The 55,494-nt window shown below is 70.4% G+C and carries 58 protein-coding genes, 1 tRNA gene and 2 pseudogenes (2 of these 61 only partly in view); 39 read left to right on the top strand and 22 right to left on the bottom strand.

Annotated elements, in window-relative coordinates:
* The 3 genes in view from AC507J_RS01890 to AC507J_RS01880 are tightly spaced (each overlapping or abutting the next) and all read left to right on the top strand, a layout consistent with a single transcriptional unit that may run on beyond the window.
* A protein-coding gene (locus AC507J_RS01890) for an endonuclease domain-containing protein (protein WP_496287274.1) crosses the window boundary here: on the top strand, positions 1–684 show its 3' portion. Its footprint begins 318 nt before the window's first position; 684 of the gene's 1,002 nt are visible here — the last part of the coding sequence; its start codon lies beyond the left edge, outside the window; it ends in the stop codon at positions 682–684.
* Entirely contained in the window at positions 671–1,324 is a 654-nt protein-coding gene (locus tag AC507J_RS01885) for a hypothetical protein (protein WP_496287273.1), read from the top strand. The genes AC507J_RS01890 and AC507J_RS01885 overlap by 14 nt, the downstream gene beginning before the upstream one ends.
* Positions 1,324–4,563, top strand: a complete 3,240-nt coding sequence (locus AC507J_RS01880; protein WP_496287272.1) for a helicase HerA domain-containing protein — start codon at positions 1,324–1,326, stop codon at positions 4,561–4,563. Before AC507J_RS01885 ends, AC507J_RS01880 begins: the two co-directional genes overlap by 1 nt.
* A gap of 153 nt (positions 4,564–4,716) precedes the next feature.
* On the opposite strand, the gene AC507J_RS01875 is transcribed toward AC507J_RS01880, so the two are convergent.
* Positions 4,717–5,202 (bottom strand): anthrone oxygenase family protein, encoded by a 486-nt coding sequence (locus AC507J_RS01875; protein WP_496287271.1) that lies wholly within the window; start codon positions 5,200–5,202, stop codon positions 4,717–4,719.
* Positions 5,203–5,378: 176 nt separating this feature from the next.
* Positions 5,379–6,317 carry a ribose-phosphate diphosphokinase gene (locus AC507J_RS01870; RefSeq protein ID WP_496287270.1) on the bottom strand — a complete coding sequence of 313 codons (939 nt, stop codon included), beginning with the start codon at positions 6,315–6,317 and terminating at the stop codon, positions 5,379–5,381.
* Positions 6,318–6,482: 165 nt separating this feature from the next.
* Here AC507J_RS01870 and AC507J_RS01865 point away from each other — a divergent pair, with 165 nt between their 5' ends.
* From AC507J_RS01865 to AC507J_RS01830, 8 genes are read left to right on the top strand one after another with little or no spacing between them, the layout of a single operon-like run.
* Entirely contained in the window at positions 6,483–8,003 is a 1,521-nt protein-coding gene (locus AC507J_RS01865) for an AMP-binding protein (RefSeq protein ID WP_496287269.1), read from the top strand.
* A complete protein-coding gene (locus AC507J_RS01860) occupies positions 8,000–8,260 on the top strand; it encodes a phosphopantetheine-binding protein (RefSeq protein WP_496287268.1) in 261 nt (86 codons plus the stop codon). Before AC507J_RS01865 ends, AC507J_RS01860 begins: the two co-directional genes overlap by 4 nt.
* Before the next feature lie 3 nt (positions 8,261–8,263).
* Positions 8,264–9,307, top strand: coding sequence for a hypothetical protein (locus tag AC507J_RS01855; RefSeq protein ID WP_496287267.1), 1,044 nt, complete (start codon positions 8,264–8,266; stop codon positions 9,305–9,307).
* Entirely contained in the window at positions 9,300–10,118 is an 819-nt protein-coding gene (gene trpA / locus AC507J_RS01850) for a tryptophan synthase subunit alpha (RefSeq protein WP_496287266.1), read from the top strand. The genes AC507J_RS01855 and trpA overlap by 8 nt, the downstream gene beginning before the upstream one ends.
* Before the next feature lie 13 nt (positions 10,119–10,131).
* Positions 10,132–10,506 carry an ectoine synthase gene (locus AC507J_RS01845; protein ID WP_496287265.1) on the top strand — a complete coding sequence of 125 codons (375 nt, stop codon included), beginning with the start codon at positions 10,132–10,134 and terminating at the stop codon, positions 10,504–10,506.
* A 10-nt stretch (positions 10,507–10,516) separates the two neighbouring features.
* A complete protein-coding gene (locus tag AC507J_RS01840; protein ID WP_496287264.1) occupies positions 10,517–11,653 on the top strand; it encodes an acyl-CoA dehydrogenase family protein in 1,137 nt (378 codons plus the stop codon).
* 2 nt (positions 11,654–11,655) lie between these two features.
* Positions 11,656–12,360, top strand: a complete 705-nt coding sequence (locus tag AC507J_RS01835; protein WP_496287370.1) for a phosphoribosylanthranilate isomerase — start codon at positions 11,656–11,658, stop codon at positions 12,358–12,360.
* A complete protein-coding gene (locus AC507J_RS01830; protein ID WP_496287263.1) occupies positions 12,360–13,070 on the top strand; it encodes a beta/alpha barrel domain-containing protein in 711 nt (236 codons plus the stop codon). Before AC507J_RS01835 ends, AC507J_RS01830 begins: the two co-directional genes overlap by 1 nt.
* On the opposite strand, the gene AC507J_RS01825 is transcribed toward AC507J_RS01830, so the two are convergent.
* Positions 12,952–15,951 (bottom strand): AfsR/SARP family transcriptional regulator, encoded by a 3,000-nt coding sequence (locus AC507J_RS01825; protein WP_496287262.1) that lies wholly within the window; start codon positions 15,949–15,951, stop codon positions 12,952–12,954. The two genes, AC507J_RS01830 and AC507J_RS01825, sit on opposite strands and share 119 nt — an antisense overlap.
* Before the next feature lie 204 nt (positions 15,952–16,155).
* Positions 16,156–18,111, bottom strand: a complete 1,956-nt coding sequence (locus AC507J_RS01820; RefSeq protein ID WP_496287261.1) for an ATP-binding protein — start codon at positions 18,109–18,111, stop codon at positions 16,156–16,158.
* A gap of 106 nt (positions 18,112–18,217) precedes the next feature.
* Between AC507J_RS01820 and AC507J_RS01815 the strand changes: the two genes are divergently transcribed.
* From AC507J_RS01815 to AC507J_RS01800, 4 genes are read left to right on the top strand one after another with little or no spacing between them, the layout of a single operon-like run.
* Positions 18,218–18,619: an acyl carrier protein gene (locus AC507J_RS01815; protein WP_496287260.1), complete on the top strand. Its 402-nt coding sequence runs from the start codon at positions 18,218–18,220 to the stop codon at positions 18,617–18,619.
* Between the two features lie 14 nt (positions 18,620–18,633).
* Positions 18,634–19,635: a 3-oxoacyl-ACP synthase III family protein gene (locus AC507J_RS01810; RefSeq protein WP_496287259.1), complete on the top strand. Its 1,002-nt coding sequence runs from the start codon at positions 18,634–18,636 to the stop codon at positions 19,633–19,635.
* Positions 19,632–20,402: a 3-oxoacyl-ACP reductase family protein gene (locus AC507J_RS01805; RefSeq protein ID WP_496287258.1), complete on the top strand. Its 771-nt coding sequence runs from the start codon at positions 19,632–19,634 to the stop codon at positions 20,400–20,402. The genes AC507J_RS01810 and AC507J_RS01805 overlap by 4 nt, the downstream gene beginning before the upstream one ends.
* 31 nt (positions 20,403–20,433) lie before the next feature.
* A complete protein-coding gene (locus AC507J_RS01800; protein WP_496287257.1) occupies positions 20,434–21,642 on the top strand; it encodes an acyltransferase domain-containing protein in 1,209 nt (402 codons plus the stop codon).
* Between the two features lie 294 nt (positions 21,643–21,936).
* Here AC507J_RS01800 and AC507J_RS01795 read toward each other — a convergent pair whose 3' ends face one another.
* The gene (locus AC507J_RS01795) at positions 21,937–22,806 is read right to left on the bottom strand and encodes a Rossmann-fold NAD(P)-binding domain-containing protein (protein WP_496287256.1); all 870 of its coding nucleotides are present in this window, start codon (positions 22,804–22,806) and stop codon (positions 21,937–21,939) included.
* A 45-nt stretch (positions 22,807–22,851) separates the two neighbouring features.
* Between AC507J_RS01795 and AC507J_RS01790 the strand changes: the two genes are divergently transcribed.
* The gene (locus tag AC507J_RS01790) at positions 22,852–23,793 is read left to right on the top strand and encodes an AraC family transcriptional regulator (RefSeq protein WP_496287255.1); all 942 of its coding nucleotides are present in this window, start codon (positions 22,852–22,854) and stop codon (positions 23,791–23,793) included.
* A gap of 161 nt (positions 23,794–23,954) precedes the next feature.
* Here AC507J_RS01790 and AC507J_RS01785 read toward each other — a convergent pair whose 3' ends face one another.
* The 5 genes and pseudogenes from AC507J_RS01785 to AC507J_RS01765 all read right to left on the bottom strand — a co-directional run.
* Complete coding sequence (locus AC507J_RS01785) at positions 23,955–24,428, bottom strand: acyl-CoA thioesterase (RefSeq protein WP_496287254.1); 474 nt, start codon at positions 24,426–24,428, stop codon at positions 23,955–23,957.
* Between the two features lie 2 nt (positions 24,429–24,430).
* The gene (locus AC507J_RS01780; protein ID WP_496287253.1) at positions 24,431–24,805 is read right to left on the bottom strand and encodes a YybH family protein; all 375 of its coding nucleotides are present in this window, start codon (positions 24,803–24,805) and stop codon (positions 24,431–24,433) included.
* A gap of 29 nt (positions 24,806–24,834) precedes the next feature.
* A complete protein-coding gene (locus AC507J_RS01775) occupies positions 24,835–26,202 on the bottom strand; it encodes an FAD-binding protein (protein WP_496287369.1) in 1,368 nt (455 codons plus the stop codon).
* Positions 26,203–26,247: 45 nt separating this feature from the next.
* Positions 26,248–26,328 (bottom strand): annotated as a pseudogene (locus tag AC507J_RS01770) (twin-arginine translocation signal domain-containing protein); the annotation flags it as partial.
* Positions 26,329–26,510: 182 nt separating this feature from the next.
* Positions 26,511–26,636, bottom strand: a pseudogene (locus AC507J_RS01765) (VapC toxin family PIN domain ribonuclease); the annotation flags it as partial.
* A gap of 90 nt (positions 26,637–26,726) precedes the next feature.
* On the opposite strand from AC507J_RS01765, the gene AC507J_RS01760 reads away from it, so the two are divergent.
* On the top strand, positions 26,727–27,071 hold the full coding sequence (locus AC507J_RS01760) for a hypothetical protein (RefSeq protein WP_496287252.1): 345 nt from the start codon (positions 26,727–26,729) through the stop codon (positions 27,069–27,071).
* Positions 27,072–27,355: 284 nt separating this feature from the next.
* Here the strand turns inward: AC507J_RS01760 and AC507J_RS01755 are convergent, their stop codons facing one another.
* The 4 genes from AC507J_RS01755 to AC507J_RS01740 all read right to left on the bottom strand — a co-directional run bounded on the left by AC507J_RS01755 (position 27,356) and on the right by AC507J_RS01740 (position 28,556).
* The gene (locus AC507J_RS01755) at positions 27,356–27,535 is read right to left on the bottom strand and encodes a type II toxin-antitoxin system RelE/ParE family toxin (RefSeq protein WP_496287251.1); all 180 of its coding nucleotides are present in this window, start codon (positions 27,533–27,535) and stop codon (positions 27,356–27,358) included.
* 185 nt (positions 27,536–27,720) lie between these two features.
* A complete protein-coding gene (locus AC507J_RS01750; protein WP_496287250.1) occupies positions 27,721–28,137 on the bottom strand; it encodes a type II toxin-antitoxin system VapC family toxin in 417 nt (138 codons plus the stop codon).
* Positions 28,119–28,373: a FitA-like ribbon-helix-helix domain-containing protein gene (locus AC507J_RS01745; RefSeq protein WP_496287249.1), complete on the bottom strand. Its 255-nt coding sequence runs from the start codon at positions 28,371–28,373 to the stop codon at positions 28,119–28,121. The genes AC507J_RS01750 and AC507J_RS01745 overlap by 19 nt, the downstream gene beginning before the upstream one ends.
* 111 nt (positions 28,374–28,484) lie before the next feature.
* Positions 28,485–28,556, bottom strand: a tRNA-Lys gene (locus tag AC507J_RS01740).
* A gap of 156 nt (positions 28,557–28,712) precedes the next feature.
* On the opposite strand from AC507J_RS01740, the gene AC507J_RS01735 reads away from it, so the two are divergent.
* Complete coding sequence (locus AC507J_RS01735; RefSeq protein ID WP_496287248.1) at positions 28,713–29,432, top strand: GntR family transcriptional regulator; 720 nt, start codon at positions 28,713–28,715, stop codon at positions 29,430–29,432.
* Between the two features lie 18 nt (positions 29,433–29,450).
* Here AC507J_RS01735 and AC507J_RS01730 read toward each other — a convergent pair whose 3' ends face one another.
* The 3 genes from AC507J_RS01730 to AC507J_RS01720 are packed head-to-tail and all read right to left on the bottom strand — an operon-like array spanning position 29,451 to position 34,023.
* Positions 29,451–30,887, bottom strand: a complete 1,437-nt coding sequence (locus tag AC507J_RS01730; RefSeq protein ID WP_496287247.1) for an NAD-dependent succinate-semialdehyde dehydrogenase — start codon at positions 30,885–30,887, stop codon at positions 29,451–29,453.
* Positions 30,884–32,329, bottom strand: coding sequence for a xylulokinase (locus tag AC507J_RS01725; protein WP_496287246.1), 1,446 nt, complete (start codon positions 32,327–32,329; stop codon positions 30,884–30,886). Before AC507J_RS01725 ends, AC507J_RS01730 begins: the two co-directional genes overlap by 4 nt.
* The gene (locus tag AC507J_RS01720) at positions 32,326–34,023 is read right to left on the bottom strand and encodes a thiamine pyrophosphate-binding protein (protein WP_496287245.1); all 1,698 of its coding nucleotides are present in this window, start codon (positions 34,021–34,023) and stop codon (positions 32,326–32,328) included. The genes AC507J_RS01725 and AC507J_RS01720 overlap by 4 nt, the downstream gene beginning before the upstream one ends.
* A gap of 294 nt (positions 34,024–34,317) precedes the next feature.
* On the opposite strand from AC507J_RS01720, the gene AC507J_RS01715 reads away from it, so the two are divergent.
* From AC507J_RS01715 to AC507J_RS01630, 18 genes are all read left to right on the top strand, one after another.
* Positions 34,318–35,028 (top strand): GntR family transcriptional regulator, encoded by a 711-nt coding sequence (locus AC507J_RS01715; RefSeq protein ID WP_496287244.1) that lies wholly within the window; start codon positions 34,318–34,320, stop codon positions 35,026–35,028.
* A gap of 66 nt (positions 35,029–35,094) precedes the next feature.
* Positions 35,095–36,459 carry an ABC transporter substrate-binding protein gene (locus AC507J_RS01710; protein ID WP_496287243.1) on the top strand — a complete coding sequence of 455 codons (1,365 nt, stop codon included), beginning with the start codon at positions 35,095–35,097 and terminating at the stop codon, positions 36,457–36,459.
* A 96-nt stretch (positions 36,460–36,555) separates the two neighbouring features.
* Positions 36,556–37,542, top strand: a complete 987-nt coding sequence (locus AC507J_RS01705) for a carbohydrate ABC transporter permease (protein ID WP_496287242.1) — start codon at positions 36,556–36,558, stop codon at positions 37,540–37,542.
* Complete coding sequence (locus AC507J_RS01700; protein ID WP_496287241.1) at positions 37,539–38,369, top strand: carbohydrate ABC transporter permease; 831 nt, start codon at positions 37,539–37,541, stop codon at positions 38,367–38,369. Before AC507J_RS01705 ends, AC507J_RS01700 begins: the two co-directional genes overlap by 4 nt.
* 13 nt (positions 38,370–38,382) lie before the next feature.
* Complete coding sequence (locus tag AC507J_RS01695; protein ID WP_496287240.1) at positions 38,383–38,805, top strand: VOC family protein; 423 nt, start codon at positions 38,383–38,385, stop codon at positions 38,803–38,805.
* A complete protein-coding gene (locus tag AC507J_RS01690; RefSeq protein WP_496287239.1) occupies positions 38,802–39,836 on the top strand; it encodes a Gfo/Idh/MocA family protein in 1,035 nt (344 codons plus the stop codon). Before AC507J_RS01695 ends, AC507J_RS01690 begins: the two co-directional genes overlap by 4 nt.
* Positions 39,833–40,600 (top strand): SDR family NAD(P)-dependent oxidoreductase, encoded by a 768-nt coding sequence (locus AC507J_RS01685; RefSeq protein ID WP_496287238.1) that lies wholly within the window; start codon positions 39,833–39,835, stop codon positions 40,598–40,600. The genes AC507J_RS01690 and AC507J_RS01685 overlap by 4 nt, the downstream gene beginning before the upstream one ends.
* Before the next feature lie 30 nt (positions 40,601–40,630).
* Entirely contained in the window at positions 40,631–41,548 is a 918-nt protein-coding gene (locus tag AC507J_RS01680) for a CoA transferase subunit A (protein ID WP_496287237.1), read from the top strand.
* Entirely contained in the window at positions 41,545–42,300 is a 756-nt protein-coding gene (locus AC507J_RS01675; protein ID WP_496287236.1) for a CoA-transferase subunit beta, read from the top strand. Before AC507J_RS01680 ends, AC507J_RS01675 begins: the two co-directional genes overlap by 4 nt.
* Positions 42,301–42,323: 23 nt before the next feature.
* Positions 42,324–43,250 carry a CoA transferase subunit A gene (locus AC507J_RS01670; RefSeq protein WP_496287235.1) on the top strand — a complete coding sequence of 309 codons (927 nt, stop codon included), beginning with the start codon at positions 42,324–42,326 and terminating at the stop codon, positions 43,248–43,250.
* Positions 43,247–44,044 (top strand): CoA-transferase subunit beta, encoded by a 798-nt coding sequence (locus tag AC507J_RS01665; RefSeq protein ID WP_496287234.1) that lies wholly within the window; start codon positions 43,247–43,249, stop codon positions 44,042–44,044. The genes AC507J_RS01670 and AC507J_RS01665 overlap by 4 nt, the downstream gene beginning before the upstream one ends.
* The gene (locus AC507J_RS01660) at positions 44,045–44,794 is read left to right on the top strand and encodes an SDR family NAD(P)-dependent oxidoreductase (protein ID WP_496287233.1); all 750 of its coding nucleotides are present in this window, start codon (positions 44,045–44,047) and stop codon (positions 44,792–44,794) included. It begins immediately after the preceding gene.
* A complete protein-coding gene (locus AC507J_RS01655) occupies positions 44,791–45,264 on the top strand; it encodes a MaoC family dehydratase (protein WP_496287232.1) in 474 nt (157 codons plus the stop codon). Before AC507J_RS01660 ends, AC507J_RS01655 begins: the two co-directional genes overlap by 4 nt.
* A complete protein-coding gene (locus tag AC507J_RS01650; protein ID WP_496287231.1) occupies positions 45,261–46,841 on the top strand; it encodes a class I adenylate-forming enzyme family protein in 1,581 nt (526 codons plus the stop codon). Before AC507J_RS01655 ends, AC507J_RS01650 begins: the two co-directional genes overlap by 4 nt.
* A complete protein-coding gene (locus AC507J_RS01645) occupies positions 46,838–47,557 on the top strand; it encodes an SDR family NAD(P)-dependent oxidoreductase (RefSeq protein ID WP_496287230.1) in 720 nt (239 codons plus the stop codon). Before AC507J_RS01650 ends, AC507J_RS01645 begins: the two co-directional genes overlap by 4 nt.
* A 15-nt stretch (positions 47,558–47,572) precedes the next feature.
* Positions 47,573–48,559, top strand: coding sequence for a Gfo/Idh/MocA family protein (locus AC507J_RS01640; protein WP_496287229.1), 987 nt, complete (start codon positions 47,573–47,575; stop codon positions 48,557–48,559).
* A 51-nt stretch (positions 48,560–48,610) separates the two neighbouring features.
* Positions 48,611–48,778, top strand: coding sequence for a hypothetical protein (locus AC507J_RS01635; RefSeq protein WP_496287228.1), 168 nt, complete (start codon positions 48,611–48,613; stop codon positions 48,776–48,778).
* 95 nt (positions 48,779–48,873) lie between these two features.
* Entirely contained in the window at positions 48,874–49,956 is a 1,083-nt protein-coding gene (locus tag AC507J_RS01630) for an NAD-dependent epimerase/dehydratase family protein (protein WP_496287227.1), read from the top strand.
* A gap of 4 nt (positions 49,957–49,960) precedes the next feature.
* Here AC507J_RS01630 and AC507J_RS01625 read toward each other — a convergent pair whose 3' ends face one another.
* The 5 genes from AC507J_RS01625 to AC507J_RS01605 all read right to left on the bottom strand — a co-directional run bounded on the left by AC507J_RS01625 (position 49,961) and on the right by AC507J_RS01605 (position 53,956).
* Positions 49,961–51,205, bottom strand: coding sequence for a hypothetical protein (locus tag AC507J_RS01625; protein ID WP_496287226.1), 1,245 nt, complete (start codon positions 51,203–51,205; stop codon positions 49,961–49,963).
* Between the two features lie 48 nt (positions 51,206–51,253).
* A complete protein-coding gene (locus AC507J_RS01620; protein WP_496287225.1) occupies positions 51,254–51,946 on the bottom strand; it encodes an ABC transporter permease in 693 nt (230 codons plus the stop codon).
* The gene (locus AC507J_RS01615) at positions 51,943–52,800 is read right to left on the bottom strand and encodes an ATP-binding cassette domain-containing protein (RefSeq protein ID WP_496287224.1); all 858 of its coding nucleotides are present in this window, start codon (positions 52,798–52,800) and stop codon (positions 51,943–51,945) included. The genes AC507J_RS01620 and AC507J_RS01615 overlap by 4 nt, the downstream gene beginning before the upstream one ends.
* A complete protein-coding gene (locus tag AC507J_RS01610; protein ID WP_496287223.1) occupies positions 52,797–53,135 on the bottom strand; it encodes a PadR family transcriptional regulator in 339 nt (112 codons plus the stop codon). Before AC507J_RS01610 ends, AC507J_RS01615 begins: the two co-directional genes overlap by 4 nt.
* A 101-nt stretch (positions 53,136–53,236) precedes the next feature.
* Entirely contained in the window at positions 53,237–53,956 is a 720-nt protein-coding gene (locus AC507J_RS01605) for a PP2C family protein-serine/threonine phosphatase (RefSeq protein WP_496287222.1), read from the bottom strand.
* Positions 53,957–54,018: 62 nt separating this feature from the next.
* Between AC507J_RS01605 and AC507J_RS01600 the strand changes: the two genes are divergently transcribed.
* From AC507J_RS01600 to AC507J_RS01590, 3 genes are all read left to right on the top strand, one after another.
* Positions 54,019–55,023: an AAA family ATPase gene (locus tag AC507J_RS01600; protein WP_496287221.1), complete on the top strand. Its 1,005-nt coding sequence runs from the start codon at positions 54,019–54,021 to the stop codon at positions 55,021–55,023.
* A 27-nt stretch (positions 55,024–55,050) separates the two neighbouring features.
* Positions 55,051–55,242, top strand: a complete 192-nt coding sequence (locus AC507J_RS01595; protein WP_496287368.1) for a DNA-binding protein — start codon at positions 55,051–55,053, stop codon at positions 55,240–55,242.
* Positions 55,243–55,313: 71 nt separating this feature from the next.
* Positions 55,314–55,494: the 5' portion of a helix-turn-helix transcriptional regulator gene (locus AC507J_RS01590; RefSeq protein WP_341718489.1), read on the top strand. Its footprint extends 20 nt past the window's final position; 181 of the gene's 201 nt are visible here — the first part of the coding sequence; it begins with the start codon at positions 55,314–55,316; its stop codon lies off the right edge, out of view.

The raw sequence follows: 55,494 nt of genomic DNA, 5'->3' as shown, positions 1-55,494 counted from the left end.
CTGCCCGACCTGGCCACCTTCGCGGTGACCGCACGACGGGCCGCCACCGCCACCCTTCCATTGCGCATCCGGGCGGCCGCACTGGCCCGCCTCGTCGCAGCGGCGTTCGGCCGACGGAAGGTGGTGCTGCTCGTCGAACCGACCCACGCCGATGGCACCGTGGTCGCAGCGGGGGCCGCGTGGCTCGTACACCATGGCGGCCCGGCGGTCTGGTTGACCGGACCCTGTGCGGCGCAGCTGGATGGGCTTCCGAGGGTCGAGATCGAGATGCCGCGCGCACCATCCGCGCCCTACGGGAAGCAGGTGGTGATCGGCAAGCCGCATCCAGCCAGCACCGCCGAACAGCGGCTGGAGACGGCGCTCGCCGCCGTGAGCTGGTCGGCCGGGCGGAGGTGGAACCAGAGCTACCAATCCCATCCCCTGGCCGCGCCGGTGCGGCTCGATCTACTGTGGCCGGACGAACGGTGCGTGGTGGAAATCGACGGTCCCGAACACTGCCGCCCGGACCACTTCGAGGCCGACCGGCAGCGCGACGTCCAACTGCAACTGGACGGATACATCGTCCTGCGTTTCACCAACGCCCGGGTAACCCACGACGTCGGCGCCGTGGTTCAGCAGATCGGTATGTGTCTGCACAACCGCCGCCGGGACATAGCGAAAGGACGCCAGCATGGCCGGCGATGACCTGACTGCATCGGAGAGTGCGATCCTCGTCGTGCTCATGGCCGAGGCGCGGGAGGTGCTGAACACCGAGCTGCGCGACCGGTACGGCCTTGACGTACGCAAGCCCCAGCGCGACAAGCTCACCCGCCTGCACTATGTGGCGGCCCGCAAGAGCGGCGCCACGTACGCCCTCCAACTGGACGACAAGGGCTGGGTACGGGTGCAGCACGACTTTGATTTCACGCTCCGCGGCGCGGCGGCGCTCGGCGCGGCGTTGACCGCCCTACAGAACAGCCTGCGCGAGCGGGTCCTGGCCCGGAGCGGCTGCGCCACCCTCACTGAACTCTTCGCGTTGAGCGACGTACGCGCGCCGGCCGCCACCGCCGCCCCGGCGGCGTCCGGATCGCTGCCGGCGCGCGTGGTCAGCGCGTACCACGCGCTCGCGGCCGAACCCGGGGCCTGGGTGAGCCTGCGCCGGCTGCGCCCGTTCTTCGCCGACCTGCCCCGCGAGGAGTTGGACGACGCCCTGCGGCAGCTCAGCCGCTCCAACGGCGTGCACCTCACCCCGGAGTCGAACCAGAAGACGCTCACCGAGGCGGACATCAAGGCCGCCCTGCGCCTCGGTGGACAGGAGAACCATCTGCTGGCGATCGGCGTGTGATGAACGAGGCGGAACGCGCCGCCCTCGCGGCACTGCGGTTCAACTGGGCACCGGTACCCGACGACGTGTGGCGACCGCTGCCGTTCCACATCGACGGCCTGCACGCCCCGGTGCTCCGGGAGGTGCTCGCCGGCGTGGACGAGGCCGGGGCGAGCACCGACGGCAGCCCGCTCGGCCTGGTGATCCAGGGGCAGCGTGGGTCCGGCAAGACCCACCTGCTGGGCTGGGTCCGGCAGCAGGTGCAGCAGCAGGGCGGCTACTTCTTCCTGGTGAGCCTGCTCGACACCGGCAGCTTCTGGGACAGCGTGCTGGCCGCGATGCTGGACGGCCTGGCTCGGCCGGTGCCCGGTGGTCCGCAGACCCAGCTCAGACTTCTGTTGCAGCGCCTGTCGGCCCTGGTGGGAGCGCCCCGGACGGCACGCCGGGCGGTCATGGGTGACACCGAGCTGACCCGGGCGGCACTCGACGCCTTCCTGACCGGGCTCGGTGATTTCGATCGGCACGCGGCCCGGATGTGCCAGGAGACCGCGCGAGCGCTGGCGCTGAGCGCCTCCGAGGACATCGCGCATCGTGACCTCGCGGAGAACTACTTCCTCTCCGGGGCGGAGGTGGTTCCCGGTGAACGGGCGACGTGGGGCATGCGGCGCGCACCACGTTCGGCCCAGCAGATCGTGCAGGACCTCTCCTGGCTGCTGGCGCTCACCGGTCCGTCGGTCGTCGCGATCGACCAGATCGACACGCTGATCGCCCAGTTGGCGATCCAGAGCGATCCCGCCCTGGTCGGCGCCGCCGCGATGAGCCCCGAGCAGGCGCTGATGCTGGCCCGGATGGCGGACGGACTGATGTCGCTGCGGCAGGGCACGCGCCGGACGCTGACCGTCCTGGCCTGCATTCCGAACTCGTGGACCATCATCAAGTCCACCGCCGCCGACACGGTGGCCGACCGGTTCCGCGAGACGCCGACGCTGCGTCGGATCGACGACGCCGACCTGGGCCGGGCGATGATCGAGAAGCGGTTCACCCTCCGCTACCAGGAGGTCGGGTTCATCCCGCCGTACCCGTCGTGGCCGGTCTCCCCGCGCGCCTTCGCCGAGGCGGGGGATTTCACGCCGCGTCAGTTGCTGATCGAGATCGACCGGCACATCCGCGCCTGCATCGCCGACAACGAGGTCCGGGAGTTGGTGAGTCTCGGCGAGCCGCCGGCCGCAGAGCCTCGGGCGCCCCGACCCACCCCGATCCCTGCGGTCGGCGCGGAACTGGACCGCTACGACGCCCGCTTCGCCGAACTGCGCGGCGCCGCCGACACCATCACCCCACGCAGGCGGGTGTCGGAGGACCAGATGATGCCGGAACTGCTCGCCGCCGGGCTCACCGCCTGGATTCTGGAGCGCGGCGACGCCGGGGAGGCGTTCAGCGTCGATCCGCCCCCGAGCACCGACCCGCCGCTGCACGCCCGGCTCCGGCTGACGCTCGACGAACGCACTGAGGACCAGGTGCACTGGTGTTTCCGGGCGATCAGCGACGACCACCACGGCAACGCGGCGCTGGCTCGGCTCCGCAAGGCCTGTGTGGCCTCCGCGCTCCCCACCGGCCTGACCAGACGCAAGCTGTTTCTGCTGCGCAACCGCGAATGGTCCAGCAGCGCGGCCACCCAGCGGGCCGTCGGTGCGTTCACCGACGCCGGCGGGCAGACCATCGGCCTCGACGACGAGGATCTGCGTATTCTCTCCGCCCTGCGGGTCATGCTCGCCGAAGCCACGATGGATCTCCAGGGCTGGCTGGCCGAGCGGCGACCGACCCGGGAGCTCAAGTTCCTCCAGCACGCCCTGGCCGACGTCGACAGCTGGCAGACCGTCGGTGCCCCACCCCCGGCCGCTGGCTCATCCCCGGCGGCCGTTGGCCGATCCGCGGCGGCCGTTGGCCGATCCGCAGCGGCCGTGGGAACGGCGCCGTCGTCGGCTGAGCCGGCGTTCGTCATCGGGTACGGGTACGACGACGACGAGCCGGCAGCGTTGGCGCTTGAGATGCTCCGGAAGCACGCCACGATCTTCGCTGGCTCAGGCTCCGGCAAGACCGTGCTCATCCGCCGGATCGTGGAGGAATGCGCCCTGCGAGGTGTCTCCGCCATCGTCCTCGACCCCAACAACGACCTGGCCCGCCTCGGCGAGAGTTGGCCCACCCCGCCCGCGCAGTGGCGACCGGGTGACCCCGCAAAGGCACAGGACTATCTGGCCCACACCGACGTCATGGTCTGGACGCCTCGGCGTACGGCGGGCCGTCCGCTGAGTTTCCAGCCACTGCCCGATTTCACCGGCGTGCGTGACGACCCGGACGAGTTCGCCGAGGCGGTGGAGGCGGCCGTCGCCTCCCTCGCGCCACGGGCCATGGTCACCGGCCGGGCCAGCCGGGCGCATCTGGGGCTGGCGGTGCTGCGTAAGGCCGTCGAGCACTACGGTCGCCGCGGCGGCTCGCGGTTGCAGGACCTGATCGACACGCTGGCCGACCTGCCGGACGGCATCATCGACCTCGATGACGCCGACAAGATCGGTCTCGGGCTCGCGCAGACGTTGACCGCCGCCATGGTGAACGACCCGCTCTTCGGTGGCGAGGGCACGCCGATGGATCCCGGAGTGCTGCTCACCCCCGAGCCGGGCAAGCGGGCCCGGGTCTCGGTCATCAGCCTCATCGGCCTGCCCTCCGACGACGTACGCCAGAGCTTCGTCAACCAGCTTCAGTTGGCGCTCTTCGCCTGGATCAAGAAGAACCCCGCCGGTGACCGCCCGCTACTTGGCCTGCTCGTGATGGATGAGGCGCAGACGTTCGCCCCGTCCGGAGCGATGACGGCCTGTACGCAGAGCACGCTGGCGCTGGCCGCCCAGGCCCGCAAGTACGGCCTCGGGTTGATCTTCGCCACGCAGGCGCCGAAGGGACTACACAACCGGATCCCCGGCAACGCGGCGACGCAGCTCTACGGCCTGATGAACAGCCCGATCCAAATCGAGGCGGCACGCGATATGGCCCGAGCCAAGGGCGGCGACGTACCGGACATTTCCCGGCTGACCACCGGCGAGTTCTACCTCGCCGCCGAAGGCGCCGCGCCGCAGAAGATCAGGACACCGCTGTCGCTGACCCACCATCCGCGTAGCCCGCTGACCGCCGAGGAGGTGCTGGCCCGGGCTGCGGGAGGGCGGCTGTACGATGGCGCCTCGACCAGCCACGAGCCGCTGGATGCTGCCTGAGCTGGAGTGACGTACACACACCAGCTCGGCACCGGGATGCTCGCCGGGACGATCACGGCCGTCCTTCTGGTCGCCCTCTTTCACCACCTGCTCAAACGCCCGTTGATCGCCCGGCAGGCAGCGACTGGTCCGTTCGAGGATGCTGCCTGGCAGTCAGCGTTTGAGCAAAGCCATGGCCAGGGTCAGCAGGGATGCGGCGCCGGTGAGTGTGCGGACCAGGTTCCAACGGTTCCAGGTCGCTTCGAAGGCGGCGCGGACTGCAGCCGGGTCGGCCATGTCCGCGACCGGGCCGGCCCGGTCCAGACGGTAGTTCAGCGGAGCACTCGCGAACGCCGTGACGGCGAACAGGATGGCGTACAGCACCGTCGCCGCGAGCAGCCAGGGGAACATGGCGCGGTATTCCGGGCCGCGGTGCAGGACGACCGCGACGATGGCGAGTACGAGGGCGCCGACATAGGCGGTGAGGAACCAGCCGTTGAGGATGACGACGTTTACCTTCTGCATGACGTCGATGAGCACACGGTCTTCGGTCTGGCGCAGGGCCAGCATCACCGACGTCGAGTACGTGAAGAACACGCCGGCGGACAGGCCAACGAAGAGCGTGGCGACGGCAAGGACCACGATGCGTAACTGTTCCATGACGACGATTCAATATGACCACTGCCAGACGAACAATGGTTCAAAGTCGCTAATCCATGTTCCATCGTCCAGCGAGGTGCGGAAAGCTGATGCCGTACTCGGCAAAGGCGGCTGCGGCCGCCCGCGCCATGAACGTCCGCGTCCACCCATCCACAGGAGTAAACGCCTGCGCTGGGTCAGTGGAACAGAGAGCTGACCGACTCTCCGTTGTGGATTCGCCGCATCGCTTCGGCGAGTGCCGGAGCGAGGGACAGCACCCGCAGCTTGGGGTGCCAGATCTCCTTCGTGATCGGCACACTGTTGGTGCAGACGATCTCCAGCACATCGGGCAGTGCCGCGAGCCGCTCCAGGGCGCCGTCGGTGAAGAGGCCGTGGGTGCACGCGACCCGAATGGTCGCCAAATTGCGCTCGCGAAGACGGTCGACCAGCTCGATGACAGTGCTGCCGCGGGCTATCTCGTCGTCCAGGACGATGACGTCACGATCTTCGACGTCGCCGATGATGTCGCTGATGACCACACGGTCGTCGCTGAAACGCTGCTTGGCCCCGGCCGCGACCGGGATACCCAGCATCCGGGCGAACGCGGACGCCACCTTCGCGTTGCCGAGGTCCGGTGAAACCACGACGCTGTTGGCGAGGTCGAACGCGCGGAAGTGCCCGGCGAGTTCGCCCAGGGCGTGCAGGTGGTCGACCGGGACGCTGAAGAACCCGTGAACCTGTGGTGAATGCAGAGCCATCGTCAGCACCCGCGACGCACCGGAGGAGGCGAGCAGGTCGGCGACCAGACGGGCACCGATGGAGATGCGCGGCTCGGTCTTCTTGTCGGAGCGGGCGTAGGCGTAGTGCGACATGACGACGGTGGTCCGCGCCGCTGAGGCGCCGCGGGCCGCGTCGAGCATGAGCAGCAGCTCCACCAGATGCTCCTGCACCGGCGGGACGAGCGGCTGGATCAGGAACACGTCCCGCTCGCGGCAGTTGGCCAGCAACTGCACCTCGAGGCAATCGTTGGAGAACCGGTCGATCCGCACCGGATGCAACGGCACGGCGAGCTGGGCGCAGATCTCCTCCGCCAGCTCCGGATGTGCGCTGCCACTGAACACGGCGATGTCCCGCATAAGACTGGCTCCTCGGGGTCGGTACAGCATCGTCGCCCGTTGGTACCACTCGGAACGCAACGGCCGCGCATGCTTGCTCCCACCGTCTTCACGGCCGCCCCAAGGCGCTCCGGACCGCGCCGGGCCTTGCGGTGATGTTGCGCGCCCGTCCGCACGATACCGAAGATGAAACCGACTGAGCTTTGGATGTCGTTCGCCCGGCAGGTCGACGCCCGGCCGGACGCCACGGCCCTCGTGGCGAAGGGCCGGCGCGTCTCCTACGGCGAACTCGGCGGCCTCGTCGCCACTGCCGCTGCCCGCCTCGACGGACTCGACACGACCGGCCGGGAGCCGATCGCCGTGTCCGCAACGAAAACGCCGGGCACCATCGCCATGGTGCTGGCGTGCCTGAAGGCGCGCCTGCCCGTCGTGCTGCCATCGGCGACCCTGCCGGAAGCCACGCTGCAACGCCTCGTGGACAAGGTTGGGTGCCGTCATCTGCTCTACGCCGACGACACCGCCCCCGCCCGGGCCGGCACCGCGCCTGCACCGGGTGTGCCCGGCAACCGGGACGACGTCGCGTTCATCCTTACGACGTCGGGGTCCACGGGCATCCCGAAGCTGGTGCCGCTCAGCGCGGGCGCGGTCGAGCGCTTCGTCGACTGGGCCGCCGGTCAGTTCGACCTCGGCCCCGGCGCATCGGTGCTCAACTATGCCCCGCTGAACTTCGACCTGTGCCTGCTCGACGTGTGGGCGACGCTGCACCACGGTGGTCAGGTCGTTCTCGTCGACCCGGACGCCGCCACCAACGGGCGGTACCTGATCGACGCGATCGACGACAACGCCGTCACCGTCGTGCAGGCCGTGCCGATGGCGCACCAGCTGATGGTCGACGCCGCTGGCGACGCGGACCGGCAGCTCAGGTCGGTACGCCATCTGATCTTCACCGGCGACCACATGCCCGCGCGCTGCCTCACCCGGTTGCCCGGCGTCTTCCCCACCAGCCGCTTCTACAACGTCTACGGCTGTACGGAAACCAACGACAGCTTCATGCACGAGGTCGACCGCGGCGCGCTGCCGGTCGACGGTGTCCCGCTCGGCGCCCCGCTGCCCGGTGTCGACGCGATCGTGCTCGACGACGAGGGCAACGAGATCACGGGGCCGGGACAGGGCGAGCTGGTCGTCGCGACGCCGTTTCAGTCGGCGGGGTATCTCGGCGCGGACCCGGCGGCACCGAACCCGTTCGTGCCGGCCCCCGCGGGCCGCCCGCCAGGCGTTTCCGACAGCTACTACCGCACCGGCGATGTGGTGCGCCGCAACGGCGACGGCGAGCTGCACCTGGAAGGCCGCAACGACCTCCAGGTGAAGGTTCGCGGCACGCGGCTGAACATCGCGGTGGTCGAACAGGTGCTGCTGGACCACGGCCAGGTCGCCGAAGCCGTCGTCCTGGCCGTCCCCGACCCCGTTGCCGGGCACCTGCTGCATGCGGTCCTGCGCAGCGTGCCCGGCGCCACCGTCAACACCCTCGCGCTGCGTCAGCACTGCGCCCGGCACCTGCCGACGGCGGCGATCCCGTCGACGCTGCGGCTTTCCGAAGACCCCTTGCCCCGCACGAGCACGGGCAAGGTCGACCGCCAGTCCCTCACCCAGACCCTCAGGTCCCCCCAGTCGGAGGCGACCGTCACGAGAATGGAACCGGCCCGATGAACCATACCGATCACATCAAGAGCTTCCTGATCACGGAGTTCCTGCCCGACGTGCAGGCATCGGAACTCAGCACCGACTACGACCTGCTCACAAACGGCGTCGTGGACAGCCTCGGGCTGCTCAAGCTCATCGCCTGGGTCGAGTCGGAGTTCCAGGTCACCGTCGACGACGCGGCGTTGGACCCGGACAACTTCCGCACCGTCGACGCCATCAACGCCTTCGTGGCGCGGGCGTCGCACCCGGTCAAGGCGAGTTGACAAATGCACGCCGCGATTGCCGGCCTGCGGGCCGGTCGGGCGGTCGACACCGCGACCTGGTCGTCGTTCTGGGATGAGCTTAGCGCCGACACGCTGGGATCCGGCGAGCCGGCGTCGCTCCTGGCCGCGCTCAGCCTCGACGGGGTCGTTCCGGACACGCTCGCCAACCTGGTCCGGTCGCTGCACGCGCGCCGCACCGGGCCGGTCCGCGCCTTCCCCGGGGCGGTCAACGTCGTCGGCACGGGCGGCGGTGTGTCCACGTTCAACGTCTCCACGGCCGCCGCCTTCGTCGCGACGGCACTGGGGGCCCGCGTCGTGAAGACCGGGTCGCGGGCCTACTCCAGCAAATTCGGCTCGATCGACCTTTTGGACCGGCTCGGGATCCTGCTCACCAAGTCCTACGACGAGACGGCAGCGTCGCTGGATCGCCACGGCATCGCATTCGCCGGCTACTTCGTGTATCCGGTGGAGCTGACCGTGCTGGCCCGGCGGATCCTGCCGCTGCCGATGAAGCCCTACGGCCGGGCGCTCAACCTGCTGGGCCCGTTCCTGCCGGCGCTGCCGGAAACGCGTCAGCTGACCGGCCTGCCGAACCCAGGGCTGCTGCCGCTGGCGCACCGGCTCGCGGCAGCGGTCGAGGACCGCGATATCTGGTTGGTCACCAACGATGTCGGTGCCGACGAGCTCATCAGCTTCGCTGACAACACGGTCCTGCCCGGGCCGAACGCACCTGAGATCCTGCTGAACCGCCGGAACCTGCAACTCGCCGACGGTTCGCTGCCGGACCTCGCGGCGGTCGCGGACAACGACCGCCTCGTCGAGCACTTTCTGGACGTGGTGTCGGGGCAGGCCGGCGAGGTGGCCACCCAGACCGTCGCACTCAACGCCGCCGCTCTGGCCATCGCGGCCGAACGGGAGACGAACTGGCGCGACGCGATGGACTCGGCACTGGCGGCGATGCGCGACGGCGCGGTCCGCAACCTGATCGAGGCCGTGCGGACCGGCAGGCAGTCGCCGCTTCTGAGCCGGGCGGCGTCCGGTGCGTGACACGTACTTCCCGCGCCCGCCGGGCCTGGCCGTCTTCCTCAACGCCGGCGACCCGCCGTTCGACGTGCTCGACGACGTCGCCGACATGCTCGACGAACACAAGGTCGACGTCTTGGAACTGGCGGTGCCGTTCCCCGACTCCATCAGCGACGGGCCGGTCATCCGGCGGTCGGCGGACCGGGCACTAGCGGCCGGTACCGATCTGCGCGACGTCCTCGCGTTCGTCGAACGCTCCCGCAGCCGGCACCTGCATCTCAAGGTCGTCGTGCTGGCCGACTGGGCCTACACCGTCCGTCCCCGCTCCATGGCGCAGGTCGTCACGGCCGTCGCTGGTGCGGGAGCGGCGGGGATGCTCCTGCACGGCGCACCGCCCCGGGTCCGCCCGGACTTTTACGACCGGGCCGGTGCCGCGGGACTGCCCGTGGTCACCACGTGCTACGTGTCCTCGACTCCGGCGGTCGTGGCGGAGGCGGCGGCCCACGCCTCCGGCTACGTGTACCTGGTGGCGCATTACGGCGCCAGCGGTTCCGGCCCGGCGCCCGACGCGCAGGCATTGCGTTCCCCCATCGACGCCCTGCGGGCCCTGACCGACGCGCCGATCGCTGTCGGTTTCGGGGTCCGTACGACGGCCGACGTGCAGCGGGTACACGCGGCGGGCGCCGACGCGGCGGTGGTCGGCAGCACCGTCGTCGCGCGTGCCGAGGTGTCATACCTCGCCGGCGGTGACGTCGTCGCCGACCTCGCCGACCTCGTCACCGACCTGCGTCCCCACCACCACGTCCGATCCCTGCCACCGGCTCGCCATTCCTGAGAGGAGAAATCCGATGATCGTCCGCTCGCTCGACAACGTCCTCACCGTTGACTGGGGTAACGGCTTCAGCCGCCGCTTCCTGCTGCAGTCCGACGGCCTCGGCTACACGATCACCGACACGATCGTGCTGGCCGGCACCAAGTCACTGCTGGAGTATCGCAACCACCTGGAGGCCTGCTACTGCATCGAGGGCTCTGGCGAGGTCGTCAGCATGGACGGCACGTCGCACCGCATCACCCCGGGCACGATCTACGCCCTGGACAAGCACGACGCCCACTACCTGATCGCCGACCCGGAGACCGACCTGCGCCTCGTGTGCGTGTTCTCGCCCGCCCTGCGCGGCGACGAGAAGCACAGCCTCGACGCAGTCGGCGCCTCCGCGTACTGAGGTCGCGCGCATGCGTACCTGGAGCGAGGATCAGCTTGCACTGCGCGACGGCATGGAGCGGGTCTGTCGTGACCTGGCCGTCGGCGAGCACGACGGCGCCGGAAGCGGGTTCCCGTGGGACGCGTGGAAGTCGCTGTGCGCCTCAGGGATCATGAGCCTGCCGTTCGACCCCGCGTGGGGCGGGGTGGGCGTCGACCTGCCCACCACGATGTACGTGCTGGAGGCACTCGGCAAAGGGTGCCGTGACGGCGGGCTGAGTTTCTCCGTCGCCACCACCCTGTGCAGCACGGGCGTGCCGCTCCAGCACTTCGGGACCGAGGCGCAGAAGGACCGGTACCTGACCCGGCTGTGCGCGGGCGAGCTCATCGGCGCCCACGCGATCAGCGAGCCCGACACCGGGTCCGACGCGCTCAGCATGTGCACGACAGCGGTACGGGACGGTGACCACTTCGTCCTCAACGGCAGCAAGAGCTTCGTCAGCAACGGCCCGATCGCCGACGTGGTCGTGGTGTACGCCCGAACCAGGCCTGAGGGCGGGCCGCTCGGCATCACCGCGTTCCTGGTCGACACACAGACCCCCGGCTTCACGGCCGGCCAGCCGATCAAGAAGATGGGCCTGACGTCGTCGCCGATGAGCGAACTGTTCCTCGACGACTGCCGGGTGCCGGCCGACCGGGTCATCGGCGGTGTCGGGCGCGGGTACCTGCTGCTCGAACATGTGATGAAGCACGAGATCCTCTGCTCGTTCATCATCAACGTCGGACAGATGCAGCACCGGTTCGAGCGCTGTCTGGAGTATGCCCGGATCCGCACTCAGTTCGGCAAGCCGATCGGTTCGTACCAGGCGATCTCGCACAAGTTGGTCGACATGCGCATCCGCCTGGAGACGGCGCGCCGGTGGTTGTACGACACCGCCGAAGGCCTCGTCGCCGGCCAGAACGTCACGATGGACGTGGCGATCAGCAAGCTGCTGACCAGCGAGGCGAATGTCGCCTCCGGGCTGGCGGCCATCCAGATCTTCGGCGGTAACGGCTACATGTCGGAGTACGGACTGGACCGCGAGCTCGCCGATGCCGTCGGTAGCACCATCTACTCGGGAACGACCGAGATCCAGTACAACCGGATCTCTTCGCTGCTGGGGCTGTGAGCATGCTGCTTAAGGTTTGCGGCGCCACCCGCCGCGAAGACGTGGCCCTGCTCGGCACCTTGGGCGTAGACCTCATCGGTCTGTGGCATGGGGTGCCGGGCGGCCACGCCGACCTGCCCCTCGGCCGCTTCTCCGCCCTGGCGCAGGCGTGCCGCAGCGCCTGCGCGTCGGCGACACGGTCGGCACCGGACCCGATTATGGTTACGTTCCTGCGGGACCCGGCCGCCATCTTGAAAGCCTCCCGCGCCGCGGATGTGCGGTGGCTACAGTTGCACGGCTACCAGCCGCCGGCCGTCGTCGCGGCGATCAAGCGAGAACGACCGGAGGCTACGGTCGTCAAGGTGCTGCACGTCACCGGCGACGCCTGCGTCGAGCGACCGCTGCTGGCATCCTACGAGCGGGCCGGCACCGACATGCTCCTGTTCGATGCGACGAGCCCTGGCGGGCAGGTCGGCAGTACCGGCGTCTCGCTGAACCCCGACGTCGTGATCGACTTGGCCGAGGCGACGACGATGCCGTTCCTGCTTGCCGGCGGGATCTCGGCCCAAAACCGTACCCGATACGACAAGGTTGCCGCGCATCCCCGGTTCGCCGGTGTCGACGTCGACACGGCCGCGAGGGAGCTGGCCGGGGCATTCTGTCCGGTCAGGGTCAGCGGCATCCGGCAGCAGTGGGGTGCTGTCCCGGACATGGAGGAGGTGGCCTGATGGCCTCGACCTTCGTCGATGCCCTGACGGGGGCCGCTCGCCCCGTCGTCATGGAGCTCAAGCCGCGCTCGGCCGGCGGCGAGGACCTGTTCCGTGGCCGCACCCCGGCCGAGATCGTGGCCCGGTACGAAGCTGCGGGCGCCCCGTGCCTGTCGGTCGTCACCGGCCGCTGGTTCGGCGGCGACGCTGGACTGCTGACCGAGGTCGCCCGGTCCACGGATCTACCGATCCTGCAGAAGGACTTCATCACAAACGCCGGGCAGTTGCAGGTGGCGAAGGACCTGGGTGCCTCTGCGGTGCTGCTGACCGCGACGCTGCTGCCGCAGGTCGCGCTGGAGCGACTGACCGAGCGGGCACTGGCGCTCGATCTGACCCCCTTCATCGAGGTGGCCGGCGGCGACGAGGTCGAGGCCCTTCCCCGGTGCGAGGGGTGCGTGGTGGCGGTCAACAACAAGGACATTCGCGCCCGTGAAAGCGGCGACGCCGACCTGGACCGCAGCCGCAAGCTGCTGCCGGCCGTGCTCGGGACCGGGACGTCGTGCCCGGTCAGCGCCAGCGGGATCGACGACCCGTGGGTGGCCGCCGATCTGCTCAACGCTGGTTACGCCGGGCTGTTGGTGGGAACGCACCTGTTGCGGGCCGACCGGCTCGAGTCATGGTGTGAGGATCTCGACGCCCTCTGCCGCCCCGTCGCACCCGGGGCCCATTGATCGAACCGAGCGACAGTTCGTTCCACTCGACGGCGAGGGGCAGACCCAGTTCGCCGGCGGCCGCGATCACCCGGACGGCGAGGTCGCTCGCTTCCAGATACCGCTGACGTGCGATCAGGGCCCGGACGACCCGCAACGGTCGTTCCTGGTCGTACGGGTCGAGGTCCATGGCCGCTTCCAGGCGTGCCATGGCCTCGTCCATGGCGTCCGCCTCGATCGCTGCGGTCAGCACGACGTCGATCAGGCCGAGGGCCCGGCATCGCACGACCTCACGGCGTTGCGTGATGACGTCGTCGTAGAGGTCGTCGGGCAGCAGTGGGCCGTTGAACGCGGCGAGCGCGATGCGGGCACGGGCGACACGCTCGTCGTCCTGTGTGGCCGCGACCGCCCGGGCCAGGTCCTCGAACGCGTGCAGGTCGACCTTGCACGAGGACAGGCTCAGCAGTTGCCCCGTCCGGCTCACCAGCGATCCGTACGCGGCGCGGACCCTGGTCAGGACATTCTTGAGGCGGCGTTGCCCGACCCCGGGCATCTCGCCCGGCCACAGTGCCTCCACCATCGTCTCGACCCGGACGGAACCGTTTGCGAGAACGAGATGTTTCACCAACTGGCTGACCCGGCCGATGCCGTGCAGCACGGTGTTGCCCTCGCGGACCTCGAATCCGCCGAGCACCCGGATTTCGTAGCAGCCGCCCTCGCCGGCCCCGTCGCCGACGGGTGAACCGGCCACGGCCACCGACGGCAACCGAATCGCCGAGCGCAGCACCCCGGCCACCCGCCGTTCCCGGCGGTCGAGCAGGTCGGGATGGCCGAGACTTGCCGCCCGGTCCAGTGCGATCAGCAGGCAATGGTTGGCCGCGTCGATGTCGCCGACGGCGTGGCGGACGTACCCGGTCAGCAGCTCGGCCTTCCATTGCAGGCAAGGGGCAATCTCGCCATCCTTGAGCATGCGCTGCAGCAGGTCGGCGGCGGCGGGGTCACCGCGGCGGGCATCGATGAACGCCTCCGTGAGAGCAACGGTGAGCGGATCTTCGATGCGGTGTTCCCGGGCGGTGGCGAGCAGCCGGGCAGCGGGGCCGTCCGCCCCGACCACCGCACAGGCGTCGGCGGCCTCGCACAGAAAACGCAGACCGCCGCCGTCGTGGTTCATGAGCTGGCCGAGGTGGGCCTCGGCCCTGGCCAAGTGCTCCAGGACCCCGGTCGTGTCATGGTCGTTGGCCGCCACGATCAGTCGGGTCCACGCGGCGTGACCGGTGACCCAGTCGATGCCCAGCAGTTCGGCGAGCAGAATGCCGTCGTCGAGGATGGCGAGCGGCCGATCGGCCTCGCCGCTCAGCGCCAACAGCCGCGCCTCCATGACGAGGCACAGCATCCGGTCGAACTGGGTGTCGCTGGTGGTGCCGAGCCTACGCAGCAGCATGGCACCCTCACCGGTCTTGCCGAGAACGGACAGCACCTGCGTGGCGAGCGCGCGCTGGACGGCCGCGACGCGGGCTGGCTCGCCCAGTTCGCCCCACATGATGGCGGCCTGGCGCATGGCGTTCTCAGCGCGGCGCAGGCTCGGCCCGTCCGGTCGGTCGGACAAGGCCACGCCGAGGGCCTCAAGCAGGCTCGCCTGCGCACGCGTGCCCTCCGCGGCACCGTCCAGGAGCCGTTCGACGTGTGCGAGCACGTCCGGCTCACGCACCAGCGCCCGCTGGATCAGCCATTCGCTCTCGACCTCCGTAACGAGGTCGTCGTCGGCGTCCTGCTCCCGCACGATGCGCAGCGCCCGCCCGATGACTTCCCGTTCCTCGGCGAGCTGGCCCAGGTTGCGGTGGGTGCGGGCCAGGTGTAGCAGCACCTGCGGGGCGGCTTCGGCGGCCGGCCCGAGGCGGGCCATCAGGTGGATGAACTCGACCGGGTCGAGCTGGTTGATCCGGGAGGTGGGCAGCTTGGCGACGAGCGTCGCGGCCTGCTCGGGGTCGCCGCTGTCGGCTAGCAGGCTGGCCGCCGCCAGTTCGGCGCCCTGCGACATCAGCAGCGGGGCGGCTCGCTGCGCGATGGCCGGGTCGAGCGGCGCCAGCGAGGCGAGGGACTTCTGTGACTCGCTGCACAGCCGTGACCACCCGTTGGCGCCCACGGCGAACGGGATGCCGGCCCGGATGAGGCGGCGCAGCAGCCCTGGCTGCCCGAGCCCTTCCACCAGCCGGTCGTTGACCATCGGGAACGCGGCGACCTGGGTCAGCAGGTAGCGGTCGGACGGATCGAGGTCGGCGGCGTAGTGGTCCATCAGCTGCCGGATCAGCCCTGGATGGCGCAGCAGGACCGTGGCGGCCGCGATGCGGTCCGGTGTGCGGGCGAGGCGGCGCAGCATCACCAGCAGCAGCGCCACCCAACCGCCGGACAGGTCGTGCAGGGTGGCGGCGAGCCGCTCGCCGTCCTCGTCGCCGATCTCGAGACGGGCAAGGGCCTCGGCCTCGTCCTGCGTGAGGCGCAGGTCCTGGGTGTTGAACCGGGCGGCGGTGCCCTGGAACTCCATGGCCGCCAGCGGCGCCGGCAGCAGGCGGCCGCTGACGAGGATCCGTGGCGGCTGCGGGCCGTCTTGCGCCAGTTCGGCGAGCCAGGCGGCGGCGTCGTCGGTGAGCGCCTCGACGTTGTCGATGATCAGCAGGTCCGGCGGCGCGGCCCGCAGCGCACTGATCCGCCTGGCGGTGCCGTTCGCGGGTGGGCGGGTCTGGTCGGCCGCGTCGAATATCGACGATGTCAGCTCGTCAACGGTGACCGGGTGGTCGCGAGGAAGGCTCACCTCGATGCTGTTGTCGGTGCTGGCGCCGACCTGCCGGAGCAGGACGCTCTTGCCGAACCCGCCGCCCGCCTCGATGAGGACCGAGTTCCTCACGTTGAGGATTTCTCCTACGAGCCGCTTACGTGGAACGAAAGGCACTCGAACCATACGAGGCGAACCTCTCATGCCTGCTGAACCGGCGATCCCCACCAGCGCTGCCACGCCGGTTCGATCGGACCGTAGGCTAACATGAATAGATATTCATTCGACTGCCTGAGCAGCGAAGAATGCTCACCATGACGGGAATATGACAGTTGTTTAAACGCGCTCCGAGCCGGTGCGCGAGAGCCGGTGCGCCGGGTCGTGACGGGCATCGGGAACGACCTGCTGCCGGAAGGTCAGGTGTCGGCGCCGCGCATCACTCACCTGCTGATCGACCGACTGACGGACGATGTCCTGGCGGAACTCGTAGAGCGCGGTCCGGTCGGGGTGCTGGGAGCCGGCGGCGGTCACCTCGGCCAGGATGCCGATCTCCAGCAACGCCTCCAGCGCATCGAGAGCGGCCAGGACATCGAGGTTTGCCGCGTCCGCGACGGTGTCGAAGCCGAACGACGGGCCCATGACGGCCGCGACCTGCAGCAGCCGGGCGGCGTCCTGGCCGATCGAGGCGAGCTTCGCCGCGACCAGCCTCGCGACGGCCGGTGGTACCGCATCGGGACCGGCCTGGTGCCGCAGCACCTCGAGCAGCATGTACGGATTCCCGCCGCTTCGGGCGTGCGCCCACCGGACCGGGTCGCCGTCGGCGGTGCCGGCGGCGGTGCCGAGGTCGACGGCGAGCATCCGGGCGGCGGCGAAGTCGAGACCGCCGAGCGTCACCTCGGTCCCCTCGCCGGCGTGCTCCAACGGCAGCATCACCTCGTCCATGCCGCCTTTCACCCGCCGCCGGATCGCTGTCGGGAGGTCGTTGCGAGCGGCCACGACGACGCACAGCCGGGTGTCGGCGCCGGCGCGCAGCAGATAACGCAGCAGCGCCACCGTCTGCGGAGCGGCCCAATGTACGTCGTCGATCAGCAGGGCGCAGGGTCGCTCGTCCGCCGTCACCGCGAGCAGCTGGGCGAACGCGGCGAAGACGACCGACTGCTCCGGAAGCTCACCCGACGGGCACGGTCCACCGAGCGACGGCAGCAGTATGCGCAGCGGGCCCCGGGCGGCCGGCGAGACGGCGTCCAGCGGGTCGTCCGGTGAGGCGGCGACGTAACCGTCCAGCGCCTCCACAATCGGTTGGTACGGCACCATCGCGCCCGCGTCGCACCGGCCGACCAGCACGAGCCCGCCGTCGGCGGCGACCGCGGCACCGGCCTCCCGCAGCAGCCGCGTCTTGCCGATCCCGGCCTCACCGGTGACCAGGACGAATTGCCGGCGTCCTCGCGCGGCGCGGGACCAGGCACCGGCCACCGTCGTCATCTGCTGCTCGCGCCCGACGAACGGCGCCGGGCGGTGGCGGTACTCGGTGCCGGAACCACCCGTGCCACCGCCCGGAACGGCCGGCGCGGACGCCGGGCCGAGCAGCGCCAGATATGCGGCCTCGGTCTCCGGCGACGGATCGACCCCGAATTCCTCGGCGAGGTGTCGGCGCAGCCGCTGGTACGCCCGTAGGGCCTCGCCCCGGTTGCCCATCGCCTCGCGGACAGCCATGAGGCAGCGGTGGGCGCTCTCCCGTTCGGGGGCGCGGGTTGTCGCCTCCTCGGCGAGCAGCGCGGCCCGAGCGTGGTCGCCGGAACGCATCGCCGCCTGGCCGGCCACCTCCAGTGCGGTGACGAGATACTCGGTCAGCTGCTCGCGCCGTTCTGCGACCCAGTGCCCCTCATGCTCGGACAGAAAAGGGAGCCGCAATCGGCCCGCCGCAGCCGCCGCCAGCCGGTCCGCCGTGGCGAAGTCGCCGGAGTCGAGCGCCCCGCAGGCGTCGGTCACCGCCCGCATCGCCTCCTCCACGTCGATGAGCACGTTGCCGTCCAACGCGAGGACGTACCGGCCGTCGCGCTTGACGAGCGGGTTCGCCGAGTGGCTCGGTAGCGGGCCCACGAAGGCGCGGAGCCGGCTGATCAGTGTGCGCAGGGCCGATGCCCAGGTCGGTGGCAGCGCACCCGGCCAGATGACATCGGCCAGCTCGTGCCGACTCACGCCCTCCGGGCCGGCCAGGGCCAGGCGGGCGAACGCCACCCGGGCCTGCGCGCCATGCAACTGGTAGCCGGTGCCCGCGCACCGAACCGTCATCGGACCCATTAACTCGATTTTCGCTTCCATGTGATCCCCCGCAGCCTGAAGATTTCTGCTTGTTCCTCAGGATCAGCTGAGCGGGTACCACGGAGGTACCGAGCAAATGTGGTATCGGGCCGCCGGTGCCGAGCGGGCGTCCGGCGGCGCCTGCGGATTGCGAAGCGATTGCACCGGCACTCGTACGGTCCATCCGACGCGCCGAATCCCCGACGAACAGGAGCTCACCATGAACCTTCCCACTCTCGAGGTGTCCGTCGACCGCTTGAAGGTAGTGAGTCGGATTTCGGACTTCGATCCCGACACCCCCTTGACCGCTTCCGGTGTCGACTCGCTCGACCTCATGGAGTGGGTCAGCGACATGCAGGAGCGATACCCGGACCTGGGTGTGGACGCGTCGATCGCCGAACAGGTCGACGACATCATCACGTTCCGTAGCATTCACCAGCAGTTGCTCTCCGCAGCCAACGGCTCGTCTCCGGTCGCCGGCACGACCGGAGACGCGTGAGCGCGGAGCCACGGATGTCCGGCATCGGCATCATCGGCTGGGGCAAGTACGTGCCCGAGGGCAGACTGACCAACTCGGAACTTGCGGCCCGCTTCGGCGTCGACGAGGACTGGATCGTGCACCGCACCGGCATCCGGGAACGGCGCGTCGTCGGCCCCGGCGAGACGACCGCCTCCCTGGCCGTCGAAGCCGGCCGTCGTGCGCTGGAGCACGCCGGTCTGCGGCCCGATCAGATCTCCCATCTCATTCTCGCCTCCGGCACGCCGGAGCAACTGTCGCCGGCCACGTCCGCCTTCGTCCAGCGCGAGCTGGGTACGGCAGGCGGTGCCCATGACGTCAACGCCGAATGCGCCAGCTTTGCCTACGGTTTCGTGGTCGCGGCCGGGCTCATGGCGATCGACCCGCGTCCGATCCTGCTCATCGGGACCGACACGCACTCGCTGGTAGTCAACCCCGAGGACCGGGACCTGAGCGTGCTCATCGGCGACGGTGCCGGTGCTGTCGTTCTGGCCCCGCACAGCCGCAGCTGGCTGCGCGGCTGGGATATGGGCTGCGACGGCTCAAAGGTCGACAGCCTCAAGATCCCCGCCGGCGGCAGTCGGATGCCCGCAACCGAGGAGACGTTGCGCGAGAAACTGCACTACGCACAGATCAAGGGCAACGAGATCTACCTGAACGCCATCCGGTTCACCGTCGGGTCGGTACGCAAGACCCTGCAAGCGGCACAGCTCGGTCCCGAGGACATCGACCACCTGCTGCCGCACCAGGCGAACCTGCGCATCATCGACTCGATCGTGGAGCGCAGCGGTGTGCCCCGGGACCGGCTGATCACCAACATTGAGTACTACGGCAACACCGGGGCAGGCTCGATGCCGATCGCCCTGGCCGAGGCACTTGACGCGGGACGATTTCAGAAGGGCGACCGGGTGATGTTCGCGGCGTTCGGCGCCGGCATGGTCTGGGTCACCGCGCTGATCGAGTGGGGCGCGGGCGAGCCGACGGAGTGGCGGTCATGACGCAATCCACAACGGACGGACGGCAGATCTCGGCGCCGCGCCCGGAGAAGCCGGTCGCGCTGGTGACCGGTGCGTCCGGCGGCTTCGGCGCCGCCTTGGCGATCGAGCTCGACCGGCTGGGGTGCCGCGTCGCGCTGCACTACAACAGCGCCGCCGACGGCGCCCGTGAGGTCAGCGAGCAGCTCACGAACGACTCGACGGTCGTGCAGGCGAACATCGGGGACTGGGAGTCGGTGAGCGCGATGCACCGGCGGATCACCGAGCAACTCGGCGAGGTCGACATCCTCGTCAGCAACGCGGCCATCCGCAAGGACGCGCTGATGATGAGCCAGGCGCCGGACGTGTGGGCCGAGGTCATCCAGACGAACCTGCTGGGCACCTTCCACGTGTGCCGGGCGGTGTTGCCGTCGATGGTGAAGCGGCGGTGGGGCCGGATCATCAACGTGGTCTCGCCGTCGGCGCTCGTCGCCACGTCCGGGCAGACCGCCTACGCCGCCTCGAAGTCCGGCGTCATCGCGTTGACCCGTACCCTCGCCACCGAGTGTGGCCGGCGCGGGGTGACGGTCAACGCCATCTCGCCCGGTTTCATGGAGACGCGGATGACGGCGAACGCCACCGACAAGTTCCGGCAGAACCTCGCCGCGAACCTGCCGGTCCCGCGGCTCACCACCCCCGAGGAGGTCGCGCCGACGATCGGCGTCTTTCTCGACAATGGGTACCTGACCGGCCAGGTGCTCAGCGTCGACGGCGGGATCTCCCTCATCTGACGGCACGCCCGTCCAGCCGGAGAAGAGCGACATGACGGTCACCGACCTGAGGAACGGCACGGCACGGCTGCTGCTCTGGGCGGGAGCCGACCTGGCAGCCGAACGCGCCGCCCGGGCTGCGGTGACCGACGCGGCACGCACCGGGGCCCCGATCCCCAGTCCGGTTCCGGGGCCCGTGCGCGGGGCGGTCGTCACGACGCCGACCCGCGCCCTCGACGACCTCGTGGCCTCCCCGGTGCGGCAGGTACCGGCTGGCGGACCCCGGCCGGCCGTCCTGTTGCTGCCCGGCCAGGGTTCCCAGCACGACGGCATGGCGGTGAGGTTGTACCACGACGAGCCCGTGTTCCGTTCCGCAGTCGACGACGTGTTCGAGGCGTGGGGACCCGGCGGTGCGGACATCCGCGACGACTGGCTCGGCACCGGCACCGGTCCAGGCATCCCGATCGACGACCCCCGCCGGGCCCAGCCGCTGCTCTTCGCCGTCGACCACGGGCTGGGTCGGCTGCTGCTGAGCTGGGGCGTCAGACCGGCCGAGGTACTCGGGCACAGCGCCGGAGAGATCGTGGCGACGACCCTCGCCGGGGTGTTCACCGTCGCCGAGGCCGTCGCCATGGTGCGCGGCCGGGTGAGGGCCGCCGTTGCGGTCCCCGCGGGCGGGATGCTCGCCGTGGCCGCGTCCGCCGACGAACTGCAGCCGTACCTGAGCGGGCAGGTCGCCGTCGGGGCCGTCAACGCCGACCGCCGCACGATGCTCGCCGGGCCGGACGCGGAGCTTGCCGTCGCCGCGGCGCGGCTGACCGCCGACGGGTACATGGTCCGGCGGGTGCCGTCGACCGTCCCGTTCCACAGCCCTGCCATGGAACCGGCGGTCGCCGTGGCGCAGCTGTCGTTCCACGCGCCGCCGAAGCCGCCGGCATTTCCCGTCCGGTCCGGCTACACCGCTCGGCCGATCACCGCCGAGGAGGCCGGCGACTCCCGGTTCTGGGCCCGACAGATGGCCGACACGGTCCACTTCGGCCCGGCGCTGAGCGCGTTGCTCGGCCGGGGCGACCGGCTGCTCGTGGAGTGCGGGCCGGGTCGGGTCCTGTCGTCCTTCGCCCTGCGCCAGCCGGCGGTGCGGGGCGGGGGCAGCAGAGTGGTGCCGATGCTGCCCGGCGATCGACCTGACCGGGTCGCGATACTCGAGGCCGCGGCGGCGCTGTGGTGCGAGGGTCACGACCTGAACGCGACGGCGATTTAACAAACAGTCATCGACGGGTAGACGATCGAACATGGTCGTTATGTCTGTTTCACTCCATGCTGCGGTCCAGGTAGGCGCATTTCCTGGCGGTCGTCTAATCGCACGACGCCGATATATCCGCGACGGGTAACCGCCGACGAATCCTATTCTCGTTACGCCGGGCATTCGTTGCCCCAATGCTCGAAAGCCGACTTTGGTGTCCCTGCTCGCGACCGTGCGATACAGGCGCCACAACGAGAACGACGGTGGTCCGGCACCCTGCGGGCCGGACCACCGTCGGAGGAGAGCGTCAGCTCAAGCGGCTTTCCACACACCGGTTGGGGCGACCTCCGCCACCCAGTCCGCGAAGTCGCGGGGCTTGCGGCCGAGGGCGCGCTCGACACCGTCGGTGAGGGAGCTGTTGCGGCCGTCGAAGAACTCGGAGATGAGGGTGGCCAGCGGGTCGGCGAACTCGCGGGGGGCGCCGTCGGCGACGACGGCGTCGGCGAACTCGTCCCGGGTGATGGGCTGGTAGCGCAGCTCGCGGCCGGTCGCGCGGGCGATCTCGGCCACGCCCTCGGCGAACGTCCACAGGCGCGGGCCGGTCAGCTCGTAGCGCTGCCCGACGTGGCGGTCCTCGGTGAGGGCGGCCACGACGACGTCGGCGATGTCGTTGGCGTCGATGAACGGGTCGGAGTTGTCACCGCACGGCAGGGCCAGTACGCCCTGACGCAGCGGCTCGAGGAACACCCCTTCGTCGAAGTTCTGGTTGAAAGAGGCCGGGGCGACGATGGTCCACTCCACCGGGAGACTCGTGACGGCGTTCTCGCAGAGCACGGCCTCATCCTGGTTGCGGGCCGACAGCAGAACCAGGCGCTGCACGCCGGCGTCGGCGGCGATGCGGGCGACGGTGCCGACCGATTCGCTGGCGCCAGGCCACTCGACCTCGGGGTAGAACATGATGTAGGCGGACTTGACCCCGGTGAAGATGCCGCTGTTCCAGGTGTCGGGCTTCTCCCAGTCGAACGGGGGTGCGCCGCTGCGGGAGGCGACCTTGACGTTGACGCCGCGCTTATCGAGCTTTTGGGTGATCCGCCTACCGACGCGACCGGTGCCACCGATGACCAATGTCGTGTTTTCGTTCGTCATGGATATAGTGTTACCCGCGCCATCTGGACGGTCCATGGCCAAGGTTCTGAAATGCATAATCCATCGTCTAGCATTGGCGGCATGGACGCACTAGCAGGACTGCTCGAAGGGCCGCGAGCCAGCGGTGCTTTTCTCCTCCGCGTCGTCCTGGACCCGCCATGGTCGATCCGGGTCCAGGACAGATCGCCCCTGTGTCTAGCCGCGGTGCTCGGCGGTGAGGCGTACGTGCAGACGGACCACGGCAAGGTGGTGCGGCTCGGGCCGGGCGACGTCGCCATCGTCCGCGGGCCCGACCCCTATGTGCTCAGCGACGGCAGCGCGACCCCACCCCAGGTGATCGTGCACCCCGGCCAGCAGTGCCTCACCCCCGAAGGCGTCGAGTTGCGCGAACGGATGGCGCTGGGGGTCCGCACGTGGGGCAGCAACCCCGACGGCTCCGTGCAGATGCTGCTGGGGGTGTACGAAGAGGTCGGCGCAGTCGGCCAGCGCCTGCTCGACGTGCTGCCGCCGCTGCTGGTCGTGTCCAACGACTCGTGGGACTCCATGTTGATCCCGATCCTCGCCGGCGAGGTCACCCGGACCGGGCCGGCGCAGGGCGTCGTGCTGGACCGCCTGCTGGACCTGCTGCTCATCTCGGTGCTGCGGGTGTGGTTCGACCGTCCCGACTCCGAGGCCCCGGCGTGGTATCGGGCCCAGGCCCATCCGATCGCCGGGGAGGCGCTGCGGCTGTTCCACGAGGACCCGGCCGGCGACTGGACCCTCGCCAGGGTCGCCGCCGAAGTCGGAGTGTCGCGGGCGACGCTCGCAGAGTGCTTCCGCAACACCGTCGGCACGCCACCGATGACGTATCTCATGGAATGGCGCCTGGCCCTGGCCGCGGATCTGCTGCGCCAGTCCGACGCCACGCTCAACGCCGTCGCCCGGCAGGTCGGCTACGGCAGCGGGTTCGCCCTGAGTTCGGCGTTCAAGCGGGTCTACGGCGTCAGCCCTCAGGAGCATCGAGCCGCTGCCATGGCGCAGTAGACGGCAATGTCGGTGACATGGAAGCCGTTGGTCCGGCGGCGGCCGGTCCTGGTGTCAGAGGCCGAGCGCCGTACCGGGCCGGGTGGTGGCGTGGTCGCGGAGACGGCCGGCATGTCTCGGCAGGCCACCGACGCGAAAGGAGGGCCGCCGGTGGCCTGGCCTCACGCTGTTCCCCCGGCACCCTCAGGCTTTGCCGACGACTGCTCCGGAGGGTCGGGGAACAGGACATCGGGTTGTTTGGCCAGTTCGCGCAGCATGGCCCGGGGGTCCGGTACCAGCCGCCGGGTGGCGAGGTCGAGCAGCCCGATCGTGTTCTCGAACCGGGCGACCGCAATCCCTTCGGGGGTCTGGAACCGTTGCACCAACTCGATGAACTGGCCCTTGCCGCCGCTCATGACGCAGCTGACATCGACGTGATCGCCGACGCGCAGCTCACGCTGGAACCGGACGGTCGCCTTGAGTAGCACCGGACCGAGCCCGGCGTCGGCCAGCACGTCCGGGGTGAGGCCGGCCGCCTGCAGGAACTCCCAACGGGCGTGCTCGGCGTACTGTGTGTAGACGGCCTGGTTGACGTGACCCTGGCGGTCGATCTCGTAGGCCCGCGCCTGAAGGCGGACGCTGAACGCTGTGCTCATGTTCAGAGCCCGACCGGGTCGTCGATGACGATCCGCCAAGTGCCGTCGGCCTGTTGCCGGGACACCACCGTGCCCTTGCCACGCAGATCGATCGCCTGGCCGTCTTCGTGCTCGCCGACCAGATGCCAGTCGGCGTGCGTCAGGGCGATGTCGCCGGTCCGCATGATGCTGGTCATCGTGATGTCTGCGGCGGTGATGGCGGCGAACATCGGCTTGAGTTCGGCGGTGACGGCTTCGAGCCCCACCGCCTGCCGGCCGTCCGGCGGCTGGACCAGGATGCCGTCCGGCTCGTACAGGTCGAGCATGGCTTGCATGTCGTTGGAGTTGAAGGACTCGGCGATGAGGCCGGGGATGTCTTCCGGACGTTGTGCCGGCATGGCTGGGTCTCCTTAAGGCAGGATCAGGATCAGCTGAAGATGCCCTGGCCAGGCGTGAGGATGCCGGCCGGGTCGTACCGGCGCTTCATTTCGACGAGCGCGCTCCAGCGCGAGCCGTAGTGAGTCCGCCAGTCGGTGCGAGTCATCGAGGGCACGGCGCCGACGAGGTAGCGCTTCGCGCCGAGGCTGACACCCCGGTCGTAGAAACGGCGGTTCTGCACCAGCATGCCCTGGGTGTCCGGGTGGTCCGGTGCGGGGATGCGAATGAGGCTGACCTCGAAGAACTCGAGGGTGGAGCAGCGGGGCAGAACGAAGTTCTCGCGGGTGAGCGGCCGGGCGCTCATCGGCGAGATCCGGATCGGGCCGGGGCCCATCTGGTCGGGGGTGAGCTCGCCGAGGACGGTGTCGAGGTACGCGGGGGTGTTCTCGGTGCTGACGAACATCATCAGCCACGGCTTCTTGCTGCCCCAGAACCCGGCGGCCTTGAGCGCGGCCCAGTTCGGGTCGAAGCGCAGCAGCCAGTCACGGAACGGCATGTCGGCGGTCGGGCCGGCGACGGCCTGCGGCGACAGCACGGCCCGCAGCGCGGCAACGTTGGGCTGAGCGGGTGAGGAGAAGAACATGCCGAGCGCGAGCCGGTACGTCCAGCCGCCACCGGCTTTCGGTTCGGCGTAGCCGTTCTGGTCGTCGACGACCCTGGCACGCATGACGGCGAGCGAGTCACGCAGGAACGTCGCGCGGTCGGTGTAGGTGAACTCCAGCGAACGGGCGGTCGTCTTGGCGGGGATCAGCCTGACGCCGGCCCGCACGATGATGCCGTACTGGCCGCCGCCGATGAGCACGGCCTCGAACAGGTCGGGGTTGTTGCTGCGGGAGCACGTGACCAGTTCGCCGGTACCCGTGACGACCTGGATCCATTTGACATTGTCGGCCTGCGAGCCGTAACGCTGGCTGGTCCCGCCGAGTCCGCCGACGCTGAGGGTCCCACCGATCGACAGATGGGCGAAGTCGTTGTAGACAGGCAGGGTCTGGCCGGATCCGAGGGCCCGCAGCGCCAGGGTCGACCAGGTGACACCGGCGTCGACGTCGGCGATGCCGTCGCTGATGCTGTGGATCCTGCCGAGCGGCTTCGGGTCGATGGCGATGCCGCCGTCGACAAGCGCCTGCCCATAGTGCGAGTGGGAGTGTCGGCCCTCGTTGCCGGTGCCGCTCTGACCGTTGACGGCCACCGCGAGCCGGTTGCTGCGGGCGTACCGGACAATCTTCTTGATGTCGTCGATCGAGCCTGGCGTCAGCACCGCCTGCGGGCGCCGCGTGAACAGATGGCCGAAGTCCTCGGTGAAGGGAGACGGGTCGGCGGGCAGCACGAGGGTGCCGTCCAAGGTGGGGACCTGCACGATGCCTGCCGTCGAACCGGGGGCGGTGGCCCACGCGCGCGCACTGGGGTTCCAACCCAGGACCGCCGCGCCCGCTCCGACAGTGAGACCGGACAGGAACTTCCGGCGTGTGAGATCGATCTGCATACTCCTTTTGGTACGCCCGGGAACGCAAAGGGAACGCAAACCCGCCTGTGCCGTCCAGGTCGTTGATGCGCTTGACCAGCTTGCGGTCGGTGTGGCTGAGGTACTGGCGCCATGCCGTCGCGGTGAAGACCAGCCTCACGCGACGTCTCGCACGGTGGCGGGGTCGACCAGTTCCGCTCGACCGCGTCGAGTAGTCGGATCTCGCAGCGGAGGCCGCTGGCCTTGGCGAGTCGACCATCACCGGTCACCAGCGGACAGGCCATCAACTCCGCTGCCGCGACATACGCTGCGTCGTACGCCGTGACGTTTCTATCGGTGAATGGGCACCACCGATCTGCTGTCGGCGTTCCGTCGGTCCTCCTCGCTATGGTCCTGCCGTGGATCACGATGGACGTACCTTGCCGGCTCCGCTGTCCGAAGCCCATCAGGTCGGCTTCGACTACCGGGGCGGGGACGGCGTCGACTTCGAGCCGTACTCTCACTTTCTCGACTCGGGAGAGTGTGCCGAATGGTGGCGGGCGTGGACGGGAAACGCGCAGCTTGACGGTTCCGAGTTCCGGGTCTTCGGGCAGGACGGCACGGGCGGCCTCGCCGCCTTCTGGCTGGTGCGCCCTGGTGAGCCGATCGAGCAGCAGCCGGTGGTGTTTCTCGGCTCGGAGGGCGAAACGGGCGTCGTGGCGCAGAACCTGTGGGACTACCTGTGGCTTCTCGCGGACGGTTTCGGTCCATCACTCTGCCGGTAGCTTGCCTGCGGGGCGGGCAGCGCTCGACAGCGCACTGGACCGCTACTGCTCTGTACTTCGGCTTGCCGACCGATGTGAGTCGCCGGAACGGCTGGCCTCACCGTGCGCAATGTCGTCGGAGACTCGCAGAGGTCAGGCGATCTGCCTGAGGTCGCTGCTGTAGTCAACGATGATCCGCATGCGGGCGCCAGTGCTCGTGCATACCGGCTCAGGGTCGCCACCTCGTTGGCGTCCAGATCGCCGTTCTCAATCTGGGATGTCGTCCCAGTCATGGAAGTCGCTCATCAGCCCTCCCTCCGTTTCCTCTCGAAGGCAAGCCAACCCTCGTACGCAACCTCAGCGGTCGGGATCGCCGTCTCGTACCACCGAGTCCGGTCTCCTGCCTTGTTGCCGGCAACGAACAGCACTGCCTGCGACCATGGATCAAAGACGAACAGAACCCGGATGGCGACGTCGCGCCCCATCAGGCCACGCCTCGGCCAGGCGAAGCGCGAAGGCACAGGCCAGGCCAGGCCAGGCCAGCAAGAGCATGTCAGCGGTGGGCCGGAGGTACCACCATGCGAACCACAGGGCGACGATCGTCGGTGAGCCGCTTCCACTCAGGCTGGCCGGCTCATAGGCACGAGGCCGATGAGCCTTGCAGCCGTCGTCAGGACGCCGCGAGCAATCGGACTTCGCAGCGAGCGCCGCTGGCCTTGGCGAGCCGACCATCACCGGTCACGAGCGGACAGGCCATCAACTCCGCCGCCGCGACATACGCCGCGTCGTAGGCCGTGACATTGCCCCGCAACTGCCAGATTCGGTCGAGCAACAACGGGACGCCGACCTCGTCGATGACCAACGAAGGCAGGGTGTCGATCGCCTCTTGGGCCCGGGCAAGACCGAGCTTCCCACCGAGGACTTTGCCTCTGACCACCGACATGACCTCGACCAGAAGATGGCCGGGGGCGGCCCAGTGCGGATCTCCGGTCAGTTCTGCCCGCGCCGCGTCGCCTACCGGCCCGTCATCGACCAAGGCATCCGCCAGGGCCGACGCATCCACAACTATCACGCGGCACTTCCCCATGGCCCGTGCTGCTCGCGTTGGTCGGTCAACTCGGCGGCACTCTCCCCCGGCAAGGAGCGCGCACCGTCCGAGCGGCCGGCGAAGCGATCAAGGGCTGCCGTGTTACGCAGACGCCGAGCCTGCGTCTCCACCAACTCCAGCAGGTACGCCTGGAGTGACTGCCCGCGCGCCTTGGCCTGGGCCGCCAGAGCGTCTCGCACTTCTTCCGGCACGTCCCGAATCTGGAGAGCAACCATGCATTCATTATGCATGCAGCATCGCCCGCTGCCGAGGAAGGCTCGAACCTTGAGCAACCGGTTCGCATGGCGATTGCTGGCATGACCAAGAGCCCAGGCCAGAGAGGCGTGTGGGCCGCCAGGGACTCGAACCCTGAACCTAAGGATTAAAAGTCCTCAGCTCTGCCATTGAGCTAACGGCCCGTGGGCCATCAGGCTACCCGAACGTCGCGGCTCGGCGCGCATCGCTCCGGCCGGCACGGGCCGGGCGCCGGGAGTGGGGCTGACGCTGATTTAAAGCGGACAGTATGCTGTCTGTGCTCTAGACAACTAGGTCTGCCGACGAACAGGGTGGGGGCCATGGCCCGAGTGCCGATCTATCGTGTCATCGCGGACGACCTGCTGGCCCAGATCACCAGCGGCGCGCTGCCGGTCTCCAGCCAGTTGCCGAGCGAGGCCGAGATGGCGGCGCGCTACGGGGTGAGCCGGATGACCGTCCGGCAGGCGATGGACCAGTTGGAGAATGCCAAGGTCATTGTCCGACACCAGGGCAGCGGCAGCTATGTCCGGGACGCGCCGGGGCATCTGCGTGGCATGAACGGCCTGCGGTCGTTCGCGGCCGAGATCGGCACCGACGGCGCCGTGGTGGAGAGCCGCATCGTGGCCCAGGAGAGCACCTCGTCCGCGCCCACCGAGGTGACCGACGAGCTGGCCAGCGCCCGGTCCACCCGGTTCGTGCGGCTGGCTCGGGTCCGGCTGGTCGACGGTGTGCCGGCCACGTACCAGGAGGCCTGGATCCCGTTCACGGTGGCACCGGGGCTGGCCCGCGAGGAGTTGGTGGAGGGCTCGCTCTACCGGACCCTGACCGAGCGGTACGGCGTGGAACTCGGCTGGGCCAACCAGATCATCTCGGCGAGCCTGGCCACCAAGAAGCTGGCCGGCCTCCTCGACGAGAAGGCCGGCAGCCCACTGTTGACGATCCGCCGCACGACGTACTCGAAGCGGAACGTGCCGATCGAGTTCGTGAAGAGCTGGACCCGCAAGGGTTTCCCGCTGGCCCAGCGGATCGAGGCGAGCTGAGCCGGGCGGGACGGGCAGCTACATCCAGTCGACACTGAGGTACTGCGTCTCCTGGTACGCGCGCAGCCCGTCCCGGCCGCCCTCGCGCCCGATGCCGCTCTGCTTCACCCCGCCGAACGGGTACGCGGCGTCGGAGACCACGCCCCGGTTGACCCCGACCATGCCGGCCTCGGTCGCCTCGGCCAGCTTCAGCGCCCACCGCAGGTCAGCCGAGAAGACGTACGCGGCCAGCCCCAGCTCGGTCCCGTTGAGCAGGGCCAGCAGCTCGTCCTCGGTCTGCCAGGCGACGATCGGCGCGACCGGCCCGAAGATCTCCTCGGTGACCACCTTGGCGTCGGGCGGCACGTCCCGCAGGACGGTGGGCGGGTAGTAGCAACCACCCTCCGGTGCCGGTGCCAGGTGGCTGATCCGGGCGCCCCGGTCCAGCGCGTCCCGCACCAGCGCGTCCACTCCTTCGACGGCACGGGCGCTGATCAGCGGCCCGATCTCGGCCCCGGATCCGGCCGGGCCGACCGTGAGCGCGGCGGTGGCCGCCCCGAACCGCTCGGTGAACTCTCCGATCACCTCGGCGTGCACGTAGAAGCGGTTGGCCGCGGTGCACGCCTGCCCGCCGTTGCGGAACTTCGCGATCATCGCGCCCGCCACCGCGGCGTCCAGGTCGGCGTCGGCGGCCACCACGAAGGGCGCGTTGCCGCCGAGTTCCATGGAGGTGTTCACCACCCGCTCCGCGGCCTGGGCGAGCAGCCGCCGGCCGACCGGGGTGGAGCCGGTGAAGGAGAGCTTGCGGACCCGCTCGTCACGCAGCCAGGTGCCCACGACCGTACCGGCGTCGGTGGTCGGCACGACCGTGACGGCGTCCGGTGGCAGCCCGGCCTCGGTGAGGATCCGGGCCAGCGCGAGCGCGGTCAGCGGCGTTTCCGAGGCCGGCTTGATGACCACCGTGCAGCCCGCCGCCAGTGCCGGACCGGCCTTGCGGGTGATCATGGCTGCCGGGAAGTTCCAGGGCGTGACGAGCGCCGACACTCCCACCGGGCGGGTGGTCACGATCGCCCGCGCGCCGCCCGCCGGGGTGGGGGTGAAGTCGCCGTCGCTGCGTACCGCCTCCTCGGCGGACCAGCGGAAGAAGTCGGCGGCGTAGCCGACCTCGGCGAGCGCGTCCGCCTGGGACTTGCCGTTTTCCAGGCAGATCAGCGCCGCCAGGTCGGCGCTCCGCTCGGTCATCAGCTGGTACGCCCGGAGCAGCACGTCGGAGCGCTGCCGGGCGGGCGTTGCCGCCCAGGCCGGGAAGGCCCGGGCGGCGGCGTCGACCGCGGCGGTGGCGTCGGCGGTGCCGCCGTCGGGCACTGTGGCGACGACCTGACCGGTGGCCGGGTCGGTGACCGCCAGCGCACCGCCGGAATGTGCGGGCAACAGTCGGGCCAGCAGGTCGGCCGGGCTGGCGATGGTGCTGGTCATGCGTCTCCTTCGGTGGCCGTCCGCCAGTGGCGGTAGAGGTCGGCGTACCGGGCGGCCCGGGTCGGGTCGGGTGCGTAGGTGTGCAGCGGGCCGCGCAGCAGTCGGGCCTGCTCGTCCAGGGGCAGGCCGCCGGTGCCGGTGAGCGCGAGCAGCGCGGCGCCCTTGAGGCTGACGTCCGGCTCGGTGCAGACCGCGACCTCGCGGCCGAGCACGTCGGCGCGGAGCCGGGCCAGCCGCTCCGAGCGGGCGGTGCCGCCCGCCAGCACGATCGCAAGTCGCGGCTCGTCGCCGGTGAGCCGGTCGACTCCCTCCCGGACGCCGTAGGCGACGGCCTCCAGCACGGCCAGGTAGACGTGCGCCGGGCCGTGGTCGGCGTGCAGCCCGGTCAGCGAGCCCCGGGTGGCCGGTTGCCAGCGCGGGAACCGGCTGCCGGAGAGGTTCGGGTCGGCGAGCACCCCGCCGGCACCGGGTCCGATCCGGTCCATCTCCGGGCCGAGCCGCTCGATCGCCACGGCCGGTCCGGGGTGCCCGAGCAGCCGGGCCCACCAGGCAGCGGCCCCGCCGGTCATCCCGGTCGCGCCGCCGATCGTCCAGCGCCCACCGGCGGTGTACGGGTTGAGGGTCGCCCCGGGCGGCGGATCGGTCGGCTGGTCGAGGACCCGGACCAGCACGTCGGTGGTGCCGGCGATGTCGGCGATGGCGTCGGTACGGGTACCGGCGACGAGGGTGGCGCCGACCGTCCCGTCCGGCCCACCACCTACCACCGGCACCGCCCGGGACAGGCCGAGCAGCCGGCTGACGGTGGCTGTCGTATCGCCGATCACGTCGGTGGCGGCCCGCTGTGGCGGGAACAGCTCCGGGCGTACGCCGACCGCCTCGATGGCCGCGACCGACCAGTTCCGCTCCCGGACCGCGCTGGCCCCGAAGTACGCGGCACTTGTGTGGTCGGTGGCGACCACCCCGGTCAGCCGGGCGATCAGGAAGTCCTTCGGGTGCAGGGCGTGCGCCACCCGGGCGTACGCCTGCGGGTCGGTCGTCCGCAGGTGCAGCAGGGCGGCCAGCGCGCCGCCGGTGACCGTGGGCCGGCCGCTGTCGCGCAGCAGGTCGGCCGTCCGTTCGCCGAGCCGTTCCCGCAGTTCGGCGAGCCCGGCGCTGTCCGCCCAGCCGTGTGCCGGGCCGACCGGTGCGAGCGACCGGTCGGCCAGCACGGTTCCGATGTGCCCGGCGATGCCGATGCCCCGGATGTCGTCGGCGTGCCCGCCGGTGACCGCGCCGACGGTCCGCACGAACTGCTGCCAGAGCAGTTCGGCGTCGAAGGTCAGCCCGGAACCGGCGTCCTGCCGTTCGGTGCGGTGCTCGGCGCGGACCTCGCCGGACTCGTCGACGACGGCCGCTCGGATCGCCGAGGAGCCGACGTCGACGGCGAGTACCGCGCTTGTCACTTCCCGGCCTGGTATGGGGCGAAGGACGGGAAGGTCCAGGCGTTGACGTCCCGGTCGATCGGCACGTCGAGCACGGCCGGGGTGTTGCCCTCGAACACCTTCCGCACCCGCTGGCAGAGCGCGTCCAGGTTGGTGATCACCTCACCGTCGACGCCCATGCCCCGGGCCACCGTGCCGAAGTCGACGGTGTTGAAGTCGACGCCGATGGTGCGGCCGTTGAAGTGCAGCACCTGCTCCTGGCGGATGTTGCCGTAGCTCGAGTCGTTGAGCACCACCACACACACCTTGCCACCGACCCGGGCCAGCGTCTCCAGCTCACCCAGACTCATGCCCAGCGAACCGTCGCCGATCAGCGCCAGCACCGGACGCTCCGGATCGAGCAGGGTGGCGGCGATGGCCGAGGGCAGCGCGAAGCCCATGTTGCCGAAGCCGACCGGCTTGATGTACGTGTTCGGCTGGGTGATCTCCCAGAGGAAGGACCACACGCCCGGGTTGCCGGCGTCGGGGATGAGCAGGGTGTTCTCCGGCGACACCGCCCGCAGTGCCCGGACGATGTCGGCGGGCGAGAGGACGCCCCTCGGCGAGGCGTCCTTGACCTCGGCGTCCGCCCACCACTCGGCCTCGGCGGCTTGCAGGTCGGTGACCCACTCGTCCCGGGACGCCCTGGCCCCGGCGGCCCGGTCGCCGACGGCGACGAGCAGGTCCCGGGCGAACGCGCCGAGGTCGCCGACGATGCCGTCGGTGATCTCGCCGTAGTAGCGGCCGATCATCGCCGGGTCCACGTCGACCTGGATCACCTCGGGCAGTTGGCGGCGCCAGCGGGTGGTGGAGACGGCGTTGAGGCTGTTGCCGAGCGCCAGCACCACGTCGGCGTCGGTCAACACCCGGGTGGAGAGGTTGGTGCCCATCCGGCTGACCGCACCGAAGACCAGCGGGTGGTTCGTCCGCACCGCGCCGATGCCGTTGAAGGTGGTGACGACCGGGATGTTCAGGGCATCGGCGAGGGCCAGCACGTCCTCGCTGGCGCGGGAGCGGTTGCCACCGTTGCCGAGCCAGATGACCGGCCGCTCGGCGGCGAGCAGGCGCTCGGCGGCGCGGGCCACGGCCACCGGGTTGGGGCTGGGCCGTTCGCCGGTCCACTTGCGGGCCGGGTGCGTACGCGGGACGGCCGGCGGGTTGTCGATCAGCCCTTCGATGGTGTCGCGGGCGAAGTCCAGGTGGACCGGGCCCGGGTTGCCGGTGACGGCGTTGACGTACGCCTCCTCCATCGCCTGCTTGATGCCGTTGGCGTGCGCGACGAGCCGGCTGTACTTGGTCAGCGGCTTGAACAGCTCGACGTGGTCGGCGTTCTGGGCGTCGTCCTTGTGGATGTTCTCGCCGTTGTTGTTGCAGGTGAGGATGAACGCCGGGCTGGAGTCGCGGAAGGCGCCGCCGACGCCGGTGATCAGGTTGGTCGCGCCCGGGCCGGTGGTGGCGATGCAGGCTGCCGGCTGGCCGGTGAGCCGCCCGTAGGCGTCGGCCATGACGGCGGCGGCACCCTCGTGGCGGGTGTGCACGAACTCGATCCCGTCCGTGTCGATGATGGCGTCGGTGATCGCCAAGGTCTGCCCGCCCACGACGCCGAAGACGTACTCGACGCCGAGGGAGCGCAGCATCTCGACCACTACCTGGCCGCCGGTCTTCTTGCTGGTCACGTCGACTCTCTTCCGGTTGAGGGGGATGCGGGACGAGGCCGGGCCGGTGCGCGGGCCGCAGCTGCTCGTGGTGCTCAGCGGGGACCGGTCAGCGTTGGCGCGGGGGAGTCGCGGCTGCCGGCGAGTGGAGTCAGCTTAACCCCTGTCGCCTAGTTGTCTAGAACAATCGTGAAAGCCTTCACAGGGTGCCCGTGCGCTGGTGAGACAGGCTCGAAACAACCCCTTGACACGCCGTTCACCAGGTCTTAGGTTCCTTGCAAGTTATCTAGATAACTAGAGCATAGGTTGCGATGCATGGCTGACGTTGCGCTTCCGAGCTACCAACGAATCCGTCACGCATTGCGCCAGGAGTTGGAGCGCGGGGCTCTGGCTCCGGGCGACCGGATGCCCACCGAGCGGGAACTCGTCGAACGCTTCGGGGTGGCGCACATGACCGTGCGGCACGCCATCGACGGGCTCGTTCGGGACGGGCTGGTGGTGCGCCGGCGTGGGTCGGGAACATTCGTCGTCCGTACGCGGCCGATGGCCCGCTCCGCGAAGCGGTTGCAGAGCTTCAGCGAGGAGCTGGGCGGTGCGGTCGTCCGCGGGCAGGTCATCAGGCAGTGCGAGGTCCAGCCGGACCGGGACGTGGCCGAGGCACTGGCCATGTCGTGGCAAGGCCGGGTCGTCGAGCTGCTCCGGGTCCGGACGGTGGACGGCACCCCCGCGTCCCTACAGCAGGTCTTCATCCCTCTCAAGTTCGCCCCGGGGCTGGCTCGGGACGACATGACCGACCGATCGCTCTACCAGTACCTCGCCGACGCCGGCGTGACGCTCGACCGAGCGGAACAGCGCCTCTTCGCCGTCGCGGCCGAGAAGTGGCATGCCGAGCTGCTCGGGGTGCCCTTCGCTACACCACTGCTCGCCACCGAGCGGCTGTCCCGCGACGTCGCCAACCATCCGGTCGAGTTCGCGCGGACCTGGTCCCAGCCCGAGCTGTCGGTCTGGGTCGAGATGCACAGATAACGGCATATCCCCCAATTCGAACCGTAACTTCCCCCGCGGCTTCTGGGGCAGTCGAAAGGCTCCACCATGACTCAGCGCGTCCTGTTCCGCGGTGCCGCCCTCGCGGCATCGCTGGTCGTGGCACTACCGCTAGCGGCCTGTTCCACCTCCGGTGCCGGCGAGTCCGGCGGCGACGGCACCACCATCAAGGTTCTGGTCAGCTCCGGCCACCAGCAGTTCAACCCGGTCTGGGACAAGCTGTCGGAGTTCACCGCGGAGACCGGCATCACGGTCCAGCTGGACCAGGTCGCCACCACCGACATCGAGGGCGCCTTCCAGCGGGATGTCACCGTCGGTGCCTGCACCTACGACAACGTCGAGCTGCTCGACGGTGCCCTGGCCGGCGCGGCACCGAAGATGGCCGACCTGGCGCCGTACCTGACCGAGAGCGGTTCCAGCGCCGAGGAACTGTTCGGTGCGCAGGTCGGCTGGACCAAGGGCGCCATGGAGTTCGACGGCAAGGTCGCCTACTACCCGTTCTACTCGGGGGCCAAGGGCTTCGCCTACCGCGAGGATCTGTTCAACGACGACAAGAACAAGGCCGACTTCCGGGCCAAGTACGGCTATGACATCCCCACCCCGCCGACCACCCCGGACCAGATCGTCGACCTGGCGGAGTTCTTCACCAACCGGGGCACCCAGTACGGCATCGTCTTCTCCGGTCAGGGCGACTCGGGCGAGACCACGCTTGCCGACGTGATCTTCCGGCACGGCGTCAACGGCTACCAGGCGGACGACGACAACGCCCTCTGGGGCCCGTCGAACTCCGCCAACCAGGCGAAGGTGGCCGAGTCGGCGCGCTGGCTGACCGATCTCATCAAGAAGGGGTACGCGCCCCGGGAAATCACCTCGATGGCCACCGGCGAGGCGACCTCGTTCTACACGGCCGGCAACGCGGCCATGATCTACGACCACATCTACCTGCCGTGGGCGCAGTTCTCCGCCCAGGAGGTGGTTTCCAAGATCGGTAAGACCGGTTCCTTCGAGCCACCGAGCTTCGTCGAGGGCGCGGGCGGCATCACCTTCTACTGGGGTCGCGGCATCCCCGAGTGCAGCAAGAACAAGGACGCCTCCTGGACCTTCATGGAGTGGGTGATGTCCGAGGAGAACCAGAAGCTCGCGCTCACCAAGGGCCAGGGCGTGTACGTGCCGACCGACCAGAACCTGCTGGCCTGGTCGGTGGAGCAGGGCGTGGTCCCGCAGGGCGTGGCCGACGCGGTGTCGAACAACCAGCCGTACCGGGTCACCACGGCCACCGGCCGGATGCGCCAGAAGATCAACATCCCGCTCGTCGACCGGCTCTACCAGGGCAACCTGACGCCCGAGGAGTACGCGAAGCAGAGCGGTGAGGCCATCCAGAAGGAAGCCGTGGATTCGGGTCTGGTCCAGTAACGGACCCTCCGGCGCCGGTGGGCCTGTCCCTGGCCCGCCGGCGCCACCCGCCCCTGCCCGTACCGACCGCATCTCATCGAGGAGGAGGTGGACGCCATGGCCGGTAACAGCACCACCACCGTCGACGCAGCGGCGCCCTCGTCCGGCACATCTTCTGCCGTCGTCGACCCGCCCAAGCGCCGGGGCAGCACGCAGGCCCGCCAGCGGGACCGCCGGTACTACTGGTTCCTGGTCCCGTCGGGCATCGCGATCCTGCTGCTCATCGTCCTACCGCTGGCGTACACGTTCTACCTCAGCCTCCGGCACTACGACCTGGCCCGGGGCCTGGACGAGTTCATCGGACTGGCCAACTACGCCAACATCTTCTCCGGCGGCGACCCGGAGTTCATCAAGTCGCTGCTTCGTACGCTGCTCTACGTCCTCGTGGTCATCGCCGTCGACTTCGTCCTCGGCATGACGCAGGCGCTGCTGCTGTTCGAGATGAAGCCGCGTACGGCGAAGGTCTTCCGGATGATCTTCATGCTGCCGATCCTGATCATCCCGACCGGTGCGGCGGTGTTCTGGCGGACCACGATGTGGGCGCCGCCGAACGAGCAGTTCCTCCGCTCGGTGAACCTGGACGGCCTGATCGACCCGCCGCTCGGCAACCCGAACCTGGCCCTCTGGGCGATCATCATCACCGTCATCTGGGCCTGGTCGCCCTGGGTCTTCCTGCTGCTCTCCGGCGGCCTGGACTACCTGGACCGCTCGGCGTTGGAAGCCTCCGAGGTGGACGGCGCCAGCTACTGGCAGCGGCTGTGGCACATCATCCTGCCGCTGATGCGCCCGATCATCTTCGTGACGCTCAGCTTCAAGGCGGTCGACTCGTTCCTGTCGTTCCCGTTCGTCTGGGTGATGACCCAGGGCGGTCCGCAGAACAGCACCCACCTGATGAGCACCTACATCTACGAGCAGGCGTTCAAGTTCCTCAACTACGGCTTCGGCTCCGCGCTGGCGATCGTGATGCTGATGGTCTCCTCGGCGCTCTCCATCGGCGCGGTCCTCTACTGGCAGCGCACGCAGGACAAGGGGGCAACGTCGTGAACCGGGCACGGGCGATCCAGCCGGCCACAATCGTCAAGGGCATCCTGCTGGCGATCATCCTGGCCTGGGTGCTGCTGCCGCTGTACTTCCTCTTCGCGGTGGCGTTCACCCCGACCGGCAGCACGCTTGACGGCTTCTCCATTCCGGACACGCTGACCACCACGAACTTCATGTCGGTGCTGAACGGCGCGAACATGATCTGGCCGTCGCTTGTGAACAGCGTGGTGATCACCGTGGCGTCGACCGTACTGGCGCTGATCTTCGCGGTGCCGGCCGCGTACGGGCTGTCCCACCTGCAACACAAGCGGATGGGCCGGGGCCTCTACATGATGTCCTTCGTCCTGCGCGGCGTGCCGCCGGTGGCGCTGGTCCTGCCCTACTACGTCATCTTCAGCAAGGCCGAACTGCTCAACACCATGACCGGCGTGATCATCGCGCTGGTGCCGCTGGCCCTGCCGTACTGCATCTGGACCATGCGGGTCTTCTTCGACGCCGTACCGGTGCAGGTGGAGGAGGCGGCCGGGGTGGACGGTGCCGGGGTGCTGCGCACCTTCTTCTCGGTGGTGCTGCCGATCGCCCGCCCGGGCATCGCGGCCACCGGCATCCTCGCCGCCCTGCTGATCTTCGTCGACTACATCGTGGTGGCGACCCTCGCCGGCCCGGCGACGATGACCTTCCCGGTCTACGTCACCACCTTCCAGCAGGACTACCTCTCGCTGGTCGGCCCGATGGCCGCCGCCTCCATCGTCGGCGCCCTACCGATGTTGCTGATGTTCGGCTTCTCCCAGCGCTACATGCTCCGCCTGGCCAACGCCGGCGTGCACTGAGGAAGGATTCGCCATGCCACCCGAAGGCGCCACCGTGCGCGGCATCGACCACGTCGGCCTGGTGGTCCGCTCACTGGACACCGCCGTGCAGTTCTACGTCGAGGAACTCGGCATGACCGTCGAGGGCGACCGGGTCGAACTCGAAGGCCGGGACACCGCCGTGCAGTTCCTGCGGGCCGGCACCGGCAAGGTCGAGCTGCTCGCGCCCACCACCGACACCGGGCCGCTGTCGCGCTTCCTCGACAAGCGCGGCGAGGGCCTGCACCACGTCTGCTACGAGCTGGCCGACATCCACGGCGCCGTACGACGGCTCACCGACCGGGGCGTCCGGATGGTGGACGCCGAACCGTGGCGGAGCCTGCACGGCTGGGTCGCCTACCTGCATCCCGCCGCGGCCCACGGCTGCGCGATCGAGTTGAGGGAGCACTACCGATGACCGACGTCCTCCGCTGGGGCATCCTCGGCGCAGCCAAGATCGTCGAAGCCGAGATGGGGCCGGCGATGCTGCGCTCGCCCCGCAACACGGTGCGGGCGGTGGCCAGCCGGCGCCTCGACGCGGCCGAGAAGCTGGCCGCTGCCCTGGACGCCCCGGTCGCCTACGACTCCTACTCCCAGGTGTTGGACGACCCCGAGGTCGACGCCGTCTACGTGGCGGTGCCGAACGCGCTGCACGCCGACTGGGCGATCGCCGCGCTGGCGGCCGGCAAGCACGTGCTCTGCGAGAAGCCGATGGCGATGAGCGCCGACGACGTACGCCGGATGAACGCCGCCGCGAGCCGGGCGGACCGGGTGCTGATGGAGGCGTTCATGTGGCGCTTCCACCCACGGGTGGAGCAGGTGCTCACCATGCTCGCCGACGGCGCGCTCGGTGAGATCCGGCTGGTCCGGGCCACGTACACCTTCGACCTGGCCGCCGCCGGTGACGTCCGCAGCGGCTCGGTGGACGAGGACCTGCGGCTCAACCCTGAGCTGGGCGGCGGGGTGATCAGCGACCTCGGGGCGTACTGCGTGAGTGGGCTGCGCACCTACGCGGGCGGCCGGGCGGTGTCGGTACGCAGCCGGTGCAGCTCGACGCCGGGGCGGGCGGTCGAGACCACCGTCTCCGGCCAGGTGAGCTTCGACAACGGGGTGACCGGACAGTTCTACGCGGCGTTGGACGTCCCGGGCGGCGGTCAGGTCGAGATCCTCGGCACCGGCGGACGGATCCGGATGTCCAACGCGTTCCGCATCCGCGCCGCGCAGGCGCCGTTCGACATCGAGCGGCAGCTTCCCGACGGCACCTGGACCAGCGAGTCCACCTCCTTCGTGGACCAGTACGAGGCGGAGATCGACCACTTCGCCGCGGTGGTGCTTGACGGCGTACCGCAGCGGATCACGCCGACGGACGCCCTGGACAACGCCTTGACGCTGGACGCCATCCGGCGCGCCTGCGCCGAGGGCGGAGAGGTCACGGTGAGCCAGCGATGACACTCGCGGGAAAAGTGGTGATCGTGGCCGGCGCCGCCGGGGCACAGGGCCGGGTGGCCGCCCGGCTGTTCGCCGCCTCCGGCGCGGCCGTGGTCCTGGCCGACCTCTCCGCCGACGCCCTTACCGAGGTGGCCGATGAGGTCACCGGGGACGGCGGCAGCGCCCTCGCGGTACCGACCGACATCGCCGACGAGGACTCCTGGCAGCAGCTGGTCGCCCGCACCGTCGCCGAGTACGGCCGGCTGACCGGGTTGGCCAACTACGCGGCGGTGCTGAGCCGGGCCGGTGCCGAAACCACCGAGCTGGCGGTCTGGGAGCGCACCCTACGGATCAACCTGACCGGTGCCTGGCTGGGCGTGAAGGCGGCCGTGCCGGCGATGCGTACGGCCGGTGGCGGTTCGATAGTCAACGTCGGCTCGGTCGACGGGCTGGTCGGCCGGGGCGGTGGCACCGCGTACCAGGCGTCCAAGGGCGGCATGCGGCTGCTCAGCAAGTCGGCCGCCACCGAGTTCGCCGCCCAGGGCATCCGGGTCAACAGCGTGCACCCCGGACCGATGCGCAACCGGATGACGCAGGTGGTCGGCCCGAAGGCGGACGCGAGCGGCATCGCCGCGCTGGAGGCCCGGCTGGTCGCGCAGGTGCCCGTCGGGCGGCTCGGTCAGCCCGAGGACATCGCGTACGCGGTCCGCTTCCTCCTCTCCGACCAGGCGAGCTTCATCACCGGTGTCGACCTGCCGGTCGACGGCGGCCTGACGGCGCAGTGAAACCGGACCAGCGACAGTGAAAGGCGAGCGATGAGAGCGACAAGCAAGCTGACCACCCTCACCGAGGCGGTCCGGCTCGTCCAGCCCGGTTCGAGTCTGAGCTTCAGCGGCTTCGGCCATGCCGGGCACCCGCTGGCCTTCGTCCGGGAACTGATCCGCCAGGGCACCGACGACCTCACCCTGCACGCCATCGCGGAGTGCTGGCCGGCGGAGTTCCTGGTGGCAAACGGCCGGGTGTCCCGGATCAACCTGTCCAACCTGATGTTCGAGGGCCTCGGCCGGTGCCGGGCGATCAGCCGCGCCGTCGAGGAGGGCGAGGTGGCGGTCGACGACCACAGCCACCTGGCGCTCTCGCTGCGGCTGCTGGCCGGCGCGTGGGACGTGCCGTTCCTGCCGGTGCGGTCGATGGCCGGCACCGACCTGGCCGCCGTGCAGACCGGCGTGGCCCCCAAGTACGCGCAGGTCCGCTCACCGTTCTCCGACAACGAGGTCGGTGCGGTGGCGGCCCTGCGCCCAGACGTCGCCGTGATCCACGTCAACCGGGCCGACGAGCAGGGCAACGGCATCGTCTCCGGCGCCATGTCGGTGATCGACGCCCAGGTGCGGGCGGCCCGCAAGGTGGTGGTCACCGCCGAGCGGATCGTCTCGGCCGACGAGATCACCGCCGCCAACCAGGTGGTCACCGTGCCCGGCATCTTCGTCGACGCGGTGGTGCACACGCCGTACGGCGCGCACCCGGGCGGCATGTACGACGAGTACGACGAGGACCCGGCCGCGATGTCCACCTACTACGAGGCGTCCCGCTCCCGCGAGGCGCTTGTGGACTACTTCGCCGAGCACCTGTTCGGCCACGTCGACCACGCGTCGTACCTCAACTCGCTCGGCAGCCGACGCCTGTTCAGCCTGCGCGTCGACCCGGCCCTGAAGATCGCCAGGGGGGCGAAGTGACCTTCTCCAAGGACGAGATCATGACGGTGGCGACCGGCCGCTACATCGCCGACGGCGACACCGTCTTCATCGGCACCGGGCTGCCGATGGTGGCCGCGTACCTGGCCAAGGCGACGCACGCGCCGAACGCGGCACTGATGTTCGAGTCCGGCGTGCTGGACCCGCGACCGCGCAGCATCGCCAAGGCGGTCGGCGACCCGCGACTCATCTCCACCGCCCGCCGGGTCAGCGGCATGCTGGACAGCCTGCTGATGCTGCACGGCGGCCGGGTCGACCTGGGGGTGCTCGGCTGCGCCCAGGTGGACCGGTTCGGCAACATCAACACCACCGCGATCGGGTCGTACCAGAAGCCCTCCACCCGGCTGCCCGGCAGCGGCGGCGCCAACGACATCGCCAGCTGCGCCCGGCAGCACCTGATCGTCACCCGGCACAACCGCCGCACCTTCGTGGAGACCGTCGACTACCTCACCACCCCCGGGTACCTGACCGGCCCCGGCGCCCGCGAGCGGGCCGGACTGCCCGGCGGCGGCCCGGTCGGCGTCGTCACCGACCTCTGTGTCTTCGGCTTCGACGCGCAGACCTGCGAGATGGTCGTCGAGTCGGTGCATCCCGGCGTCTCGCTGGACGACGTCCGCGCGGCCACCGCCTTCGAGCCGACCGTCGCGCCCGACCTGCACGAAACCGTCGCGCCCACCGCGGACGAGCTCGACATCCTGCGTACCCGCATCGACCCCGACGGCGTCTACCTGTGACCCGTACCCGAGAAGGAGGATCCGTGCCCGGATCACGCATCCCTGAGCGCCTCATCAGTGTGCAAGAGGCAGTCTCCGGCATCCCCGACGGAGCGACCGTCGCGATCGGCGGCCACACCCTGCGCCGCCACCCGATGGCCCTGGTCCGGGAACTCATCCGTCAGCAGAAGCGCAACCTGCACCTGCTCGGCTGGAACAACGGCATCGACTTCGACATGCTGATCGGTGCCGGGGTGGCCCGGGTGATCGAGACGTCCTACGTCGGCATGGGCCCGCTCGGCCTGGCCCGCAACCTGCGCAGGGGCGTCGAGTCCGGCGCGGTCGAGACGATCGACCACTCCGAGACCACGGCGATCGACATGTTCCGGGCCACCGCGCTCGGCGTCGACTTCCTGCCCAACCGCACCCCGCTCGGCACCGACCTGATGACCTACAACGACGGGCTGGTCGAGATCACCTCGCCGTTCACCGGTCAGACGTACGCCGCCGTGCGCGGCGTGGAGCCGGACTTCGCGATCCTGCACGCGCACGCCGCCGACGTGCACGGCAACGTCCAACTGGACGAGGCGAACTGGGGCGACAACACGGTCGACCCCTTCATCGGCCGGGCCGCCAAGCAGGTAATCGTCTCGGTCGAGGAGATCGTCAGCACCGACCACATCCGGTCCAACCCGCGCCGTACGTTCCTGCCGCGCGAGTACGTGACCGCGGTCGTGCACGCGCCGTTCGGCGCGCACCCCTGCTGCTGCGACGCCCGGTACGGCTACGACCAGGACGAGCTGCGCCGCTACTACGAGGCGTCCCGCTCCGCCGAGACCTTCGAGGCGTACCTGGTGGACCGGGTCACCTCGGTCGGCGACCACTGGGAGTACCTCGACAAGGTCGGCGTCGCCGGCCTGCTCACCACCGCCACCCGCACCTCGAACGTCAAGGGAGCTGAGCGCGCATGAACTGCACAGTCGAGGAGCTGCTCAGCGCCCGGGTCTCGGCGGAACTGGAGGAGGGCGGGCTCGGCTTCATCGGCCTCGGCACCGGCGGCCGGTCCTTCGCGTTCGCGGTCGGCATCCCCTCGGTCGCGGTCGCCCTGGCGCACCGGCGCGGGATCGACTTCATCGCCCAGTACGGCGTGGCCCTGGAGCCGGACATCGAGAACGCGCCGCGCTGCTTCGAGGACCGGAACCTGCTCAACTGGCCGGCGTCGGCGAACCTGCCGGTGGAGACCTGCCTGGACGGGTTCAAGCGGGGCAAGATGAGCGTCGGCTTCATCTCCGGCGCGCAGATCGACAGGTACGGCAACCTGAACAGCGTCGCGATCGGCGACTACCGGAAGCCGAAGGTACGGCTGGTCGGCGGCATCGCGCAGCCGGACCACGCGGCCAACGCCAAGCGTACGATCATCATCCTGCCGCACGCCCGGCGTACCTTCGTGGAGAAGGTCGACTACCGGTCGGCCTTCGGCTACGGCGACGGCCCGGGGCACCGGGAGCGGCTGGGCCTGATCGGCGGCGGCCCGGCCAAGGTCTTCACCGACCTGGCGGTCCTCGACTTCCACCCGGAGTCGAAGCTGATGCGGGTGGTCTCCCTGCACCCCGGCGTGACCCGGGAGCAGCTCGTCGAGGAGACCGGTTTCGAGCTGATCTGGCCGGACGAGGTGCCCACCACAGCCGAGCCGACCGAGGCGGAACTGACCGCGATCCGCGAGATCGACCCCGACGGTGCCTTCCTCAACGGCAGGATCTTCTAGATGACCGCGCCGTCCTCGCTCGCCGGCCGGGTGTACGTGGTCACCGGGGGTACCCGGGGCATCGGCGCGGCCATCGCGCAGGGGCTGCTCGACGCCGGCGCCCGGGTCTGCGTGCTGGCCCGTGACCCCGACCCGGGTGACGGCGAGCAGACCCTGGGCGTGCCTGTGGATCTGGCCGACGCGACCACCGTCGCCGCCGCCTTCGACCGGGTGGTCGCCGCGTGGGGCCGGATCGACGGGTTGGTCAACAACGCCGGGATCAGCAAGGTCGGTCCGACGCTCGACTACGACCTGGCCGACTTCGCCCGCATCCTGGACGTCAACGTGACCGGGGTGTTCGCCTGCTCGCAGGCGGCGGCCCGGGTGATGGCGAAGCAGGGCGGCGGCAGCATCGTGTCGATCGCCTCGATGACCTCCTTCACCGGCCAGCCGGAGCGGGCCGCGTACATCGCCGCCAAGTCGGCGGTGCTCGGGCTGACCCGGGCGCTGGCCAACGACTGGGGTCCGCTCGGCATCCGGGTGAACGCGGTCGCGCCCGGCTACATCCGTACCGACCTCACCGGCGACCTGATCGAGCGCGGTGTGCTCGATGTGGACGCCATCGAGAACCGGGCACCGCTGCGCCGCTTCGGGGAACCCGCCGACGTGGTGGGCGCGGTGCTCTTCCTCCTCTCCGACCAGGCCGGCTACGCGACCGGCCAGGCGATCGTGGTGGACGGCGGCTGGACCGTGAACGGGTACTTCAAGTGACCACGCGGGTGCCGGTGGCCGAGTTGCCGACCCTGGTGGGGCGGCAACTCGGACCCACCGCGCCGGTCCTGGTCGACCAGGACCGGATCGACGAGTTCGCCCGCTGCACGCTTGACGACCAGTGGATTCACGTCGACCCGGTACGGGCCGCTGCCGGCCCGTTCGGCACCACCATCGGTCACGGCTTTCTCACCCTGTCGCTGCTCTCGCACTTCTTCGGCGAGCTGTTGGCCGTCGACGACGCCGCGCTGGCGATCAACTACGGCCTGGAGCGGGTGCGCTTCCCGGCGGCGGTCGCGAGCGGATCGCTGCTGACCGCGACGGCCGAGGTCCGGCAGGTACGCCCGGAGGCCGGCTTCACGATGGTCACCACCCGGGTCGCCATCCGCGCCGAGGGGTCGGAGAAACCGTGCTGCGTCGCGGACTGCGTGACGCGCTTCGTCGCCCATCCGCCGGAGGCCGGTTCATGATCACTTTTCCCGGCGTCGTCGCCGCCCTCGCGTCGTCCGCGCGTACCGCGCACCGGCCCGCGTTGCTCGGCCGCGACCCGGTCACCTTCGCCGAGCTGCACGATCGGGGCACCGGCCGGATCGCTGAGCTGGTCGACCTGGGCGTGTCCGGTGGCGGCATCGTGGCGATCGTCTGCTTCAACGAGACGGTGGTCTTCGAGTACCTGGTCGCCGCCGGCTGGCTGGGCGCGGCTCTGATGCCACTCAGCCCGGCGCTCACCGACGCCGAGGTCGCCGCTCTGGTGGACAAGGCCGACGCCGCCGCCTGCGTGGTGACCCCCGGGGTCGGTGCCGAGCGCGCGGGCCGGCTTACCGAGGCCGCCGGGCGCCGCTTCCAACTCGCCCCGCCACCCACCGGCGCCGCTGCGGCACCGGCGGCCGCCCCGCCGCGCCGCCCCGCCGATCCGGTACGGCTGCCCGCCGACCCGGTGCCGCCGAGGGCCGACTCGACCTGCTGGGTCTCCACCACCGGCGGCAGTACCGGCACCCCCCGGCTCTTCGCCGTCTCACACGAGCGACTGCTCACCAACTCGCTGCTCAACGCGTACGAGTGGGGATGGTCGGCGTACCCGGTCCACGTCTCCCTCTCGCCCATCGCGCACGGCATCGGCTTCAGCCACGCCGTCGGCCAACTCGCCTCCGGCGGGACGGTGGCGCTGATCGAGCGGTACGACCCGGCTGCGGCAGCCGGCTGGCTGAGCGGCGACACCCCGGCGTGGACGGCCGTCGTACCGACGATGGTGCACGACCTGCACCGGCAGGAGGCGTCGCTCTCCGCGCTCGGCCTGCTGGTCTGCGCGGGCGCGCCGCTGGAGGTGGGGCTCCGCGAGCGGGTCCTGGCCGGCGGCACCGCACGCCTGATCGAGTACTACGGCTCCACCGAACTGGGCTGGGTCACCTGGCTGGAGCACCGGCCCGGCGACCCGCGCGAAGGGCTGGTCGGCCTGCCGACGCTGGGTGCCGCCGTGCGGATCGTCGACGCGGACGGCCGACCGGTGCCGGCCGGCGAGATCGGCCGGGTGCAGAAGAGCGGCCGGCCGTACGCGATCCCGCTGGGCGGGGGTGTCTCCGCGTACGAGTCGAACGCCTCCGCCTGGGAGTCCTCCGGCGACCTCGGCCGGATCGACACCGACGGCTGCCTGATCCTGGCCGGGCGGGCCGACGACATGATCGTGGTCGGCGGGCAGAACGTCTACCCGGTCGAGGTGGAACTCGTGCTGCGCGAGCACCCGGCGGTGCGCGAGGTGGTGGTGCGCGGCGCGCACAGCGACCGGCTGGGCCAGAGCCTGGTCGCGTACGTCGAGGCCGACGCCGGACCGCGACTCGTCGACGAACTCGCCGAACTCTGCGCCACCCGGCTCGCCAGGTACAAGCGCCCGGCCCGCTTCGTGTTCACCGACGCGCTGCCCCGCAACTCCGCAGGCAAGCTGCGCCGCTCCTTCGGCCGGGTGGCGGATGGTTCCACCGGCCCGCCCGGGGTCCGCCCGGCCAGCCCGCCCGGGGTCCGCCCGGCCAGCCGGTCGGGAGAGCCGCGGTGAGCCGGCTGGAAGGCGCGGTCGCCCTGGTCACCGGCGCGATGTCCGGCATCGGTCGGGGCGTCGCCGAGCGGCTCGCCGCAGCGGGTGCCCAGGTCGTCGTCAACTCCCGTACGGTGCCGGCCGAGCCGGTCGAGCCCGCCCTGCACCTGGCCGGCGACGTGGCCGACGAGTCCACCGTGAACGCGATGATCGCGACGATCGCCGAGCGCTACGGTCGCCTCGACATCGTGGTGAACAGCGCCGGTGCCACCAAGAACGTGCCGCACCACGACCTCGACGGGATCACCGTCGAGGACTGGAACCGGATCCTCGGGGTCAACGTGATCGGCGCCTGGAACACGGTCAAGGCCGCCGCGCCCCACCTGCGCGAGTCGCCGATCGGCGCGGTGGTGAACATCTCCTCGATGGCCGGCATCCGGGTCACCGGCAGCAGCCTGCCGTACTCGGTCTCGAAAGCCGCCCTCAACCAGCTCACCCGCACCCTGGCGAAGGCGCTCGGCCCGGAGATCCGGGTGAACGCGGTCGCGCCCGGTCTGATCGACACCCCCTGGACACGCGGCTGGTCGGAGCGGACCCGGGAGGTCCTGGAACTCGCCCCGCTGAACCGGATCGGCACCCCCGCCGACGTGGCCGCCATGGTGCTCGCGCTGATCGAGGCCGACTACGTTACCGGGGAGATCGTCACCGTCGACGGCGGACTGTCGCTCAACAACTGAACCCCTGGAGGCACGATGACCACCACACCCGGACTCGGCTGGGGCATCATCGGTGCCGGCTCGATCGCCGGCAAATTCGTAAACGCCGTCACCAAGCACACCACCTCCGAGGTGGTCGCGGTCGGCTCGCGCAGCCTGGAGAAGGCCAGCGCCTTCGCGACGCAGCAGGGCATCCCCGCCGCGCACGGCAGCTACCGGGCGCTGGTCGAGGACCCCCGGGTGCAGGCGGTGTACGTGGCGACGCCGCACGTGCACCACCTGGCGCACGCGCTGCTCGCCATCGAGGCCGGCAAGCCGGTGCTGATCGAGAAGCCGATCGCGGTCAACGCCGAGCAGGCGCGGACCCTGGCGAAGGCCGCCTCGGAGGCCGGTGTCTTCGCGATGGAGGCGATGTGGACCCGCTTCCTGCCGCACATGATCGAAATGCGGTCGCTTGTCACCGCCGGTGACGTCGGCGAACTGCTCCAGGTGCACGCCGAGCACTCCCAGCACTTCCCCCTCGACCCGGCCCACCGCCTCTACAACCCGGAGCTGGCCGGCGGCGCCCTGCTCGACCTGGGTGTCTACCCGCTGGCGCTGGTCCAGGACCTGCTCGGTCGACCCACCCAGATGGCCGCCGTCGGCGCGCTCACCTCGACCGGCGTCGACGGCCAGGTCACCCTGGCGATGCGGCACGGCGAGCGGGCGCAGTCGAGCGTGAGCACCTCGCTGTGGGGGTTGAGCGCGATCAGCGCGCAGATCCTCGGCACCGAGGGCCGGATCACCTTCGACGGCGCGTTCCTGCGCCCGACGACCCTCCGCCTGGAAACCCGGGCCGGGAAGGTGCACACCTTCGACGGCACCGCCCGCAACGGGTTCCAGTTCGAGGTGGACGAGGTGGCCCGCTGCGTCGCCGAAGGGCTGGCCGAGAGCCCGCTGCTGCCCCTCGACGACAGCATCGCCACCCTGGAGGTGATCGACCAGGCCCGCGCCACCCTCGGCGTCCGATACCCATTCGAGTAGCCGACGGATGGCATGATCAGCCCGGTCGGCAGCGACACGGGGACGTCCAGCATGCCGGAAGTGATCCGGATCGCCGTCCTGGCCGGGGCGACCCTCAGCACCGACCCGGCGGCGGTCCGGCGCGGCTTCGAGGCCAGCTGGGTGCGGTGGAACCTCGTCCGTACGGTCAGCTCGGTCGCCGCCTTCGGCTGCCTGATCGGCGCCCTGCTCGCCCGCTGAACCTCGGATGACGGGTCGTGGGCGGAGCGCCGCCTCGGCCCGGACTGCGGCCCGGCGGCAGGCTTGGAGAGCGGCTGACCGGGTACGGACCGGTCATGCGGATCGTGGTGGTGGGGGCGAGCGGGAACGTCGGTACCGCGCTGCTCCGCCGGTTGCGGCGGGAGCGCGACGTCCAGGTCGTCGGCGTGGCGCGCCGACTGCCGCACGCGGGGTCCGGTGAGCCGTACGACGGGGTGCGCTGGCACTCCTGCGACATCGGGTCGCCGGGCGCGGCGGACGAACTCACCGGGGTCTTCTCCGGTGCCGACGCGGTGGTGCACCTGGCCTGGCAGATCCAGCCCAGCCACGACCAGCGACAGCTGCGCCGGACCAACGTGGGCGGCAGCCGGGCGGTGGTCGACGCGGTGCTGCGCGCCCGGGTGCCGGCCCTGGTGTACGCCTCGTCGGTCGGCACGTACGCGCCCGGCCCGAAGAACCTGCCGATCAGCGAGCGCTGGCCGGCGACCGGGGTGGCCGCTTCGTCGTACAGCCGGGACAAGGCGGCAGTGGAGGAGATGCTCGACGGGATCGAGCGGACCCATCCGGCGCTGCGGGTGGTGCGACTACGGCCGGGACTGATCTTCCAGCGGGAGGCCGGCACCGAGATCAGCCGCTACTTCCTCGGCCCGCTGGTGCCGGTGCGCCTGCTGCGCTTCGGTCGGCTGCCGCTGGTGCCCGCGAACCGGCGACTACGGATGCAGGCGGTGCACGCGGACGACGTGGCCGACGCGTACGCCCGGGCGGTGCTGGGTGACGCCCGCGGCGCCTTCAACGTCGCCGCGGACCCGGTGCTGACCCCGGAGCTGGTGGCCCGGCACTTCCACGGCTGGACGGTGCCGGTGGCCGCCCCGGTGCTGCGCGCCGCCGCCGCGCTGACCTGGCGGGCCCGGTTGCAGCCGGTCGACGCCGGCTGGGTTGAGTTGGCGCTGAACGCGCCACTGATGTCCAGCGAGCGGGCCGCGACCGAGCTGGGCTGGCAGCCGAGCGTCGACGCGACCACCGCCCTGAAGGAACTCCTGGCCGGCATGGCCGACCGCGCCGGCACCCCCAGCCCACCACTTTCCGCGACGCCCACCCTTCCCGGCCGCCCAGCGGCCCTCCTCAAGGCCCGCCCCGCCGGCCAGGGCAACCCTTACTGACTCCTCAGCGGAGGGTGGCACTGGTGACGACCGGCTTACCGGCGCCGAGGAAGAAGATGCCGGGGTAGCCGTCGGTCTCAAAGCCGTGGCTGGGGTTGCGGCGCAGCGTCGACCCCTCGATGCGCAGGGTGCCGGTGCGGTTGTTGCTGACGAAGAAGATCGCCCCGCCGCCCTCCTTGGCGTCGTTCTCCTCGATCGTGCTGCCGGCGATGCGTACCGAGAACTCGTTGCCGTCGCAGTAGATCGCGCCGCCGCTGCCGCCACCCGGGGTGCCGGGCTTGGCCGGGTTGGCGCCGTTGCCGACCGCCGCGTTGCCCCGGAACGAACTGTTGAGCACCTCCCAGGAGACGCCGATGCTGCTCAGCGCGCCACCGTTGGCGCAGGAGCCGCCGGTGAAGGTGCTGTTCACCACGTACACCGGCTGCCTGTCGTGCTGGTCGAGCACCCGGATGGCCGCACCACCCAGGTCCGGGCCGGTACGGTCGCAGCGGTTGCCGGCGAAGTGCGAGTTGACCACCTTGAACCGGCCGCCCCGGACAAAGATCGCGCCACCGCCGCCACCGTCGGTCCGCTGGCCCGTGGCGTCACCGTTGGCGAAGCCGAGATTCTGCACGGTCAGTTGCGGATGGTCCTGGTTGTTGCAGTGCGAGGTGGTCCAGCCCTGTAGCGGGTCGCAGGTGTTCATGTAGAGGATGCGCCGCCGCCCCTGCCCGCTGAGGGTGACCTTGCCGCCGCCGTCGAGCACCACCTGCGGGCCGTTGGCGTTGCGTACCTTGGCGGTCGCCGTCATCTCGATGGTCACCGGGTCGGGGCCGCAGTCGAAGGTGATGATCCCGCCGGCCGCCACCGCCCGGACCACCGCCGCCGAGGTGCAGCTGGCCGGCGTGCCGGTGCCGACGGTACGGGTCGGCTTCGAGGTGTCGACCGCCCGCGCCACGGCCGGTACGGCGGCTCTACCGGCCGGGTTACCGGCCCCTGCGCCCCTCGGTGCCGCTGGTCGGGTCGGGCTGGCGCTGCTCGGCGCGCTGCCGAGACCGCTGCGGGTCGGCGAGGTGGCCGCCCCGCTCTGCGGCAGTTCGCCCGGCGGCGCCCCGGTCGGCGGCTGTTCGCCCTCGGTCACCGGAGCCTCGGCACCGTCGACGTACGGCGTGTGGCCGCTGCGCGGGTCGGCCCGGGGCACGGAGGGGCCGCCGCAGCCGGCGAGCACGGTGACGGCGACACCGAGGGTGATGACGGATCTCAGACGCACCCCGTGATGCTAGAAGCCATTCGCCGTCGTAGCGAGCACCATCGCTGGTCAGACGAGTGGCGCGTGGTGCAGGTGCCGGCGGCGGCGCAGCCGGACGCCGAACACCCCGGCGACCGTCACGATCAGCAGCGCGGTGACCACCACGGCGTGCAGGACGCCCCGACTCAGGTAACCACCGTCGGCGTGGTCCACCGCCCAGGTGGCGATCTCCCGGCTGGACCAGAACGGCGTCAGCCTCGCCCCGGAGCTGGCCGGGTCGAGCAGCATCTGCATGGTGACCACGGTGAGCAGCAGCAGGGTGCCTTCCAACTCGCGGGGCAGCAGGGCGCCGATCAGCATGCCGAACGGCGCGGCCACCACCACGCAGCAGAGCATCGCCACGGCGATCCCGCCGTACCGCAGGTTGGCCGCGTCGAAGACGGTGAGCAGGAAGAACGGCACCGAGACGGCCAGCCCGAGCGCCCACAGGCCGAGCATCCGCCCGAGGTAGAGGTGGTGCGGGCGGTAACCGGCGAGCCGCAGCCGGGGCTCCAACTCGCGAGCGGCGCTGGTGGCGAAGAGCGCGGCGGTGCTGACCGCCCAGCTGATGCCGAGCAACAGCGCACGGATCGACTGCCCGACGTAGGAGTCCCGCCGGATCAGCCAGAAAACCAACGGCATCAGGAGCAGAAGCAGGAGTACGCCCCGACGGCGCGCCAGCTCCCGCAGGGTCATCTCGGCCACGGTGACCAGCCGGTTCATGAGCGGCCTCCATGCTGGCTGCCGCCATGTTGGGCGGAAGTGCTGCCGCCCTGCCGGGCGGGGGTCAGGTCGAGCACGACGTCGACCCGGTCGAGCTGGTTGAGCAGGTGGGTCACCACCACGATGGCCCGACCCTCGTCGCGCAACCGGACCAACTGATCCCAGAGGTTGACGTAACTTCCCTGGTCGAAGCCCTGGTACGGCTCGTCGAGCAGCAGCACGTCCGGCGCGGCGAGGGTGGACATGGTCAGGTTCAGCTTCTGCCGCGTACCGCCGGAGAGGTGCCGGGCGAGCACGTCCCGCTCGGCCTCCCAGCCGAGTTGCCGGGCCGCCGCGCGGCCCGCCCGCCGGGCGGGTCCCCGGGCCATCCCCTGCCCGGCGCCGACCAGCACGAAGTGCTCGTCGGGCAGCAGGAAGTCGACAGTGCCGCCCTGCTGTGGGCAGTAACCGAGCCGACCCGAGACGGTCACCTCACCGGCGTCGGGTGAGATCAACCCGGCGCAGATCCGCAGGAAGGTGCTCTTGCCGCAGCCGTTGGCACCGATCACGGCGGCGATCTGCCCGGCACGTACGGTGAGCGTGGCGTCCCGGAGCACCGTGCGTCGGCCGTACCGCTTGGTGATGCCCCTGGCGTGCAGCCGGACCGGGCCGGGGCGCGGGCCGGGCGCGGTGCCGATGCTCTCCACGATCGCGGCGGCGTACGCCTGCGGCGGGCCGAAGACCAGCCACGGGTCGCCTCCGCCCTCGCGCAGGTGTGTGGCGGCCTCGGCGACCACGTGTCGGGCGGCGTCGACCGCCACCCGGCGCTGGTGCAGCTCGGCCCCGAAGGCCCGCAGCCAATCGTCGGCGTTCACCCGTCGACCCCCTTCGTGACGATGCCGGTCACCGGCGCCACGAACGCCAACCAGGCGTTGCCGCCGTGCCGCAGTGCCGCCCGCCCGTCGTCGGTGAGCTGGTAGTACTTGCGGGCCGGACCCGACCCGCCGGCCCGCCACTGCGCGGTGACCAGGCCGGTGCGTTGCAGTCGCAGCAGCACCGGGTAGAGCGTGCCGCCCTGGATCGGCCCGACGCCCGCGGCTTCGAGCGACTGGGCCAGCTGGTAGCCGTAGGACTCACCCTCGCGCAGCAGCCCGAGCACGCAGAGGTCGAGCACTCCACGCAGCCACTGCCCGCGACGGTCGGATTCCACCCGCCGAACCCTAGCGGCGCTATCTAGATGGCACAACTACCTAGTTGGTCCGGCACCTCCTCGGAACCCGACCCGAATCGCTTTCGGCCTCGCCGAGCGGCTCAGCCGGCCACGACGTCGGAGATCACGACGGTGACGTTGTCCGGCGCGCCGGCCTGATGGGCCAGCTTCACCAACTGCTCGCCACACTGCTGGCGGTCGCCGTGCAGGCTCAGCGTGGCGGCGATGGTCTCGTCCGGCACGTAGTCGGAGAGCCCGTCACTGCACAGCAGCAGCCGGTCGCCGACAGTCACGGTCACCATGCCCATCGTCGGCGGCGCGTCGTTGCCCTGCACCGCCCGGGTCACGAGCGAACGCTGCGGATGGTGCCGGGCCTGTTCCGGGGTGAGCGCCCCCTGGTCGACAAGCGCCTGCACGAAGGTGTCGTCCCGGGTCAACTGGCGCAGCCGGCCCTCCCGGAGCAGGTAGCAGCGGGAGTCGCCGACCTGGGTCAGGACCAGCGTGTCACCGGCGAGCAGCGCCGCGGTCAGCGTCGTACCCATGCCGTCGCGGGCCGGGTCGGCCGCGATCGCGGCGTGGATACGTTGGTTGGCCGTGCTCACCACGGCACGAAGCGCGTCGGCGGCGGCGTCCGGGTTCGTCGGCGGGATCAGCTCGTCGAGGATCCGGATGACGATCTCGCTGGCCACCTCACCGGCGGGCAGCCCACCCATGCCGTCGGCCACCGCGAGGAGACGCTCGCCGGCGAGCGCCGAGTCCTCGTTGTTGGTGCGAACCAGGCCGATGTCGTTGAGGATGGCCGAGCGGAGGATCAGCGTCATGGGACAAGCTTGCCAAGAAGACCCTCGCCGCGTCTCTACGCACTACTACGTAGGGTGGGGGAATGTTGCCGGTGTCCATGGTCGGGCGCGCCGGTGAGCTGGCCGAGCTGGACCGGGCCTGGTCCACCGTGGTCGGCAATCGCCGCCGGTCGCCGGCTGTCGCCGTGGTCACCGGAGGCGCCGGCGTGGGCAAGAGCCTGCTGGTCGCCGCCGCGCTGGACGGCTTCACCCCGCGCCCGGAGGTGATACTCAGCGGCGCCGCCCGGCTACACAGCCCCGCGCCGTACGACTGGTTGGCCGCCGTGTTGAGCGGACGCGACACCGGCCGGCTCGACCTGCCGGCGGACGCGTTGGCCTGGCTGGCTCAGCAGCCCACCGCGCCCCGCGAGCGCTACGCACCCGGCACGCTGCTCCGGCTGGCCGTGCGTACCGTCCGGATGCTTGTGGGTGCCGGTCCGGCGGTCCTGGTGGTGGAGGATCTGCACGCGCTCGACCCGGCCAGCCTCAACCTGGTCGGCGAGCTGGCCACCGCCGCGGGGCTCTCGGCCCTGCTGATGGTGGCGACCCGGCCGGCGGCCCACGCGGTCGCGCCGGAACTCGCCGGCCGCACCCTGGCCCGCCTCTGCGGGGTACGCGGCGCCGTGCGCCAGCATCTCGGCCCGCTGCGCCAGGCCGAGGTCGCCGAGGTGCTGACCCAGGTGTACGCCAGCGCAGCGCCCTGCGCGCACCTGGTGCACCGGGTCTGGCAGCACACCGCCGGCAACCCGTACGCCCTCACCGAACTGCTCGCCGCGCACGCCGGCCAGCCCCCGGAGACACTGCTCGCCCCACCCCCCTCGCCGCCCCTGCCTTCGCCCTCGCCTCCGGCCGACGACTCGCCTTCGGCGGGCGGCGGGTGGGCTGAGTTGACCGGTCGGGAGGTCGAGGTGCTCGACTGCCTGGTCGCCGGGATGTCCAACAAGCAGGTGGCGCGGGCCCTCGGCATCTCGGTGCGTACGGCGCGTCAAGTACCCATGACGGGTTGTCCCGCGTCAGGCTTGACGCGCGACTGGTACCCGCGTGCCTAACGTCAGAACGTGGCAAAGCTCCGACTGATGGGCACGCATGAGATTCGGGTGCGGCTCGGTGGCATCAGCCGGCAACGTGTCTACGAATTGACCATGCGTCGCTCGTTCCCCGAGCCGGCCGCCGAACTCGAACAGGGCCGCGTGTGGCTGGCCGAAGACGTGGAGCGGTGGATTGCCGAGCATCGGAGCGACCTCACGGACAGCGAAAGCGGCGACTAGCCGAAGCCCGTTGATGCATCAGCACTTCCCGCCCAGTCGCCGACCGGGCCCGGTGTGGCTACCCTGCGCCCATGCCAACGCACCTGTACGGGCGCGGTGAGATCGCCCGACGCCTGGGCGTCAGCAGGCAGCGTGCGGGCGAGATCATCGACCGGGCGGACTTCCCGGAGCCATACGACGTGCTGGGCATGGGTGCCGTCTGGCGGATCGCGGACGTTGAGGAATGGATCAGGCGAAACCGTCCGCACCTCG

The sequence above is a fragment of the Micromonospora sp. PRAS1 genome, from assembly GCF_059553435.1.
This window is presented reverse-complemented; position numbering and strand designations above follow the sequence as displayed.

Bases quoted from the DNA above. Each gene is read 5' to 3' on its own strand.
- AC507J_RS01815 (WP_496287260.1), top strand. From the start codon at position 18,218: ATGTGGTATCGGGCCGCCGGTGCCGAGCGGGCGTCCGGCGGCGCCTGC.
- AC507J_RS01785 (WP_496287254.1), bottom strand. From the start codon at position 24,428: ATGAGCACAGCGTTCAGCGTCCGCCTTCAGGCGCGGGCCTACGAGATC.
- AC507J_RS01840 (WP_496287264.1), top strand. From the start codon at position 10,517: ATGCGTACCTGGAGCGAGGATCAGCTTGCACTGCGCGACGGCATGGAG.
- AC507J_RS01680 (WP_496287237.1), top strand. From the start codon at position 40,631: ATGAGAGCGACAAGCAAGCTGACCACCCTCACCGAGGCGGTCCGGCTC.
- AC507J_RS01715 (WP_496287244.1), top strand. From the start codon at position 34,318: ATGGCTGACGTTGCGCTTCCGAGCTACCAACGAATCCGTCACGCATTG.
- AC507J_RS01880 (WP_496287272.1), top strand. From the start codon at position 1,324: ATGAACGAGGCGGAACGCGCCGCCCTCGCGGCACTGCGGTTCAACTGG.
- AC507J_RS01620 (WP_496287225.1), bottom strand. From the start codon at position 51,946: ATGAACCGGCTGGTCACCGTGGCCGAGATGACCCTGCGGGAGCTGGCG.
- AC507J_RS01800 (WP_496287257.1), top strand. From the start codon at position 20,434: ATGACGGTCACCGACCTGAGGAACGGCACGGCACGGCTGCTGCTCTGG.
- AC507J_RS01755 (WP_496287251.1), bottom strand. From the start codon at position 27,535: ATGGGGCGCGACGTCGCCATCCGGGTTCTGTTCGTCTTTGATCCATGG.
- AC507J_RS01745 (WP_496287249.1), bottom strand. From the start codon at position 28,373: ATGGTTGCTCTCCAGATTCGGGACGTGCCGGAAGAAGTGCGAGACGCT.
- AC507J_RS01855 (WP_496287267.1), top strand. From the start codon at position 8,264: ATGCACGCCGCGATTGCCGGCCTGCGGGCCGGTCGGGCGGTCGACACC.
- AC507J_RS01600 (WP_496287221.1), top strand. From the start codon at position 54,019: ATGTTGCCGGTGTCCATGGTCGGGCGCGCCGGTGAGCTGGCCGAGCTG.
- AC507J_RS01710 (WP_496287243.1), top strand. From the start codon at position 35,095: ATGACTCAGCGCGTCCTGTTCCGCGGTGCCGCCCTCGCGGCATCGCTG.
- AC507J_RS01735 (WP_496287248.1), top strand. From the start codon at position 28,713: ATGGCCCGAGTGCCGATCTATCGTGTCATCGCGGACGACCTGCTGGCC.
- AC507J_RS01860 (WP_496287268.1), top strand. From the start codon at position 8,000: ATGAACCATACCGATCACATCAAGAGCTTCCTGATCACGGAGTTCCTG.
- AC507J_RS01835 (WP_496287370.1), top strand. From the start codon at position 11,656: ATGCTGCTTAAGGTTTGCGGCGCCACCCGCCGCGAAGACGTGGCCCTG.
- AC507J_RS01685 (WP_496287238.1), top strand. From the start codon at position 39,833: ATGACACTCGCGGGAAAAGTGGTGATCGTGGCCGGCGCCGCCGGGGCA.
- AC507J_RS01630 (WP_496287227.1), top strand. From the start codon at position 48,874: ATGCGGATCGTGGTGGTGGGGGCGAGCGGGAACGTCGGTACCGCGCTG.
- AC507J_RS01820 (WP_496287261.1), bottom strand. From the start codon at position 18,111: ATGACGGTTCGGTGCGCGGGCACCGGCTACCAGTTGCATGGCGCGCAG.
- AC507J_RS01605 (WP_496287222.1), bottom strand. From the start codon at position 53,956: ATGACGCTGATCCTCCGCTCGGCCATCCTCAACGACATCGGCCTGGTT.
- AC507J_RS01795 (WP_496287256.1), bottom strand. From the start codon at position 22,806: ATGGACCGTCCAGATGGCGCGGGTAACACTATATCCATGACGAACGAA.
- AC507J_RS01830 (WP_496287263.1), top strand. From the start codon at position 12,360: ATGGCCTCGACCTTCGTCGATGCCCTGACGGGGGCCGCTCGCCCCGTC.
- AC507J_RS01805 (WP_496287258.1), top strand. From the start codon at position 19,632: ATGACGCAATCCACAACGGACGGACGGCAGATCTCGGCGCCGCGCCCG.
- AC507J_RS01705 (WP_496287242.1), top strand. From the start codon at position 36,556: ATGGCCGGTAACAGCACCACCACCGTCGACGCAGCGGCGCCCTCGTCC.
- AC507J_RS01660 (WP_496287233.1), top strand. From the start codon at position 44,045: ATGACCGCGCCGTCCTCGCTCGCCGGCCGGGTGTACGTGGTCACCGGG.
- AC507J_RS01665 (WP_496287234.1), top strand. From the start codon at position 43,247: ATGAACTGCACAGTCGAGGAGCTGCTCAGCGCCCGGGTCTCGGCGGAA.
- AC507J_RS01865 (WP_496287269.1), top strand. From the start codon at position 6,483: ATGAAACCGACTGAGCTTTGGATGTCGTTCGCCCGGCAGGTCGACGCC.
- AC507J_RS01885 (WP_496287273.1), top strand. From the start codon at position 671: ATGGCCGGCGATGACCTGACTGCATCGGAGAGTGCGATCCTCGTCGTG.
- AC507J_RS01750 (WP_496287250.1), bottom strand. From the start codon at position 28,137: ATGGGGAAGTGCCGCGTGATAGTTGTGGATGCGTCGGCCCTGGCGGAT.
- AC507J_RS01845 (WP_496287265.1), top strand. From the start codon at position 10,132: ATGATCGTCCGCTCGCTCGACAACGTCCTCACCGTTGACTGGGGTAAC.
- AC507J_RS01875 (WP_496287271.1), bottom strand. From the start codon at position 5,202: ATGGAACAGTTACGCATCGTGGTCCTTGCCGTCGCCACGCTCTTCGTT.
- AC507J_RS01650 (WP_496287231.1), top strand. From the start codon at position 45,261: ATGATCACTTTTCCCGGCGTCGTCGCCGCCCTCGCGTCGTCCGCGCGT.
- AC507J_RS01790 (WP_496287255.1), top strand. From the start codon at position 22,852: ATGGACGCACTAGCAGGACTGCTCGAAGGGCCGCGAGCCAGCGGTGCT.
- AC507J_RS01780 (WP_496287253.1), bottom strand. From the start codon at position 24,805: ATGCCGGCACAACGTCCGGAAGACATCCCCGGCCTCATCGCCGAGTCC.
- AC507J_RS01870 (WP_496287270.1), bottom strand. From the start codon at position 6,317: ATGCGGGACATCGCCGTGTTCAGTGGCAGCGCACATCCGGAGCTGGCG.
- AC507J_RS01730 (WP_496287247.1), bottom strand. From the start codon at position 30,887: ATGACCAGCACCATCGCCAGCCCGGCCGACCTGCTGGCCCGACTGTTG.
- AC507J_RS01810 (WP_496287259.1), top strand. From the start codon at position 18,634: ATGTCCGGCATCGGCATCATCGGCTGGGGCAAGTACGTGCCCGAGGGC.
- AC507J_RS01595 (WP_496287368.1), top strand. From the start codon at position 55,051: ATGGGCACGCATGAGATTCGGGTGCGGCTCGGTGGCATCAGCCGGCAA.
- AC507J_RS01635 (WP_496287228.1), top strand. From the start codon at position 48,611: ATGCCGGAAGTGATCCGGATCGCCGTCCTGGCCGGGGCGACCCTCAGC.
- AC507J_RS01640 (WP_496287229.1), top strand. From the start codon at position 47,573: ATGACCACCACACCCGGACTCGGCTGGGGCATCATCGGTGCCGGCTCG.
- AC507J_RS01690 (WP_496287239.1), top strand. From the start codon at position 38,802: ATGACCGACGTCCTCCGCTGGGGCATCCTCGGCGCAGCCAAGATCGTC.
- AC507J_RS01695 (WP_496287240.1), top strand. From the start codon at position 38,383: ATGCCACCCGAAGGCGCCACCGTGCGCGGCATCGACCACGTCGGCCTG.